At 59.3% G+C, this 56,786-nt stretch carries 55 protein-coding genes; 32 read left to right on the plus strand and 23 right to left on the minus strand.

From position 1 onward, the window contains the following. The first annotated feature begins 229 nt into the window (after positions 1 to 229). From AC13EY_RS02755 to AC13EY_RS02790, 8 genes are all read left to right on the plus strand, one after another. Positions 230 to 1,165, plus strand: a complete 936-nt coding sequence (locus AC13EY_RS02755) for a recombinase family protein (RefSeq protein ID WP_003089068.1) — start codon at positions 230 to 232, stop codon at positions 1,163 to 1,165. Positions 1,166 to 1,334: 169 nt separating this feature from the next. Next, positions 1,335 to 2,081, plus strand: coding sequence for a ferredoxin reductase family protein (locus AC13EY_RS02760; RefSeq protein WP_482890394.1), 747 nt, complete (start codon positions 1,335 to 1,337; stop codon positions 2,079 to 2,081). A 267-nt stretch (positions 2,082 to 2,348) separates the two neighbouring features. Next, positions 2,349 to 4,016 (plus strand): cation:proton antiporter, encoded by a 1,668-nt coding sequence (locus AC13EY_RS02765; RefSeq protein WP_228244971.1) that lies wholly within the window; start codon positions 2,349 to 2,351, stop codon positions 4,014 to 4,016. A gap of 156 nt (positions 4,017 to 4,172) precedes the next feature. Then, the gene (locus AC13EY_RS02770) at positions 4,173 to 4,523 is read left to right on the plus strand and encodes a DMT family protein (RefSeq protein ID WP_088274274.1); all 351 of its coding nucleotides are present in this window, start codon (positions 4,173 to 4,175) and stop codon (positions 4,521 to 4,523) included. A gap of 60 nt (positions 4,524 to 4,583) precedes the next feature. Then, the gene (locus tag AC13EY_RS02775) at positions 4,584 to 4,892 is read left to right on the plus strand and encodes a hypothetical protein (RefSeq protein WP_088274275.1); all 309 of its coding nucleotides are present in this window, start codon (positions 4,584 to 4,586) and stop codon (positions 4,890 to 4,892) included. Between the two features lie 236 nt (positions 4,893 to 5,128). Then, positions 5,129 to 5,389, plus strand: a complete 261-nt coding sequence (locus AC13EY_RS02780) for a YebG family protein (protein WP_088274276.1) — start codon at positions 5,129 to 5,131, stop codon at positions 5,387 to 5,389. A 428-nt stretch (positions 5,390 to 5,817) separates the two neighbouring features. Beyond that, positions 5,818 to 6,027: a hypothetical protein gene (locus AC13EY_RS02785; protein ID WP_228244972.1), complete on the plus strand. Its 210-nt coding sequence runs from the start codon at positions 5,818 to 5,820 to the stop codon at positions 6,025 to 6,027. After that, a complete protein-coding gene (locus tag AC13EY_RS02790; protein ID WP_228245060.1) occupies positions 5,979 to 7,364 on the plus strand; it encodes a methyl-accepting chemotaxis protein in 1,386 nt (461 codons plus the stop codon). Before AC13EY_RS02785 ends, AC13EY_RS02790 begins: the two co-directional genes overlap by 49 nt. 163 nt (positions 7,365 to 7,527) lie before the next feature. On the opposite strand, the gene AC13EY_RS02795 is transcribed toward AC13EY_RS02790, so the two are convergent. Continuing rightward, the gene (locus AC13EY_RS02795) at positions 7,528 to 8,742 is read right to left on the minus strand and encodes a methyl-accepting chemotaxis protein (RefSeq protein WP_323133546.1); all 1,215 of its coding nucleotides are present in this window, start codon (positions 8,740 to 8,742) and stop codon (positions 7,528 to 7,530) included. 382 nt (positions 8,743 to 9,124) lie between these two features. After that, positions 9,125 to 9,694 carry a phosphoribosyltransferase gene (locus tag AC13EY_RS02800; protein ID WP_228244973.1) on the minus strand — a complete coding sequence of 190 codons (570 nt, stop codon included), beginning with the start codon at positions 9,692 to 9,694 and terminating at the stop codon, positions 9,125 to 9,127. Between the two features lie 62 nt (positions 9,695 to 9,756). Here AC13EY_RS02800 and AC13EY_RS02805 point away from each other — a divergent pair, with 62 nt between their 5' ends. Together AC13EY_RS02805 and AC13EY_RS02810 are read left to right on the plus strand one after the other, a co-directional pair. Then, entirely contained in the window at positions 9,757 to 10,374 is a 618-nt protein-coding gene (locus AC13EY_RS02805; protein ID WP_228244974.1) for a phosphoribosyltransferase, read from the plus strand. A gap of 151 nt (positions 10,375 to 10,525) precedes the next feature. After that, positions 10,526 to 11,314: a substrate-binding periplasmic protein gene (locus AC13EY_RS02810; protein WP_228244975.1), complete on the plus strand. Its 789-nt coding sequence runs from the start codon at positions 10,526 to 10,528 to the stop codon at positions 11,312 to 11,314. Here AC13EY_RS02810 and AC13EY_RS02815 read toward each other — a convergent pair. From AC13EY_RS02815 to AC13EY_RS02825, 3 genes are all read right to left on the minus strand, one after another. After that, positions 11,311 to 12,450: a glutathione S-transferase family protein gene (locus AC13EY_RS02815; protein ID WP_228244976.1), complete on the minus strand. Its 1,140-nt coding sequence runs from the start codon at positions 12,448 to 12,450 to the stop codon at positions 11,311 to 11,313. The two genes, AC13EY_RS02810 and AC13EY_RS02815, sit on opposite strands and share 4 nt — an antisense overlap. Before the next feature lie 127 nt (positions 12,451 to 12,577). After that, positions 12,578 to 13,096 carry an Hcp family type VI secretion system effector gene (locus tag AC13EY_RS02820; protein ID WP_088274283.1) on the minus strand — a complete coding sequence of 173 codons (519 nt, stop codon included), beginning with the start codon at positions 13,094 to 13,096 and terminating at the stop codon, positions 12,578 to 12,580. A gap of 201 nt (positions 13,097 to 13,297) precedes the next feature. Further along, positions 13,298 to 14,836, minus strand: coding sequence for an MFS transporter (locus AC13EY_RS02825; protein ID WP_482876711.1), 1,539 nt, complete (start codon positions 14,834 to 14,836; stop codon positions 13,298 to 13,300). A gap of 197 nt (positions 14,837 to 15,033) precedes the next feature. On the opposite strand from AC13EY_RS02825, the gene metG reads away from it, so the two are divergent. The 12 genes from metG to AC13EY_RS02885 all read left to right on the plus strand — a co-directional run bounded on the left by metG (position 15,034) and on the right by AC13EY_RS02885 (position 26,636). Continuing rightward, complete coding sequence (gene metG / locus AC13EY_RS02830) at positions 15,034 to 17,073, plus strand: methionine--tRNA ligase (RefSeq protein ID WP_228245061.1); 2,040 nt, start codon at positions 15,034 to 15,036, stop codon at positions 17,071 to 17,073. A 103-nt stretch (positions 17,074 to 17,176) separates the two neighbouring features. Continuing rightward, positions 17,177 to 17,761 carry an electron transport complex subunit RsxA gene (rsxA, locus tag AC13EY_RS02835; RefSeq protein ID WP_088274347.1) on the plus strand — a complete coding sequence of 195 codons (585 nt, stop codon included), beginning with the start codon at positions 17,177 to 17,179 and terminating at the stop codon, positions 17,759 to 17,761. A 2-nt stretch (positions 17,762 to 17,763) separates the two neighbouring features. Then, positions 17,764 to 18,345 carry an electron transport complex subunit RsxB gene (rsxB, locus tag AC13EY_RS02840; RefSeq protein ID WP_088274285.1) on the plus strand — a complete coding sequence of 194 codons (582 nt, stop codon included), beginning with the start codon at positions 17,764 to 17,766 and terminating at the stop codon, positions 18,343 to 18,345. Beyond that, the gene (gene rsxC, locus AC13EY_RS02845; RefSeq protein ID WP_228244978.1) at positions 18,345 to 20,714 is read left to right on the plus strand and encodes an electron transport complex subunit RsxC; all 2,370 of its coding nucleotides are present in this window, start codon (positions 18,345 to 18,347) and stop codon (positions 20,712 to 20,714) included. Before rsxB ends, rsxC begins: the two co-directional genes overlap by 1 nt. Continuing rightward, positions 20,714 to 21,781, plus strand: a complete 1,068-nt coding sequence (rsxD, locus tag AC13EY_RS02850) for an electron transport complex subunit RsxD (RefSeq protein ID WP_228244979.1) — start codon at positions 20,714 to 20,716, stop codon at positions 21,779 to 21,781. Before rsxC ends, rsxD begins: the two co-directional genes overlap by 1 nt. Before the next feature lie 3 nt (positions 21,782 to 21,784). Next, complete coding sequence (rsxG, locus tag AC13EY_RS02855; RefSeq protein WP_228244980.1) at positions 21,785 to 22,423, plus strand: electron transport complex subunit RsxG; 639 nt, start codon at positions 21,785 to 21,787, stop codon at positions 22,421 to 22,423. Positions 22,424 to 22,426: 3 nt separating this feature from the next. Continuing rightward, the gene (locus AC13EY_RS02860) at positions 22,427 to 23,143 is read left to right on the plus strand and encodes an electron transport complex subunit E (protein ID WP_228244981.1); all 717 of its coding nucleotides are present in this window, start codon (positions 22,427 to 22,429) and stop codon (positions 23,141 to 23,143) included. 13 nt (positions 23,144 to 23,156) lie between these two features. Further along, positions 23,157 to 23,792 (plus strand): endonuclease III, encoded by a 636-nt coding sequence (nth, locus tag AC13EY_RS02865; protein WP_228244982.1) that lies wholly within the window; start codon positions 23,157 to 23,159, stop codon positions 23,790 to 23,792. A 144-nt stretch (positions 23,793 to 23,936) separates the two neighbouring features. Next, complete coding sequence (locus AC13EY_RS02870) at positions 23,937 to 24,116, plus strand: PA3496 family putative envelope integrity protein (protein WP_228244983.1); 180 nt, start codon at positions 23,937 to 23,939, stop codon at positions 24,114 to 24,116. 162 nt (positions 24,117 to 24,278) lie between these two features. Then, the gene (locus tag AC13EY_RS02875; protein WP_088274292.1) at positions 24,279 to 24,494 is read left to right on the plus strand and encodes a DUF2061 domain-containing protein; all 216 of its coding nucleotides are present in this window, start codon (positions 24,279 to 24,281) and stop codon (positions 24,492 to 24,494) included. A gap of 70 nt (positions 24,495 to 24,564) precedes the next feature. Further along, entirely contained in the window at positions 24,565 to 25,866 is a 1,302-nt protein-coding gene (locus AC13EY_RS02880) for a serine/threonine protein kinase (protein WP_228244984.1), read from the plus strand. After that, entirely contained in the window at positions 25,863 to 26,636 is a 774-nt protein-coding gene (locus AC13EY_RS02885) for an MlaA family lipoprotein (protein ID WP_228244985.1), read from the plus strand. Before AC13EY_RS02880 ends, AC13EY_RS02885 begins: the two co-directional genes overlap by 4 nt. Here AC13EY_RS02885 and AC13EY_RS02890 read toward each other — a convergent pair. Beyond that, complete coding sequence (locus tag AC13EY_RS02890; RefSeq protein ID WP_228244986.1) at positions 26,633 to 27,085, minus strand: YcgN family cysteine cluster protein; 453 nt, start codon at positions 27,083 to 27,085, stop codon at positions 26,633 to 26,635. The two genes, AC13EY_RS02885 and AC13EY_RS02890, sit on opposite strands and share 4 nt — an antisense overlap. A gap of 3 nt (positions 27,086 to 27,088) precedes the next feature. Continuing rightward, positions 27,089 to 27,340: a glutaredoxin family protein gene (locus AC13EY_RS02895; protein ID WP_228244987.1), complete on the minus strand. Its 252-nt coding sequence runs from the start codon at positions 27,338 to 27,340 to the stop codon at positions 27,089 to 27,091. Positions 27,341 to 27,458: 118 nt separating this feature from the next. Between AC13EY_RS02895 and AC13EY_RS02900 the strand changes: the two genes are divergently transcribed. Beyond that, positions 27,459 to 28,787, plus strand: a complete 1,329-nt coding sequence (locus AC13EY_RS02900; protein ID WP_228244988.1) for a deoxyguanosinetriphosphate triphosphohydrolase — start codon at positions 27,459 to 27,461, stop codon at positions 28,785 to 28,787. On the opposite strand, the gene AC13EY_RS02905 is transcribed toward AC13EY_RS02900, so the two are convergent. The 4 genes from AC13EY_RS02905 to AC13EY_RS02920 form a co-directional block, all read right to left on the minus strand. Beyond that, positions 28,774 to 29,622: a nitrate- and nitrite sensing domain-containing protein gene (locus tag AC13EY_RS02905; protein WP_482876715.1), complete on the minus strand. Its 849-nt coding sequence runs from the start codon at positions 29,620 to 29,622 to the stop codon at positions 28,774 to 28,776. The two genes, AC13EY_RS02900 and AC13EY_RS02905, sit on opposite strands and share 14 nt — an antisense overlap. Positions 29,623 to 29,659: 37 nt before the next feature. Next, positions 29,660 to 30,046, minus strand: a complete 387-nt coding sequence (gene gloA, locus AC13EY_RS02910; protein ID WP_482876717.1) for a lactoylglutathione lyase — start codon at positions 30,044 to 30,046, stop codon at positions 29,660 to 29,662. Positions 30,047 to 30,172: 126 nt separating this feature from the next. Beyond that, a complete protein-coding gene (locus tag AC13EY_RS02915) occupies positions 30,173 to 31,390 on the minus strand; it encodes an argininosuccinate synthase (RefSeq protein ID WP_088274300.1) in 1,218 nt (405 codons plus the stop codon). 152 nt (positions 31,391 to 31,542) lie between these two features. Then, positions 31,543 to 32,391, minus strand: coding sequence for a flagellar protein MotY (locus AC13EY_RS02920; protein WP_228244991.1), 849 nt, complete (start codon positions 32,389 to 32,391; stop codon positions 31,543 to 31,545). Positions 32,392 to 32,646: 255 nt separating this feature from the next. Between AC13EY_RS02920 and pyrC the strand changes: the two genes are divergently transcribed. The 6 genes from pyrC to AC13EY_RS02950 all read left to right on the plus strand — a co-directional run bounded on the left by pyrC (position 32,647) and on the right by AC13EY_RS02950 (position 40,160). Then, positions 32,647 to 33,681, plus strand: coding sequence for a dihydroorotase (gene pyrC, locus AC13EY_RS02925; protein ID WP_228244992.1), 1,035 nt, complete (start codon positions 32,647 to 32,649; stop codon positions 33,679 to 33,681). Positions 33,682 to 33,751: 70 nt separating this feature from the next. After that, complete coding sequence (gene rnt / locus AC13EY_RS02930; protein ID WP_266101704.1) at positions 33,752 to 34,387, plus strand: ribonuclease T; 636 nt, start codon at positions 33,752 to 33,754, stop codon at positions 34,385 to 34,387. Between the two features lie 213 nt (positions 34,388 to 34,600). After that, the gene (locus AC13EY_RS02935) at positions 34,601 to 35,572 is read left to right on the plus strand and encodes a TAXI family TRAP transporter solute-binding subunit (RefSeq protein ID WP_228244994.1); all 972 of its coding nucleotides are present in this window, start codon (positions 34,601 to 34,603) and stop codon (positions 35,570 to 35,572) included. 189 nt (positions 35,573 to 35,761) lie between these two features. Beyond that, positions 35,762 to 38,344 carry a TRAP transporter permease gene (locus AC13EY_RS02940; RefSeq protein ID WP_228244995.1) on the plus strand — a complete coding sequence of 861 codons (2,583 nt, stop codon included), beginning with the start codon at positions 35,762 to 35,764 and terminating at the stop codon, positions 38,342 to 38,344. 4 nt (positions 38,345 to 38,348) lie between these two features. Then, the gene (locus tag AC13EY_RS02945; RefSeq protein WP_228244996.1) at positions 38,349 to 38,783 is read left to right on the plus strand and encodes a universal stress protein; all 435 of its coding nucleotides are present in this window, start codon (positions 38,349 to 38,351) and stop codon (positions 38,781 to 38,783) included. 165 nt (positions 38,784 to 38,948) lie between these two features. Further along, the gene (locus tag AC13EY_RS02950) at positions 38,949 to 40,160 is read left to right on the plus strand and encodes a nitrate/nitrite transporter (protein WP_228244997.1); all 1,212 of its coding nucleotides are present in this window, start codon (positions 38,949 to 38,951) and stop codon (positions 40,158 to 40,160) included. Between the two features lie 106 nt (positions 40,161 to 40,266). Here AC13EY_RS02950 and AC13EY_RS02955 read toward each other — a convergent pair whose 3' ends face one another. The 8 genes from AC13EY_RS02955 to AC13EY_RS02990 form a co-directional block, all read right to left on the minus strand. Continuing rightward, positions 40,267 to 40,668 (minus strand): nuclear transport factor 2 family protein, encoded by a 402-nt coding sequence (locus AC13EY_RS02955; RefSeq protein WP_228244998.1) that lies wholly within the window; start codon positions 40,666 to 40,668, stop codon positions 40,267 to 40,269. Positions 40,669 to 40,749: 81 nt separating this feature from the next. Further along, positions 40,750 to 42,546 carry an ABCB family ABC transporter ATP-binding protein/permease gene (locus AC13EY_RS02960; protein WP_228244999.1) on the minus strand — a complete coding sequence of 599 codons (1,797 nt, stop codon included), beginning with the start codon at positions 42,544 to 42,546 and terminating at the stop codon, positions 40,750 to 40,752. 104 nt (positions 42,547 to 42,650) lie between these two features. Further along, a complete protein-coding gene (locus tag AC13EY_RS02965) occupies positions 42,651 to 44,000 on the minus strand; it encodes a hypothetical protein (RefSeq protein ID WP_228245000.1) in 1,350 nt (449 codons plus the stop codon). 198 nt (positions 44,001 to 44,198) lie between these two features. After that, complete coding sequence (locus AC13EY_RS02970; RefSeq protein WP_228245001.1) at positions 44,199 to 44,978, minus strand: dienelactone hydrolase family protein; 780 nt, start codon at positions 44,976 to 44,978, stop codon at positions 44,199 to 44,201. Positions 44,979 to 45,465: 487 nt separating this feature from the next. Further along, on the minus strand, positions 45,466 to 46,893 hold the full coding sequence (locus AC13EY_RS02975; RefSeq protein WP_088274312.1) for an NAD(P)(+) transhydrogenase (Re/Si-specific) subunit beta: 1,428 nt from the start codon (positions 46,891 to 46,893) through the stop codon (positions 45,466 to 45,468). Positions 46,894 to 46,900: 7 nt separating this feature from the next. After that, positions 46,901 to 47,221 carry an NAD(P) transhydrogenase subunit alpha part 2 gene (locus AC13EY_RS02980; RefSeq protein ID WP_172409641.1) on the minus strand — a complete coding sequence of 107 codons (321 nt, stop codon included), beginning with the start codon at positions 47,219 to 47,221 and terminating at the stop codon, positions 46,901 to 46,903. 10 nt (positions 47,222 to 47,231) lie between these two features. Next, positions 47,232 to 48,356: an NAD(P) transhydrogenase subunit alpha gene (locus tag AC13EY_RS02985; RefSeq protein ID WP_088274313.1), complete on the minus strand. Its 1,125-nt coding sequence runs from the start codon at positions 48,354 to 48,356 to the stop codon at positions 47,232 to 47,234. A 73-nt stretch (positions 48,357 to 48,429) separates the two neighbouring features. Beyond that, complete coding sequence (locus tag AC13EY_RS02990) at positions 48,430 to 49,272, minus strand: metal-dependent hydrolase (RefSeq protein WP_228245002.1); 843 nt, start codon at positions 49,270 to 49,272, stop codon at positions 48,430 to 48,432. 188 nt (positions 49,273 to 49,460) lie between these two features. On the opposite strand from AC13EY_RS02990, the gene AC13EY_RS02995 reads away from it, so the two are divergent. Beyond that, entirely contained in the window at positions 49,461 to 50,873 is a 1,413-nt protein-coding gene (locus AC13EY_RS02995; protein ID WP_228245003.1) for an alanine/glycine:cation symporter family protein, read from the plus strand. 35 nt (positions 50,874 to 50,908) lie between these two features. Here AC13EY_RS02995 and AC13EY_RS03000 read toward each other — a convergent pair whose 3' ends face one another. Genes AC13EY_RS03000 through AC13EY_RS03010 form a run of 3 tightly spaced genes read right to left on the minus strand, consistent with a single transcriptional unit; the run spans position 50,909 to position 54,746 of the window. Continuing rightward, on the minus strand, positions 50,909 to 51,682 hold the full coding sequence (locus tag AC13EY_RS03000) for an SDR family NAD(P)-dependent oxidoreductase (protein WP_228245004.1): 774 nt from the start codon (positions 51,680 to 51,682) through the stop codon (positions 50,909 to 50,911). Between the two features lie 11 nt (positions 51,683 to 51,693). Continuing rightward, positions 51,694 to 53,079: a cysteine--tRNA ligase gene (gene cysS / locus AC13EY_RS03005; RefSeq protein ID WP_228245005.1), complete on the minus strand. Its 1,386-nt coding sequence runs from the start codon at positions 53,077 to 53,079 to the stop codon at positions 51,694 to 51,696. Further along, on the minus strand, positions 53,079 to 54,746 hold the full coding sequence (locus tag AC13EY_RS03010; RefSeq protein WP_228245006.1) for a glutamine--tRNA ligase/YqeY domain fusion protein: 1,668 nt from the start codon (positions 54,744 to 54,746) through the stop codon (positions 53,079 to 53,081). Before AC13EY_RS03010 ends, cysS begins: the two co-directional genes overlap by 1 nt. Positions 54,747 to 54,939: 193 nt before the next feature. Between AC13EY_RS03010 and AC13EY_RS03015 the strand changes: the two genes are divergently transcribed. Further along, the gene (locus AC13EY_RS03015) at positions 54,940 to 55,434 is read left to right on the plus strand and encodes a peptidylprolyl isomerase (protein ID WP_088274318.1); all 495 of its coding nucleotides are present in this window, start codon (positions 54,940 to 54,942) and stop codon (positions 55,432 to 55,434) included. Positions 55,435 to 55,447: 13 nt separating this feature from the next. Continuing rightward, positions 55,448 to 56,173: a UDP-2,3-diacylglucosamine diphosphatase gene (locus AC13EY_RS03020; protein ID WP_228245007.1), complete on the plus strand. Its 726-nt coding sequence runs from the start codon at positions 55,448 to 55,450 to the stop codon at positions 56,171 to 56,173. A 219-nt stretch (positions 56,174 to 56,392) separates the two neighbouring features. Here the strand turns inward: AC13EY_RS03020 and AC13EY_RS03025 are convergent. Next, on the minus strand, positions 56,393 to 56,786 hold a 394-nt coding region (locus AC13EY_RS03025; RefSeq protein WP_482876723.1), incomplete at its 5' end, for an FAD-binding protein.

Below are 56,786 nucleotides of genomic sequence, written 5' to 3' on the forward strand. Positions count from 1 at the left end.
GGGTTGGTACGCCTGTTTCCCGCCGATATGGCGGGAAACAGGCAAAAAACACACAAAGAACGGAAGTGAAGTGGCTGTAATTTACGTTTTTGGCTGACTGGAGGTCAGCCTGGCCTAAATCAGCGGTTATTCAGACCTTCCTTAAGCTCCCCACGCTACGGTTCAAATAACTGGTACGCTTTATCAAAGTTCAACTATTACTAACGTAGTCGAGTAAACGGTACTTTTGATGAAGATCGGTTATGCGCGAGTGAGCACTCGGGATCAGAAAGCCGACCTACAAGTCGATGCCCTGAAACAGGCCGGGTGCGAACGCATCTACCAAGACATCGCCAGCGGCGCGAAAAGCGCCCGTCCGGAACTGGACAAACTGCTGGCCAACGTGCGTCCGGGTGATGCCGTGGTGATCTGGAAACTGGATCGCCTCGGGCGCTCGCTCAAGCACCTGGTCGAGCTGGTCGGCGAGCTGGCAGAGCGTAAGGTCGGCTTGCAGAGCCTGAATGACCCCATCGACACCACCCATGCCCAAGGCCGCCTGGTGTTCAACCTGTTCGCCTCGCTGGCCGAGTTCGAGCGCGAGCTGATCCGCGAGCGGACTCAGGCGGGCCTGTCGGCCGCACGGTCGCGGGGCCGGATCGGTGGCCGTCCCAAGGGTCTGCCCGCCAAGGCCGAGGCCACCGCCATGGCGGCGCAAACGCTGTACCGCGAGGGTCGCCTGAGCGTCAGCGCCATCGGCGAGAAGCTACACATCTCCAAGAGCACACTGTACAGCTACCTGCGCCACCGGGGTGTCGAGATCGGCGCATACCAGAAGAGCGCCCGGTCACGCGATCAGCAGATCACGGCCTCGTCGTCATCGCCGGCAGAGCCGCCCGCTGTCGAGCGGGTGGCCACCGTCACCCTGCGCCTGGCGGTGGTGAATAACAGCAAGTTCGTGCGCGGCCGGAAACGGGCCAAGGAGAACATCGAGCGCTACTGCCTGGAACCCTACGGCATGAAACGGCTGGAGTCGGGCCACTACGAGTTGGCCATTTCGTATCGAAGCGACGACGAGCTGGACAAGACCGTGCACGACCTGCTGACCGAGATCAGCCAGGAAGCCGACATGCGCAACTGCTTCATCGAGGCGGATGCCTGGGAAGAAGGCACCGAGCGCAGGTGGTAGGGCTTACGTTGGTTTTTGGTTCCATTGCTCCCCAAACCCCCTCATCAAGACGTTCCCTTACCGATGGTTCAAGAAGACCCATAACTGGCTGGCGGTTGGCTATCTGGCGCTGGCCTGGCACAGCCTGATACTCGTGAAATTCAGTTACTGGAGCCAACCGGTTGGCTGGTTGACACTCATACTGCTGATCGCCGGCAGCGTCTCGGCCATTATGGTGATAACCGGACGCGTGGGCAGGGGTAACCGTGTCGTGGGGCAGATTGAGGAGCTGACCCATTATCCGGGCCTGGACGTTATCGAAGCCAGGATCGCGCTGCGCGAAGGATGGCACGGACATGCTCCGGGGCAGTTTGCCTTTGTTACGTCCAAGAGCGGTGAAGGCGCCCATCCTTATACCATTGCCTCGGCCTGGAACCCGTCAAGGCCAACAGTCACCTTCGTGGTAAAGGCGCTTGGCGACTGGACCTCGCAGCTAAAGACCTGGCTCAAGGTTGGCATGCGGGTGAGCGTTGAAGGGCCTTACGGCTGTTTCGACTTTTCCGATCCGGCGCCGCGACAGGTGTGGATCGGCGCGGGTATTGGCGTCACGCCTTTCATCGCACGTATGCACTCCCTCGCGCAGCAGGGCGGCGAGCATAACGTCGATTTCTTTCATGTGACCCGCGAGGTTGACCAAATGGCACTCGACAAACTCACTGCGGATGCCGCTGCGGCCGGTGTTCGCCTGCATCTGCGCCTGTCCTCCCGCGATGGACACCTTACGGCGGAGCAGATCAGGACCCTGGTTCCCGAATGGCGCCAGGCCAGCTTCTGGTTCTGTGGCCCGACGGAGTTCGGTCAAACGCTGCGCCGCGACTTTGTCAGTCAGGGCTTGCCTGGCGCACGGTTTCACCAGGAGCTGTTCGAAATGCGCTAGCCCTACCGAGTGCTCTCACAGATGCATTCAGCGTGGCGACTGTCTCGCTTCCCGCCCGAATTGAGTGTTCAGGTGGCACTACCGGAAATGTGCTGTTGCAAATTCCCCGCGACGTGCTCCGCCCTGCCCCGGTAAAACTGCTCCCGATCAGTCATTGCCGGCGCGGCGCCGAGTATATTGATCGGCAACAGCATCGTCGGACCGGTTAGCCTGCACGCTGTTTAAAGCAGCGTCGGCAGCCCGCGTCAGGGAGTCAGGGAGCAAGGCATGGACGGGAATATTTTCGTACAGATCGGCATTCTGCTGGGGTTGTCTGTTCTCGGCGGCGCCCTGGCGCAACTGCTGCGCCAACCGCTGATCGTCGCCTTCATTGCGGTTGGCATTCTGGTCGGCCCTTCCGGGCTGGAACTGGTTGCCCAGAGCAGCGAGATCGAGCTGTTCGCCCGCCTCGGCATCGCCCTGCTGCTGTTTGTGGTCGGCCTGAAACTGGACCTGCATATCATTCGAACAGTCGGGCCGGTAGCACTCGCTTCTGGTCTCGGTCAGGTTGTCTTTACCTCTGTTGTAGGGTACCTGCTTGCCCTGCTGCTCGGTCTGTCGCACGTGGCGGCTATCTATGTTGCGGTAGCGCTGACTTTTTCCAGCACCATCATTATCGTCAAGTTGCTCTCCGACAAGCGCGAGATTGATGCCTTGCACGGCCGCATCGCGGTCGGCTTTCTGATTGTCCAGGATATCGTGGTGGTGCTTGTCATGATCGGTCTTACCGCATTCGGCAAGGCCGATAGTCAGGTAAGCCTTGGCTGGGAAGCGCTGCAGGTTATGCTCAAGGGGATGGCAATGCTGGCCGTGGTCGCCTTGCTGATGCGCTATGTGCTGCCCGCGCTGCTGCAACGCCTGGCCCACTCGTCCGAACTGTTGATGCTGTTTGCCATCGCCTGGGCGGTGCTGGGCGCGGTGGCAGGCGACGTGCTGGGGTTCAGCAAAGAGGTGGGCGCCTTCCTCGCCGGTGTATCGATCGCCTCTACTGCATTTCGCGAACAGATAGCGGCGAGACTGGTCAGCTTGAGGGATTTTTTGCTGCTGTTCTTCTTCATTGAACTGGGCGCTGCACTGGACCTCGGCATGCTCGGCGGGCAGATCGGCGCATCAGTGGTGTTTTCGCTGTTCGTGCTGATTGGCAACCCGATAATCGTCATGATCATCATGGGCGCAATGGGGTATCGCAAGCGGACCGGCTTTCTTGCCGGGCTGACAGTCGCCCAGATCAGTGAATTTTCATTGATTCTCGCGGCGCTTGGCTACAGCCTTGGGCATTTGCAACAGGAAACTGTCGGGCTGATAACGCTGGTCGGCTTGATTACCATCAGCGTCTCCACTTATATGATTCTGTACTCCCACGCGATATATGAGCGTTTGGCGCCCTGGTTATCAATTTTTGAACGAAAGGTTCCTTACCGCGAGCGCGATGGTTTGCCCGATGGGCAGGATACTGTCGACGTGCTTTTGATTGGTCTTGGGCGCTACGGTGCCGCGCTGGCTGATAACCTTCGGCGCCGCGGCTGCAGGCTGCTCGCTGTGGATTTTGACCCAGCAGCGGTTCAGCAGCATGTGCGTGACGGTTATCAGGTGCGTTACGGCGACGCTGAAGATCCGGAGTTTATCGCCACCCTGCCGCTGGGCAGCACCAGTTGGGTTGTGAGCACTGTCCGTGAACGCAGCGTCAACCTGATGCTGTTGCATGGCCTGAAACAGAGCAACTATCGTGGCCAGGTGGCCATAGCCAGTTCCGCTAGACACGACAGCAAGGTGTTGGCAAAGGCTGGCGTGGATCTGTTGCTGATCCCCTACGCCGATGCGGCCAAAGAAGCGGCAGACCAATTGCTGGCACGGACGGCAGCGCGAGATTCCGCACCGGCCGCCATACCGCAGTGAGATACCTGCCACGGCCGATGGCATGGTGTAACCTGCGGCAGCAACAGCCGATACGTTGACGCAGACTTGCCAAGGCGCCTGCCAGGCGCGAATATGCCCGGCATTCAACTCGGCGCTGCCTGCGCCCGCCTATCCCTATTTGTCGGAGCGCCGGTCATGCATCCTGTGCTGATCTCCATTTCGCTGCTGGTGTGCAGCAATATTTTCATGACATTCGCCTGGTATGCCCACCTCAAGGAACTCAATAACAAGCCCTGGATCATCGCTGCCCTGATCAGTTGGGGTATTGCCCTGTTCGAGTACCTGCTGCAGGTGCCCGCCAATCGCATCGGTTATACCGCCCTGTCGGTCGGTCAGTTGAAGATTATTCAGGAAGTCATCACCCTCTCGGTGTTCGTCCCCTTCTCGGTCATGTATCTGAAGGAACCGCTGAAACTCGATTACCTGTGGGCAGGTCTATGCCTGCTGGCTGCGGTCTACTTCATGTTTCGGGACAAACTGGCTTAACTGCCGAGGCAATTCGGGTCATGCTGCACAGGTACATTCCCCCGTCTGCAAGGAGCGCACGTGCTGATCCCGCTGTTGGTCAATCTGATGATGCTGTTCGGTAGTCTGGTACTGTTTTTCGCCGCTGCCGGTATTGCCAACAATTGTGACAACCTGACAAAGCTGGAAGAGCGCATTCTCAACAGCAGTCTGTTCGTACCTGGACCGCTGCACCTTGTTGCCCTGATTGCCATAGCCCTGGCCGCCATGGGCCTGATCCCGATAGACGATCCAGCCTGGCTATACCTGCCGGCTCTGGTAAGCACCGGCTACTGGGTATGCCTGATCGTCATCAATGCCCGGAAAAACCGGTATCTTCGGGCAGACTGATCTGTCCTGACCGCCTGACTGCCATTATCCGGAGTTACTGAAGCGCCGGACCTTCACGTGTTGCCAACACCATCGCGTGCTCAGAGCAGCGCTTTGTGCAAGCTGGCTCGCTCGGGCTACAGGCGCGTTTGTTAATGGGAGATATATGGGTCTTTACACTGTATGCACATACAGTAGAATGAGCAGCAAAACCGGCCACGCCGGTCACTCCACTCGCCGACAAGCCAGAGGTGCGCATGGCCGTTGAAATTGTTTATCGCAGCAGCAGAGACCCGGAGCAACTGTTCATGGATAAAGCCCAAGCCGACCGTCATGACAAGATGCTGGAGCTGGCCGAAAATCTGGGCGAGGTACTGCAGCGTGCCGTTCCGCAACTGGGAGAGCAGCTGGCTGAAGAAATCAGTATCTACATGGCGCGCAACCGCGAGGTCTTCGCCAAGGCTTTCAAGAGTAACCCCGAGGCCCTCGCCGAACTGGATGCGTCCGGCGCGGCCTGATGCCGTTACTGGTACATCCAGAAGTTTGGATGCGCTTGCGCAACCTGAACAGGACGGACTGAATCACGACGGCTGATGATGCGTTTGATCATGCTCATGGTGTAGCTCCTTTGCTTGCTGTTTCGAACATGGGAGGCATCATGAGTCATATCGCACGATACCAATAACGAATTAGATCTATTTGATTTATTGAGAAAAGCAATTAACCGCGCAGGCACGGCCGATGTCGCTGGCCAGCCCTTTGCTGCTCCTTTCCCAACCTGCGCTGACACCGGGCAACCACACCTTCCAGTGCTTTAGCCCTTCCCACCACTCCGTTGCCCTGTTTCCTCCGGCAACTGCTACGCTGACAGAAACGAAAGCAATATCGTTAAGCCACACCTGAACGTCACCGTTGTGCCAATCGCATCTCGCCGGGGGCTTTGGCTATGAACCTGCTTCGCCGTTTCTCCATACTTCAACGCCTGGTTACTGTGACCTTGCTGGTGTTGATCATAGTGCTCGGGCTGGTGACGGTCTTCGCAGTTGACTACCACAAGACGCTGCTTGATGGTCGGGCAATAAAAACCAACACCTTGTTGAGTCCGGGCTGGGCGTCCTCCAGTATTTCCATCAACGGCAACTGGGCGGCGAGCTGACCGAACAACAGGCGCAGCAGCAGGCCGCCGCCGTTCTGCAAGGGATGCGTTACGACGACAATGAGTATTTCTGGATACATTCCGATGACCTGCGGATGATCATGCATCCCTTCAGCACGCAGCTGGTAGGTAACAGCATCGCCGACATCCAGGACCCCGATGGAAAATACCTGTTTCGGGAAATGGTTGCGGTGGTGAACACGCAATCAGCCGGCTTTGTCGACTATATGTGGCCCAAACCCGGCGTTACTGATCCAGTACCGAAAATCTCCTACGTCGCCGGCTTTGAACCCTGGGGCTGGATCCTTGCGTCGGGTATCTATCTTGACGATATCAGTGAGACCTTCTGGGCCGATATGCTGCCCAAACTTATGGTTGCAGCGCTGGGTCTGATGTTGCTGGTGGGTGTCAATCTCCTGATCGCCCTGAGTGTCAACCGCCCACTCGCCCAGGCAGTGGCGGCAATGAACGACATTGCAACCGGCGACGGAGACTTGTCACGCCGCCTGGACGCCAGCGGCTTTGATGAAATCAGCGAACTGGCGGCAGGGTTCAATGCCTTTACCGATAAGCTGGCGCAGGTCATAGACGAATTCCGTGAGGTGGTAGCAAACAACCGTCGTATCGCCAATGAAGTTGGCCTTGCAATGGGCAAGGCGGAGGCCTCTTATAACCAGCAGAACAGCGAACTTGACACCATTGCATCGGCGGTTGAGGAAATGAGCGCCACCTCCGACGAGGTCGCTCAGCGCATGTCTGACTCCGCAGAGGCTGCCAGACAAGCCAGCGGCCACGCCGCGGACAGTCAACGCACGGCAGATACCACCTCGCAGAGCATGCGCATGCTTGCCGGCGATCTCGCCCAGGCCGGTGCGGCCGTGGATGAATTGAGCGCGCAATCGAATACCATTGACTCGGTGCTTGAAGTGATACGCTCCGTTGCAGAACAAACCAACTTGCTGGCCCTGAACGCGGCAATCGAGGCGGCACGCGCTGGTGAACAGGGACGGGGCTTTGCCGTGGTAGCAGACGAGGTGCGCACGCTCGCCAGCAGAACACAGGCATCAACCGACGAGATTCGCAGCATCATCGACTCATTGCAGGCCGTCACCGCCAAAGCCGTCAGCTCGATGCAGAGCAGTCACCGGCAGTCCGAAAACATGCAACAACAGGTCGAGAACTCGCGTTCTGCGCTGAAATCCATTGCTGTATCGGTCGATACCATCACCGATATGACCAGCCAGGTGGCTGCTGCTGCCGAACAGCAATCAAGGACCAGTACCGAGATCTCAGCAAGCCTGAGCCACAGCTCAGTAACTTGGGCGACAAGGTGCTGAGCGAGCTGCAGGACACCGCGCTCAACACCCGAAAGATGACTGACTCGGCGCAGCAACTGGAACGCCTTATCGGTCACTTCAAGACCGGACACGGATAGAGCTGTGCGTTCGCGCCTTTATCAGCAACCTTGCTACTGCGGCGCCAGGCCTGTCGGGATGGCTATTAACGGGCGTTTAACAAGCCCGATGTCGTATGACAGACGTTTTCGGCACCCTGACGGATTTCCTGCATGATTGAGCTGACCTGTTGTATGCGCCCGTTTCCTTCCTCTGCGGTCATACTTGCCGAGCCGATCGTGTCGGTTACCTTGCGAGTCAAATCACGATTACGCTGAACAACCTCGGCAATTTCCGCAGTGGACTTGCTCGTACGCGCAGCCAGCTGACGCACTTCATCAGCCACAACCGCAAAACCACGCCCCTGCTCACCAGCGCGAGCTGCCTCGATTGCGGCATTCAGCGCAAGGAGATTGGTCTGGTCGGCAATGGCCGAAATGGTTGCCACGATCTCTTCGATATTTTTGGACTGCGCATTGAGGTGCGCAATCAACTCGCTGGCGTCTGCCATCTGAGCGGCGATGCGTGCCGAGGTATCAACAGCCGCCTGCAGCGATGCCATCCCCTGCTGCGCGATGGCGGCTGTTTCCTCGGAGGTACTGTTCGCAACCTCTGCTGCCTGACGTACGGCCTGAGCCTGCTCGATCCTGTCGGTGATATCGGTGGCAAACTTGACCACCTTCAGGACATTACCCTGGTCATCCACAATGGGGTTGTAGGTCGCTTCCAGCCAGATAGTCCGGCCCTGACTGTCCAGCCGGTCAAACTGACCCGACTTGAACTCGCCACGCCCCAGTTCCGCCCAGAACTCCGGATGCTGACGAATAAACGCCTCCTTGCAGAACATCCGGTGGTGCTTTCCAATGATCTGTTGCAGCGAATAACCCACTGCCGACAGGAAGTTGCGGTTGGCGGTGATGATCTCGCCATTTGGGGAAAATTCGATCACCGCCAGTGACTTGTCCAGCGCAGTCAATAACGCCTTCTGCTCCAGTCGGGCTGCGTGTTCGGCCGTCACATCACTTGCCAGCATAACGACCTTGCTGATTGTGCCGCTCGCATCCGGCACCGGAACATAGGTGGCTTCGAGCCAGAGGGGCTGGCCTCGGGCACCCAGTCGACGGTAGGTCCCGGCGCAGGACCTGCCCTGTGCCAGAGCAGTCCAGAACACATGCCTCGCGCCGTCAGACCGCTCCTTGGCGTCGCACAAATGGTCGTGTGACTGACCAATCAAACGTTCGCGGGAGTAGCCCAGTAACGTCAGCATTGCCGTATTTGCATCAATAATCTGGCCATCCGGCGTACATTCAAGGCAAGCCATGTGGGTTTTCAATGCGCTGATTTGCGCTTTTTGCTCTGCCAGATCGCGGCTCTGATTCTTGTACAAATATTTAAGATTTCTGTTAAACATGCAAGAAGGCTCTGCGGATGAGAAATAGACAGGAATCGATTAATTTGCGAAAAATTAACAATTACAAAGCACTATGATGCATTTTTAGGTGAGCGTCTTGGCAGGGAGTGCTAGTGCAACTACACAAAAAAGCTATCAAAAGTTATACGCAATGTATACAAGCCAGAGCAAAAGGTCAGGCAAAACCGTGCCACAGGGTATCGCGGCACCCGGAGACAGGCAATAAGAAGATGTTATGGGCTATGTATCAGCCGCGCCGCCATGGGGCCGGCGACGGCTGGTTACAGGCTCCTCAGAGCGAGGACAGATGCGGCTGGAGAATTTCGTACAGGGCAGGACGGTTAGTCTTGATCTCTTCAGCACTCAAGCCTTCCAGCGAGTGCGGGTACTTGAGCCAGGCGTCAGTGCTGTGCAGATAGTAATGCGGCTCCCAGTCCAGCTCATTGCGGCTGGGTTTGTAGTACGGAACAGCAACACGGATATCATTGGGCGCGTTCAAACGTGCCTTGTTACGCAGCTCGTTGATTATCGCTTCGAGCGAGCGCCCGGTATCAAACACGTCATCAACGATCAGCAAAGAGTCCTCGTGGGTCACATGCTTGACCAGGTAGTTGAGGCCGTGAACCCGGATCTCTTTGCTCTGCTGATCAATGCCATGATAGGAGGATGTGCGAATCGCGATGTTGTCGGTATGAACGCCGTGATAGTCGAGGAACTCCTGGACAGCGATACCCATAGGCACGCCACCTCGCCAGACCGCTATCATGAAGGTCGGACGAAAGCCGGAATTGAGGATCTGCGCGGCCAGACTGAACGCGTCTTCGAGCAGACTTTGTGCACTAAGGTATTGTTTCTCAGCCATAAGACCGTAAGCTTCTCCAGAATCGCGACATGATCACACCAGAGGGAGCCGCCTTGCAAGCCATGAACCAATCCAATTCCACGCAACAAAGGCCGCGCAATCGCCGTTTCCTTGATGAAAACCAGCTCATCGAAGACGCCTTTCGCCTGGGCGTCCAGGTATTTGAGAGCGGCTTTCGCCCCAACTTCATCGTTGGCCTCTGGCGCGGTGGCAGCACCGTCGGCATCTACGTACAGGAATGCCTGCAGACGCTCGGGGTAAAAACCGACCACATTGCGCTGCGCACCTCCTACCGCGGCATGGACCATTACGACGCGATGGTCGCCGCACCGGAAGCGGAAATCCGCGTACACGGCACCCACTATCTGCTCGACAACCTGAACAGGGAAGACCGCCTGCTGATCGTTGATGATGCATTTGGTACAGGGCACAGCGTTCAAGCCGTAATCGGCAAGCTGAAAGGCCAGCTCAAGCGCAACATGCCAATCGACACCCGCATTGCAACGCTTTATAAGCGTGCCGGCGCCGCAAAAACAGACTTGCAACCTGACTTCTGCCTGCACACCACCGAAGACTGGCTGGTGTTCCCCTACGAGATGAACGGCCTGAGTCGCGCTGAAATCGACGCCAACAAGCCGTACCTCAGTTCTATCCTCGACTCGGTAAAGCCGCTTGTCTGACTGCACGCCCGGTGGTGCGCTCACACTGCCGGGCTATCAATGTCCCCCTGCCTGCCGTCTAACCCATTCGGGCTAATCACTGGACTGTGGCGCCCTCACTGGTTACCTTTCATCAACACCTGCGCGTTTGTGACAACAAAAGACAATAAAAATGAACATGCATAAAACGCCCGGTCTGTGGATGCGTATTGCTGTCGCCAGTCTGCTGCTCGCTCCTACGACCTCTGCCATTGCTAATGACCAGGACTTGCCGGTACTGACAGCGGGTTACATCCAATTCCCGCCGATTGCCTACACCGACGAACAGGGGCATGCTCGGGGGTCAATCATTGAGCTGACCAACGAGTTGGCCGCGGCAAGCGGGTATCGGGTGAATTGGAAGTCCTATCCGATCAATCGGATCTACCGCAGCCTGGACACTGGCGACATTGACTTATGGCCCGGCTCACCGCAGGTGCCTGCCCTGCAGGACTTCACTGTTGAATCCAGCTCTCTGGGGGTGCGAGTAAAACTCTGCGCATTCGCACTGCAGGGCACGCCGCGGATCAGCCACTACCAGGACCTTGCCAACCACGATCTGGTGCTGATTCGCGGCTACACCTATCGCGAGCAGCTCAACCGGGTGATCTCTGAAAACCATTACCACCCGATTGTTGCTCCGGACCACACCGCAGCGATGGAAATTCTGCTGCGCGGCCGCGCTCAATACCTGATCAGCTATGGCCACCCGATGCAGGAAGCACTGGCTGACTATCCACTGCATGGTGCGCGCTGTGATCAACTGGATGAATGGCCACTGGTATACGTGATTTCAAAGCGCAATCCGCAGGCTGAGGAAATCGCCGAGGCGCTGGATAGCGCCTATCTGGAATGGCGCGAAGCAAACCCCGAGCCGCGCCGACTGCGCGGCGTGCGCAATCGGCTGGCGACAGCACACTAGACTGTCGCTGGCACTTCCCAAACCTCGATATTACGCCGCCGCCCTACCCTCCAAGTGCGACCAAAACTCACCGCATCTGCCAGCCCCAGCTCCGCCAGCTGCGCCTGAACAGCGCCGCGTTCGGCTAAGGGCAGTGCCCGCAAGGTATCGGACGCGCGTTGCAGTACATACAGCAGATATGGCTCTACACCGACCTCTATCGGCGCCCCGCGAAAGCAGGTTTGCACCATGCCGACTTGCCGAATCTGCGGCTTCTCCGTCACCGGCGTGCCACTGGCCGGTTTCAGTTCGGCAACCCAGGCGTCAAGGTATGCCAGTTTGTCGGTCAGCTCAGGGAAGATGTCCTCGGCAATATGTTCAAGCACCGGGATCAGAGTGGGAGGCAATGCATCACCGGCGGGAAACCCCGGTTCGGCTTGCGCATACTCGACGACATCGAGCCCCGGCGCCGTCATGCGTTCGACCCAGCGGTGAACTCTGGGAGCGCGCTGCTGCATGATGGCCAGAGGCACCGGATCACGGCCAAGGTGCGCAAACATAGGCCCGATCAGGCCGTAATCGGCGATCGACGGTTGTGTGCCCAGCAGATACGGCCATTCGGCAAAGTGCTGCTCCAGGTGATCAAGCAACTGCAGAAACGACGCTTCAATCAAAGGAATGCTTTTGGCGTTGACGCCCAGTCTCGGCAGGTATGAGTTCATCCGCCCCATGATCTGCTCGGCCATTTTCGGCCCGGAACCAAGCGTAAAGGCACAACGCAGGAATGCCTCCTGCTCTGCCCGATAGGACCAGCGATAGTGCATCGCATGCTTGAGCATCGCCTGACCACCGTAGTACTCGATGATAATCGCAACAATGCGCTGCAGCGGTGTTTGCGGGTAGGCCGGCCATGGCACGCCCTGCGCCTCCAGATGATCGATGATATCAATGGTGTCCTGAATCACCGCGCCATCAGGCGTTTCCAGCACCGGGATAATGCCTCTGCCTATTTGCGGCAGGATGCGGTTTGCGAAGTCGGGATGCCAGGTTGGCACCTCGATATAGGGCAGCCCCTGGTTACGCAGATAACAACGGGCCTTGCCGGTATACAGCGAATGCGAGGCACCATACAGGCGATAGGCTGAGGCAGATTTCATTGGGGCTCCCGGGTTTATTGTTCGTTCTTCCTGCAACGGATACTGCCAGCGTCACAGAAGGCAGACAAGATGGGAGTTTGTCTCGCCAATACCGCCTCCCCGTTTCAGAAGAGGCGGCAGCCTGGATTCACGCAGCGAGAGGGCTACGCCAGTCGTCCGACCCCGACGTACCGGACACCTCATGGGTCCAGACAATCTTGCGATAGGTGAAATAAACATCCTCAAGGTGAGTGAAGTGGGCTTTGCTCGGATCCTGGCAGTTAGGCATGTGCGACTGCACATCCACGATGATTGCATCCTGCAGTTCGATGGTGAAATAGTGCTCCTGGGTGCCGGTAGCCGAGGTGCGATACCACTCTAGACGGCAGCGAGACAGCCGTTCACCCGAGGTCAGGGCGCTGAAAATCAGCGGTGAGGACTTGTCGAACACCTTGGTAATCATCAGCGGTTTGTGCACCCGTTGCCCCGTCGGCTGACCCGACTGCGGGTCGCGCGGAATAATGACCTGATGATTGAAGCCCTGCACCAGCACCTGATCTTCGTGCCCTTCCTGAAAAATGTTACCGACCGAATCTTCAGTGAACGTGCCAGCGGTGATCAGGCCCTGCTTGGTGCCTTCAATGGTGAGATAGGCTGGGGTTGGCATCTGTGCTCCTTGCGTGTGTCAGTGATCCCGGAGATGCCGGGTTCAGGAACACCTACAAAAGCCACGCCAGGTAATTTAAATCGATTTATATCATTACCTTATGAAGCAAACCTCACAACGGTTCTCGAATCAGGGCCGCGCTCCAATCCTGAAATTGGGCAATTTCCACCGGCCTGCTGCGCAGCTACCTGCGCAACAGGCTCAGTGACCGGGCCTTACTGCCGCGAGATAACGCCCCGTCAACCAGGCGGCGCCCAGCATTACCACGGCGCCTATCAATGCGTTGGTCTGCAGTGCCTGGGTGAAGCTGACCTGCACGGCAGACATGACCGCCGCGGCCAGCGCGTCCGGCAAATGGGAAGCCAGCCCGAGCGCGCCGCCAACCGTATCGCTGGCGACTTCAAGCTGGTGGTCCCTCAATCCAGGCGGCATCAACTCCAGCATGCGATAACGATATACGGCCGCACCAATGCTGCCGATCACCGCGATACCCAGCGCCATGCCCATCTCGGTTGCGGTTTCGGAGGTTGCTGCAGCCGCGCCGGTTTTCTCCGGTGGTGCCGAGCCGATCACCAGATCGGTCCCCAGAATCATCATCGGCATGATGCCGATGCCCAGCAACACCGTGGCCAGCACCACCAGTCCCGGCCCTGGATAACGGCCGATCAGCAGCAACGCAACAAACCCGGCAACAGCAACCAGCAAGCCACCACTGATCAGCACCCGCGGAGCAAGCCAGCGGGCCATGCGCGGCACCAGCAGGGATGCTGCGGTCTGCAACAGCGCCGACGGCAGCATGACCAGCCCTGCCTGCAGCGGCGTCATGCCCAGTGCCCCCTGCAGATACTGGAAAATCAGCAGCCAGGCCCCTGACAACGCCAGAATGCACAGCATCATTGCCGCGACGGACACACTGAACGCGGGTTGACGAAACAGCGCGAGGTCGAACATCGGCTCGGCAAGCCGACGCTGCCGGCGAACAAACAGGGTGCCAACCAGCAAACCGGCCAGCAGAGCGCTGCTGGCCAGCAGATTGAGTCCATCACGGGCGCTGTCCTTGATGCCAAAGATCAACAACAACACCGCACAGATGCACAGCAACGCGCTGGTCAGATCCAGACGCCCGGCCTGCTCGTCACGAAACTCCGGCAACAGCCAGGGACCGACCAGCAGCAACAGCACCATTACCGGTACAGCCAGCAGAAACACCGAGCCCCACCAGAAGAACGCCAGCATGACGCCGCCAACCAGCGGGCCGATAGCACTGCCGACAATAAAGCCGGTCATCCAGATGGTTATCGCCAGGGTGCGTTCGTGCTCGACGTGAAACATGTTGCGAATGAGGGCAAGGGTTGATGGCATCAGCGTCGCCCCGGCAACACCGAGCAGCGCACGGGTGGCAATCAGCATCATTGAACTATGGGCAAAGGCTGCAGCCTGGGAGGCCAGTCCGAACGCCGTGGCGCCAATGAGCAACAGGCGACGCCGGCCGATCCGGTCACCCAGTGTTCCCATGGTGATCAGGAAACCTGCCACCATGAAACCGTAAATATCGAGGATCCATAGCAGCTCGGAACTGGACGGCTCCAGATCGGCGCTCAGGTGGGGAGCCGCCAGATGCAGCACGGTCATATCCAGAGCCAGCAGCAACGTGGGAAGCACAAGTACCGCAAGGCCCAGCCATTCGCGGCGGCCAGCATGTGGATACTCGGGAGAAGGTGAAACGGGTGTATTTGGCATGTTGCCTCCTTGCAGGCGCCCTTATACGCCGGTGCCAATCGTCTCGGCAAGATACAGTTGCAAAGGCAAATTACGCCGCAGCTGACTGCGCAGGCGCTCCCGGGTTCGTGCCAAGACTCCCTTCACTGCGCCCCTTCTGCTATCATCCCAGCCCTTTCACGTTCAACCGCAAAGTATCCCAAACGCCCATGTCCGATATCGCCGCGACTCGTCAGATCCTCGTTACCAGCGCCCTGCCCTATGCCAATGGTTCAATCCACCTTGGGCACATGCTGGAGTACATTCAGACCGACATTTGGGTTCGCTTCCAGAAGCTGCGCGGTCACCAGGCCGTGTACGTCTGTGCTGACGACGCGCACGGCTCCGCCATCATGCTGCGCGCCGAGAAGGAAGGCATCACCTCCGAACAGCTGATCGCCAACGTCCACGCCGAGCACTCGGCCGACTTCGCGGACTTTCTGGTCAACTTCGACAACTTCTACTCCACCCACTCGGAGGAGAACCGGGAGCTGTCCGAACTGATTTACACCCGACTGAAAGAGGCTGGCCACATCAGCACCCGCTCGGTGACCCAGTACTACGATCCGGAAAAGGGCATGTTCCTGGCTGACCGGTTCATCAAGGGCACCTGTCCCAAGTGTGCGGCCGAGGATCAGTATGGCGACAACTGCGAAAAATGCGGTGCCACCTACGAGCCGACCGAACTTAAAGACCCGCGCTCGGCCATTTCCGGCGCTACCCCGGTACTGAAGGATTCCAAGCATTTCTTCTTCCGCCTGCAGGACTTCACCGACATGCTCAAGCAGTGGACCCGCAGCGGTGCCCTGCAGGACGCGGTCGCCAACAAGATCGCCGAATGGCTCGACAGCGGCCTGCAGGAATGGGACATCAGCCGTGACGCGCCCTACTTCGGCTTCGAGATTCCAGGCGAGCCCGGCAAGTACTTCTACGTCTGGCTGGACGCACCAATCGGTTACATGGCCAGCTTCAAGAACCTCTGCAGCCGCCGCCCCGAGCTGAGCTTCGATGGTTTCTGGAATGCGGACTCCAGCGCCGAGCTGTACCACTTCATCGGCAAGGATATCGTCAACTTCCACACCCTGTTCTGGCCGGCGATGCTGGAAGGTGCAGGCTTCCGCAAGCCGACTGCGGTCAACGTACACGGCTACCTGACGGTCAACGGCCAGAAGATGTCCAAGTCGCGCGGCACCTTTATCAAGGCGCGCACCTATCTGGATCATCTGAACCCCGAGTATCTGCGCTACTACTACGCGGCGAAACTCGGCCGTGGCGTGGAAGACCTCGACCTGAACCTGGAAGACTTCGTGCAGAAGGTCAACTCGGACCTGGTCGGCAAGGTAGTCAACATCGCCAGCCGCTGCGCCGGCTTCATCCACAAGGGCAACGGCGGCGTCATGGTCGAGGCCAACCCGGCACCCGAGCTGAGCAGCGCCTTTGTCGACGCGGCACCGAGCATCGCCGACGCCTACGAGAAGCGTGACTTCTCCCGCGCCATGCGCGAAATCATGGCGCTGGCCGACAAGGCTAACGCCTGGATTGCCGACAAGGCACCGTGGGCATTGAACAAGCAGGAAGGCAAACAAGACGAGGTCCAGGCCATCTGTGCCCTTGGCATCAACCTGTTCCGCCAGCTGGTGATCTTCCTCAAGCCGGTGTTGCCGACGCTGGCGGCCGACGCAGAGGCATTCCTCAATGTTGCGCCACTGCGCTGGGACGATCACAAGGCGCTGCTGACCAACCATCAGCTGAACGCGTTCAAGCCGCTGCTGGCCCGTATCGAGCCGGCGAAGATCGACGCCATGATCGATGCCTCCAAGGAAGATCTGGCCGCAGCCGAGAGCACAGCCCCGGCGGGTAACGGCGAGCTGGTCAAGGAGCCGCTGGCCGAGGAAATCAACTTCGACGCCTTTGCCGCCGTCGACCTGCGCGTGGCGTTGATCGAGAAGTGCGAGTTCGTTGAAGGTGCCGACAAACTGCTTCGTCTGAGCCTCGATATCGGTGATGCCAAGCGCAATGTGTTCTCCGGCATCAAGAGCGCCTACCCGGACCCGAGCAAGCTCGAAGGCCGTCTGACCCTGTACGTTGCCAACCTGGCACCGCGCAAGATGAAGTTCGGTGTTTCCGAGGGCATGGTGCTGGCAGCAGGACCGGGCGGTGAAGAGATCTTCCTGCTCAGCCCGGATCAAGGCGCCAAGCCGGGCCAGCGGGTCAAGTAAGCGGTAGAGCAATCGCCGGGCGGCTGTGCCGCCCGATTAGCCGGGACCGGCCGAGCAGCCAGAAGAGCTGCACCACGCCGGACCACACATGGGGTTGGGTTACATGGCTGAATTTGCCCTTATTCTGGTCAGTACCATACTGGTCAATAACTTCGTTCTGGTGCAGTTCCTCGGGCTGTGTCCGTTCATGGGTGTTTCCGGGAAGCTGGAAACCGCGATCGGCATGTCCGCCGCGACCACCTTCGTGCTCACGCTGGCCTCGATCCTCAGTTATCTGACCTTCCAGTACATTCTGGTGCCGCTGGATCTGCAGTTTCTGCGTACCATTTCGTTTATTCTGGTGATCGCGGTAGTCGTGCAGTTCACCGAAATGGTGGTCCACAAGACCAGCCCGCTGCTGTACCGGGTGCTGGGAATCTTTCTGCCGCTGATTACCACCAACTGCGCGGTACTGGGCGTCGCCCTCCTGAACACCAACCGCGCCGAACAGACCTTCATGAAATCCGCTACCTACGGCCTGGGCGCGGCTATCGGCTTCTCGCTGATCCTGATCCTGTTCGCCGGTTTGCGTGAGCGCATCGCCATTGCCGACGTCCCGACGCCGTTCCGCGGTGCCGCCATCGGCATGATCACCGCGGGCCTGATGTCGCTGGCATTCATGGGCTTCACCGGCTTGATAAGGTTGTAAGCATGTCGATGATCATTACTGCCATTGTCGTCCTGCTGGGGCTGGCGCTGATTTTCGGTGCCGTGCTCGGCTTTGCCGCCGTTCGCTTCAAGGTTGACGGCGACCCCATCGTTGACCAGATCAACAACCTGCTGCCACAAACCCAATGCGGCCAATGCGGCCACCCGGGTTGCCGCCCCTACGCCGAAGGCATTGCCAACGGCGAGCCGATCAACAAGTGCCCGCCCGGCGGCGAATCCACCATTCAGGCGCTGGCTGACCTGCTTGATGTCGAGGCGCTGCCGCTGGACGCCGAGCACGGCGAAGAAAAGCCGCGCATGGTTGCCTATATCCGCGAGGCCGAATGCATCGGCTGCACCAAGTGCATTCAGGCCTGCCCGGTCGATGCCATTCTTGGCGCTGCCAAACAGATGCACACCGTGATTGTTGACGAGTGCACCGGCTGCGACCTTTGTGTAGAACCCTGCCCGGTTGACTGTATCGACATGCTGCCCCTGCCGACCACACCGCAGAACTGGAAGTGGGATTTTCCGCTGCCCAGTTCAGCCCTGATTGCTACCGACGCCAACCGAGGGGCCGCCTGATGACCGCAGCCAGCCCTATTCGAATCTGGGACATCCCCGGCGGCATTCACCCGCAAGAAAACAAGCTGCAATCGCTCGGCCATGGCATCGAAACCCCGCCGCTGCCGCGCGAGCTGATCGTGCCGCTGCAGCAGCACATTGGTGCCCGCGCCGAGCCCTGCGTCGCCGTGGGCGACAAGGTACTCAAGGGCCAACTGATCGCGGAGGCAAGCGGCTTTGTCAGTTGTCCGCTGCACGCGCCGACATCCGGCACCGTCACCGCCATTGGCCCTGCAGCCTATCCGCATGCCTCCGGCCTGGAAGAATGGGCCATCCGCATTGAGGCTGATGGTGAAGACCGCTGGTGTGAACTGGATCCGATCAGCGACTTCCGTGCACTTGAGCCCGCTGCGCTGCTCGACATCATCCGCGCGGCCGGTATCAGCGGCCTGGGCGGCGCCGGGTTCCCGACTGCCGTAAAGCTCAAGGCACGCCCCGAGCAGAAGATCCACACGCTGATTATCAACGGCACCGAGTGCGAGCCCTACATCACCGCTGACGACAGCGCCATGCGTTACCGCGCCGAGCAGATCGTCAGCGGCATCGAAGTGCTGATGCACATCCTGCGCCCGGAGCAGGTTCTGATCGGCATCGAGGACAACAAGCCCGAAGCGATCGAAGCCATGCGCGCCGCCGTTGGCGAGCGCCCCATGCAGGTCGTGGTCTTTCCCACCAAGTACCCGTCCGGCGGTGAAAAGCAGCTGATCCAGATCCTGACCGGCAAGGAAGTACCCAGTGGCGGCCTGCCAGCCGATCTCGGCATGGTCTGCCAGAACGTCGGCACCTTGCTGGCGATCCACGACGCGGTAGTTCTGGGCCAGCCACTGATCAAGCGCATCACCACTCTGACCGGCGATGCCCTGAGCCACCCGACCAATGTTGAAGTGCTGATCGGTACGCCGATACGTGACCTGCTGACCTTTGCCGGCCTGCAGCCCGAAAAACTCTATCGACTGGTCATGGGCGGGCCGATGATGGGCTTTACCCTGCAGAGCATGGACGCGCCCATCGTCAAGACCACCAACTGCCTACTGGCCGGCAGCAAGGCTGAACTGCCGCCACCGCCACCCGCCCAGCCGTGCATCCGCTGTGGCTTGTGTGCTGAAGCCTGTCCGGCCAGCCTGCTGCCGCAACAGCTGCACTTCTTTGCCCTGGGCAAGGACTACGACCAGCTCAAGCGCCAGAACCTGTTTGACTGTATCGAATGCGGCGCCTGCTCATACGTCTGCCCCAGCAGTATTCCGCTGGTGCAGTACTACCGCGCGGCCAAGTCAGAGATTCGCGCACTCGACCTTCAGCAGCACAAGGCCGACCACTCACGGCAGCGCTTCGAGCACCGCCAGGAACGCCTGCAGCGCGAGGCCGAGCAGAAGGAACGCGACCGTATCGCCCGTGCCGAAAAAGCCGCCCGCCTCAAGGCCGCCAAAGAAGCAGAAGCGGCCAAACAGGCCGATTCCGACGCCGCAGTACCTGCTGCCGACGCGCCTGCGCCGAAGGCCGGCGGCCTGACGCCGGAGCAGAAGCAGCTGAAGATCGCTGCGGCAACCGCCCAGATGGCGCTGAAAAAGGCCCAGAAGCAGCTGACCGCCAACCCGGATAATGCAGACCTGCAGGCGCAGATCCCGCAGCTGGAACAGGCTGCGCGCGAGGCGCAGGAGGCCTTCGACAAAGCTCAGGGTGAAGTCAGCAGCCAGCCAGCCGCGCCTGCGCCACAGGCAGCCGGTGAAGACGACGCCAAGAAACTGAAGATCGAAGCCGCCATGCTGCGCGCCGCGCTCAAAAAGGCCGAACGTGCGGCTGGCGACAGCCCCAGCGACGAACAGCAAGCCGAAATTGCCAAATTGCGCGAGCAGGCAGAGGCAGCCGAAGCACGCGTACCGACGACTGCGGCGGCAAAAAAGCCGGTCGATGAGAAGCTCAAGCAAGCCAAGCTCGATCTGGCCATGGCCCGCGCTGCCACCAGGAAGACCGAACGCGCGCTCGCAGAGTCGCCGGAGGATGCTGACCTGCAAGCGCAGCTCGCAACCCGGCAGCAGGCGCTCAGTGCGGCTGAGAAAGCACTGCATGAAGCGGAAAACAGCAGCCCCATTCCGCCTCCAGAACGCCAGCGTGTCGACAAGAAGCCCGTTGATGAGCAACTGCGTGAGCTGAAAACCAATCTGGCCACCATCAAGGCCGACTTCAAGCGCGCCGAACGTGAGCTCAAAGACGCGACCGAAGCGGGGGCTGATACAGCAGCCGCTGAACAGGAACTGGCCACCCGCCGGGCAGCGCTCGACATCGCCGCCAAGGCCTTCGCCGACTATATGGCCAGCAAGGAGACCAACTGATGGCGCTGGTTCGCATGACTTCGCCACACGCCAAGGGCAACAACCACACCCAGACCATCATGCTCTGGGTACTGGGTGCGACGTTGCCCGGCATCCTGGTGCTGACCTGGTTCTACGGTTTCGGCACCCTGATCAACATGCTCTACGCCAGTGCAATCGCCCTGCTGGTCGAAGCACTCATCCTGGCGATTCGCAAGCGACCGATCGGATTTTACCTGCGTGACGGCAGTGCGCTGGTAACCGCCTGGCTTCTGGCCTTGGCGCTGCCGCCCTACGCCCCCTGGTGGCTGACCCTGATTGCGGTCAGCTTCGCGATCGTTTTTGGCAAGCAGCTCTATGGCGGCCTGGGTCAGAACCCGTTCAACCCGGCGATGCTGGGCTACGTAGTAGTGCTGATTTCCTTCCCGGTAGAGATGACCAGCTGGCCAGCCTGGCGCGGCATTGAAGCAGTAGTGCCCGACGTTCACGCCACCCTTGGTCTACTGGACGGCCTGAGCAGAATCTTCCTGCCGGTCAGCAGCGAGATCGACGGCTGGACGCTGGCTACCGCGCTGGACGTGGTCAAGACCAACAACAGTCTAACCATGACCGAGTTGCAGGCCACCAGCCCGGCGTTCGGCCAGTTTGCCGGTTACGGCTGGGAGTGGGTCAACCTTGCCTACCTGCTCGGTGGGCTGGTACTGCTCTACAAGCGCGTTTACAGCTGGCATGCCCCGGTTGGCATGCTGGCGGCACTGGCGGTGATGAGCCTGCTGTTCTGGAATGGCAGCGGATCGGATTCAAACGGCTCGCCGCTGTTCCATCTGTTCAGCGGTGCCACCATGCTCGGCGCTTTCTTCATCATCACCGATCCGGTGTCCGGTGCCACCAGCAAGCAAGGTCGCCTGATCTTCGGTGCCGGCGTGGGTATTCTGGTCTACGTGATTCGCGCCTGGGGCGGCTACCCCGACGCGGTGGCGTTTGCGGTGTTGCTGATGAATCTGACTGCACCGACCATTGACTACTACAGCACGCCGCGCACCTATGGCCACAGCAAGGCCAAACGCGGTATGGGCAAGACGGACTGAGCCATGGAAAATCCTACCAGTACCAGCAGCTCGATCCTGCGCAACAGCCTGATTCTGGGCCTGTTCGCCATGGCGACCGTGGGCATGATTGCGGTCACCCAGCAAGGCACAGCGGAGCGCATTGACGAAGCCCAGCGCCGGGTTCAGCTCAGCGCGCTGAACGAGATCATTCCCCACGACCGGCACGACAACGATCTGCTGGCCGACAATTTTGCCATCGACGACCGTCAGTACCTGAGTCTGACCGCCGCGAAAGATGCCTACCGCGCACGCAACGACGGCGCAGTCAGCGCCGTGATCCTGCCGGTCGTCGCCCCTGACGGCTACAGTGGCCGCATTGACCTGCTGGTCGGCATCAATGCCGATGGCAGTATCGCCGGGGTGCGCAGTGTCAATCACCGTGAAACCCCCGGTCTGGGAGACAAGATTGAGACCGCAAAAAGCCAGTGGGTGCTGGACTTCAACGGCAAGAGTCTGAGCATGCCGGTGCCCGAACAATGGGCGGTAAAGAAGGATGGCGGCGAGTTTGACCAGTTTACCGGCGCAACCATTACCCCGCGGGCCGTCGTCAAGGCGGTCTATCAGGCACTTACCTATTTCGACGCACACCGGGCCAGCCTTCTGCAGCTGGACGAGGAGTAATCCATGGCGACCAAGACGCTCTCCGAGATCACCGCTGACGGTCTTTGGCACAACAACCCCGGTCTGGTTCAACTGCTCGGTCTCTGCCCGCTGCTGGGTGTCAGCAGCTCGGTGGTCAACGCACTTGGTCTGGGTCTGGCGACCATCCTGGTGCTGGCCGGCTCCAACCTTGCCGTGTCGCTGATTCGCAGCGCCGTGACCGACGCTGTGCGCCTGCCCGCCTTCGTCATGATCATCGCCGCTCTGACCACCTGTATCGAACTGCTGATGCAGGCCTTTACCTATGAGCTGTACCAGATCCTCGGCATTTTTATCCCGTTGATCGTCACCAACTGCGTGATCCTTGGTCGTGCCGACGCTTTCGCCTCGAAGAATCCGCTGCTGCCCTCGCTGGTCGACGGTTTCATGATGGGCCTGGGCTTTACCCTGGTGCTGATCGTGCTGGGCGGCCTGCGCGAGCTGGTCGGCCACGGCACGCTGTTTGCCGGCATGGACCTGCTGCTCGGCCCGACTGCCGCAGATTGGAAGCTGGTGGTATTCCCCAACTACAAGGACGTGCTGTTCGTCATCCTGCCGCCCGGTGCGTTCGTCTTCATGGGCCTGCTGATCGCCCTGAAGAATCTGATCGACGCCAAGGTCAAGGAACGCGCCGCAGCTCGTGAAGCCAAACCGGCCGCGGCAGGCAGCAAGCGGGTGCGTGTCACCGGCACCATCAGCTGAAACAGGCGACGCGATGAACAAGGAAAAGCGCTACGAAATCTTCCGCCGGCTGCGCGAGGATAATCCTCATCCGACTACCGAGCTGAAATTCAGCACGCCGTTCGAGTTGCTGGTGGCGGTAACACTTTCGGCGCAGGCGACCGACGTTGGCGTCAACAAGGCGACCGACAAACTGTTCCCGGTCGCCAATACTCCGGAAGCCATCTATGCATTGGGTGTCGATGGTCTGAGCGAGTACATCAAGACCATCGGCCTGTACAACAGCAAAGCCCGCAACGTCATTGCCGCCTGCAAGATTCTGATCGAAGAGCACGACAGCCAGGTGCCGCAGACACGCGAGGCACTCGAAGCCCTGCCCGGCGTCGGCCGCAAGACCGCCAACGTGGTGCTCAACACCGCTTTTGGCCAGCCGACCATGGCGGTGGACACGCATATTTTCCGCGTCAGCAATCGCACCGGCATTGCACCTGGCAAGAACGTGCTTGAGGTCGAAAAGAAGCTTCTCAAGCACGTGCCCAAGGAGTTTCTGGTAGACGCCCATCACTGGCTGATCCTGCACGGTCGCTATGTCTGCAAGGCGCGAACGCCGCAGTGCGGCAGCTGTCGTATAGAGGATTTGTGCGACTACAAGCACAAGACATCCGACTGAATCCCAAGCGCGATCCCGCCTCCGGTAACGCAGTGAAAATACACTGCGTTTCGTCGTTAAATTCAATTGAAAAAATCTATTTCCGCAAATTCGTATCTGCGTTTATAAGGTGCGCAAATGACATGTTCAGCGTGGAGTTGAGTCATGAGCCAAGCCAAATCAGATATCGAACTGGACGACGACGAGTTCATCGAAGACGATGACACCCCCGATACCGACAGCGCACCCATTTCCAAAAGTAGCCTGACCAAGCGCCGCTTGATCGACAACTATCTGGAAGAGCGACGTCTGCAAAGGGAGCTTAGCGACTTCGATTTTGAGTGACATCCCTGAAAGCGCAGGCCCTGCCCTGCGCTTTTTTTCGCCAAGAGCTATCGCTCATATCTATCAGCGCAATTAAACAAATTCGATTCATTAATCGCTTGGCCCTGACTACCCTGACAACACTACTAATGATTCTTGTTAAGCGTGTTCAGGGATACTGCCATGACCAAAACCATCACCTTCGCCTGCATGCACTTTTCCATCGCCTTCGGTGTGGTGTATTTGCTGACCGGCAGCATCATGATCGGTGGTGCGGTCGCGTTGATTGAGCCGGCCATCAACACCGTGGCGTTCTATTTCCATGAAAAACTCTGGAATCGGCTGGAGCGCCGCCGGCATGTTCGCCGGGCGCGCTTGCCGATTCCGCTCTCTGCCTGAGTCGAAAAAAGCGGAACTTTATCCCCGATTTGCGGTTAAATCTCCTGAATCCCTCAGGAAGAGAACCCGCTTGCTACGCTTTCCCGGAATTCGTGCCCTTTGCACTGCCCTGCTTGCCTGCCTGCCTCTGTCGGTGCAAGCCGAGCCCTATGCCTACCCGGTGTCCAACCCCTTTATGGCAACCGTTGCAGGCACTCCTGAACGGCTGCAGGCTGCAGTCCCCCCGGAAGTAGACGTACAGCAGGTCGACCTCAAGGTTCGCGTGCTGCCCGAGCGCCACCTGCCGCCGGCACTGTCCCAGTATCGCGATCTGCACTATCGAGTAGCCTGGCACGATAAGCCCGCCCCGCTGATCTTTCTGATTGCCGGCACCGGCTCCGGCTACGACAGCAGCCGCATGGATTACCTCAAACGGCTATTTTGGCAGGCTGGCATGCATGTCATCGTACTGTCCTCGCCTACCAATCACGACTTTATTGCCGCCGCCTCGCGAAGCGGCATGCCGGGCATTGCTGCAGACGATGCGCGGGATCTGCATACCGCCATGAGCATGGCCCTGGCCAAGGCGCGCAATGAACTCGATCTGGAAATCACCAGCTACCGACTCGCCGGTTTCAGCCTGGGCGCACTGCATGCGGCCTTCGTCGCCGAGCTGGACGAGCACCTGGGCCAGTTCGATTTTCAGCGGGTATTGCTGCTCAACCCGCCAGTGGATCTGTATGCCTCGGTTCGGCGGCTGGATGCGCTGTCCTATACCCGTATTGCCGGCGTCAGCGACAACGACAGTTTTTACGAACATATCTTTCAGAAACTGTCCCGTCACTTTGCCAGCCGCGGCAACAGTGATATTCAGGCCAGTCTCTTCGAGGAAATTCAGAGTTCACCGCAAGCCCTGACCGATGCGGAGCTGGCCATGCTGATTGGCGCCGTATTTCGTTTCGCAGCCGCCGATCTGAACTTCATGAGCGACCTGATCAATGGTGGCGGGCGCTACGCTCCGGCTGATCAACGTCTAAAGGTCAGCACATCACTCACACCCTATCTTCGCCGCGCGCTGTTCTGCGATTTCAGCTGTTATGTCGAAACCCAATTGCTGCCGGCCTGGCAAAGCCGCAACGCCGACGGCGACCTGCAACAGATGGCTGAACAGACCAGCCTCAGACACCTGGGCGCGTTTCTGCACGGCAATGCGAAGGTTGCCGTGGTCAGTAACGCCAGTGAGCTGATCCTGACCCGCGACGATTACCATTTTCTCGCGCAGACCTTTGGCGAGCGCGCCTTTCTGTACCCGTCGGGTGGTCACGGGGGCAATCTGGACTATGCGCCGGTAGCCCGACGGTATCTGCAGTTTTTGCAGGGAGGCTCGCAATGAAGCCGTTAGTCAATCTGCCCCTGCTGGCCTTCCTGATCAGCGCGCCAACGCTCTCCGCCGAGCCGGTCGACACAGTGCCGCTGTACAGTGACCCGCTGCTGGAGCTGGACATCGATGAAAGCGAAAATCGCTACCAGTTTGAACGCTCCAGCCTGCGTGCACTCAATGTGCAGGATCCAATCGAGGGCTTGAACCGCCGCATCTATCGTTTCAACGCACAATTCGATCGCTATGTGTATTTGCCCGTTGTACGCACCTATGCATGGGCCACTCCGCGGCCAGTTCGAACTGGCGTATCCAATATTTTCAATAACCTGGGTGAGATTCCTAATCTCGGAAACAGCTTATTGCAGGGTAAGTTCAAGCGCAGCGGGCAGACCACCGCTCGCCTGCTGTTCAACAGTATTTTCGGGCTGGCCGGGATATTTGATGTAGCCGGAAAAATGGGACTGCCCCGGCAGAAGGAAGACTTCGGCCAGACACTCGGCGTCTGGGGCGTGCCACCGGGCCCCTATCTGGTTCTTCCGTTTTTGGGGCCATCCAGCCTGCGCGACGGTACCGGACGAACCGCAGACTGGGTGCTGGAGGATTACGTCAACTACATGCACAGCCGGGACGTTATGAACGACTATCAGGCGACCTGGGGCATTTGGGCGATTGATCTGCGTTACCAGACACCCTTCCGCTATGGCGCGCTGGACAGTCCGTTCGAATACGACCAGGTACGCTACCTGTATACCAAGTTGCGCGAATTTGAGGTCGACAACTAGCCGACGCGGAAAATGATGTGGTCTTCCCAGTCGTCGTCCGGCACGCTGCCCTCAGCCAGCATCTGACCGGACTGGGAGATTCCCGCTTTATGAACGGCATTGCGATCACCGCACACCAGATGGTGCCACGGCGGCAGGTCCTCACCTTCGGCTACCAGGCGATAGCCGCAACTGGGTGGCAACCAGGCAAAATCCTGCGCCTTGCCCGGCGTCAGCTGAATGCAGTCCGGCACGAATTGGCGACGGTTCGGGTAATCGCTGCAGCGGCAGGTCTTGAGGTCGAGCAGCTTACAGGCAATGCGGGTGTAGTAAATCGCCTGCGGTTCGTCTTCATCTTCCAGCTTCTGCAGGCAGCACAGGCCGCAGCCATCGCACAGCGACTCCCACTCGTCCTGATCCAGCTGCTCCAGGGTTTTGCGCTTCCAGAACGGCTCAACACGCATCGCCATCGCTCAGCCCTCCTCACGCAGACTGTCACCCAGCCAGGCCATCAGGCTGGCCAGATCGAACGGCCAATCCAGTTCGGCGCCGCTATCTACGCGCTGCAGCACCGGAATGCGCAGCTGGTAGCGTTCCATCAGCTCGTTGCTGTCGACGATATCTACCTGATTGACCTGCACATCCGTCATCAGCGGCGCCAGCTCGGCAAGAGCGGCATCACACAGGTGGCACCCCAGGGTGCCGTAAAGATTGAGCTGAATCATTGGCTGCACACAGAAACTGAAAAGCCGGCATTCTACCCTGTTTGCCCTTCTCTGCCGACCACGCTTGGCAGCGATGCCGCCATCCAACATACTCAGGGCACTGCCTATGGAGAGTTCTATGGATTGGGAAACACTACTGTGCCGCGAGCGGCTGGGTAAAACCTTCACCAGCGATGAGGAATTGGGCCGCACCCCCTTCCACAAGGACCACGACCGCGTCATCTTCTCCGGGGCTTTCCGCCGGCTAGGCAAGAAAACCCAGGTTCATCCGGTCTCCAGCAACGATCATATCCATACCCGCCTGACCCATAGCCTTGAAGTTGGCTGTGTGGGCAGGTCGCTCGGCATGCGGGTCGGCGAGATGCTGCGCGGGCAGTTGCCGGAATGGTGCCAGCCTGCAGATCTGGGTGTCATCGTTCAGGCCGCGTGTCTGGCCCATGACATTGGCAACCCGCCCTATGGCCATTCCGGCGAAGACGCCATACGTCACTGGTTCAGGCAGGCTGCCGACCAAGGTCTGCTCGATGCCTTGAGCGATGCCGAGCGCAATGACTTCCTGCACTTTGAAGGCAACGCCCAGGGATTCAGGGTGCTGACCCAGATCGAATACCACCAGGCCGAAGGCGGCATGCGCCTGACCTACGCGACCCTGGGCGCCTATCTCAAGTATCCCTGGACGGCACGGCATGCCGATACGCTTGGCTACAAGAAAAACAAGTTCGGCTGTTATCAGGCCGAATACCCGCTGCTCAAGCAGATTGCCGAGAAGCTCGGGCTACCCGCCCAGGGAGATCAGCGCTTCAGTCGGCACCCCCTGGTGTATCTGGTCGAGGCCGCTGACGATATCTGCTATGGCCTGATTGACCTGGAAGACGGGCTGGAAATGGATTTGCTTGCCTACGCTGAAGTTGAGCAAGTCCTGCTCGATCTGGTCGGTGACGACCTGCCGGAAACCTACCGGCTACTCGGCCCCCAGGACTCCCAACGTCGCCGGCTGGCCATTCTGCGCGGCAAGGCGATAGAACATCTGGTCAACGCTGCTGCGGAGGCCTTCATTGAGCAGCAACCAACGCTGTTGGCGGGTGATCTGGAGGGTGATCTGGTCGAGCACATGCATGGCGCAGCACGGCGCTGCGTACTCGACGCCAAGCAGATGGCACGCAAGCGCATCTTCCAGGACAAACGCAAGACGCTGCACGAAATCGGCGCCTACAGCACACTGGAGACACTGCTGGATGCCTTCTGCGGCGCAGTCAACGAGCTGCACGCCGGTCAGAACCTCAGCTTCAAGCACCAGCGCATTCTCGATCTGCTGGGCCACACCATACCGCAGGCGGACTGGCCACCCTATCGCAGCTATCTTCGGGTAGTGGATTTTATTGCCGGGATGACCGATCTGTATGCAGCCGATATGGCAGCCCAGATTCGCGGTATCAGTCGGAACTGAGCGCTCGCCTTTCAAGCCGGGCAAGTAGCATGTCTACCAGTAATAACTGCGCGCTCAAGGCCTGCGTGGCCGTCTGAAAGTAGCCGGCTGAGTCAATTCCCGGCTCAGGGCTGTCAAGCAGAGCGCTGATGCGTTCGAGCAGTACATCGAGCGCATCCTCCGCCGCCCTGACCGGATGGTCGACCAATGAGCGCAGCTCCGGATCCGAGGCCAACCGTGCCAGCACGGCATAGCACTGCTCACGAAGCTGCGCCGCCAACGCCGCCAGCTTCGCCCGCGCGCCCGCCTGATTCTGGCGATTGGCCGCAATCCCGGTACCTATCGCCCGGGATTGACCAACGATCTCGGTGTTACGCAATAACTCCAGCCACAGGCCCTCGGCCTGCGGCGCAAGCCGGCCGAGGCATACCAGATCATGGCGTTCAGCCAAGCCCTGCACCGTTGCCAGCAGATTACGTATCATCTCGTTGTGGATGAGAAGCATCGACTCCGGATCCTGCTCGTCCCTGCCCTCCTCGAGCTGAGTCCAGCACGCCAGTGCATCGTGCCAGCTGCCGTGCCAGTGGAGGGAGGGCTGATAGAGTTGACAGGTTTCAAACAACTGATTGACCTGCTGGTGGACCGACCAGCGCCGTGCTTCAAGGCTCCGCTCACCGGACATGACCCCGTAGCTGAGTCCCCGGAGACGTTGCACCTGCTCGACAAGTTGGCGCAGCACACGAATCTGGGCAAGGACCGAGAGCAGGGCCTTGCGCTCACGGCGACGCCTGTAGTGGACGCTGACGCCCCATCCGACCAGCACTAACACCACTATCGCTGCAAGCACCGCCCCCATTCTCACTCCTCCCCGAAAGCCAGATCAGCTTCCGAGTTCATGCCACGGCAGACAGAAGTTCAATTCGGTAACCATCCGGGTCTTCAACGAAGGCCAGTACCCGAGTACCGTGTTTCATTGGCCCGGCCTCGCGCACGATCTTGCCTCCAGCCTGCCGAATCTGTTCGCAGGCAAGATAGACGTCCTGAACTTCAATCGCGATGTTCCCGTATCCCGATCCAAGATCGTAGGAAGAGGTGTCCCAGTTCCAGGTCAGCTCCAGCACCGCGTGGTCCGCCTCGTTTCCGTAGCCGACAAACACGTTGGTAAAGCGTCCTTCTGGATAGTCCTTGCGCCTTAACAGGGTCATACCCAGTACCTCGGTGTAGAAGGCCACGGACTTTTCAAGATCTCCGACCCGGAGCATGGTGTGCAGAATTCGCATGATCGCTACCCTTGCGTGTCGATGCAGCCAAAGCTACCGGTTTACCACCACTGCTAGCAACATATAAACGAAAACGCCCGGCGAAATTGCTTCCGCCGGGCGTTTTGTCGTCACAATGAATGCTGATCAGATCAGCTTGCGACCTTTACCGGCTGCGATGCGCATGCGCAACGCGTTCAGTTTGATGAAGCCGGCGGCGTCGGCCTGGTCGTAAGCACCGGCGTCGTCCTCAAATGTAGCGATGTTGGCGTCGAACAGAGAGTCATCAGACTTGCGACCAACAACCATGATGTTGCCCTTGTACAGCTTCAGGCGAACCACACCGTTTACGTTCAACTGGGACGCATCGATCATCTGTTGCAGCATCACACGCTCGGGGCTCCACCAGAAACCGTTGTAGATCAGCTCGGCATACTTCGGCATCAGGCTGTCTTTGAGGTGCGCAACTTCACGGTCCAGTGTGATGGACTCGATAGCGCGGTGGCCCTTCAGCATGATGGTGCCGCCGGGGGTCTCGTAGCAGCCACGGGACTTCATGCCGACGAAGCGGTTCTCAACGATATCCAGGCGACCAATACCATTGGCACCACCGACCTTGTTAAGGTAGGTCAGGACCTCAGCCGGGGTCATGTCCTTGCCATCGATCGCGACGATGTCGCCCTTGCGGTAGGTCAGTTCGATGTAGGTGGCCTGGTCCGGTGCGTTCTCCGGGGAAACAGTCCAACGCCACATGTCTTCCTCGTGCTCGGTCCAGGTATCTTCCAGCACGCCACCTTCATAGGAGATGTGCAGCAGGTTGGCATCCATCGAGTAGGGAGACTTCTTCTTGCCATGGCGCTCGATCGGAATGCCGTGTTTCTCGGCATAATCCATCAATTTTTCGCGGGACAGCAGATCCCATTCGCGCCAGGGAGCAATCACTTTCACGCCAGGCTTGAGCGCGTAGGCACCCAGCTCGAAACGAACCTGATCGTTGCCTTTGCCGGTAGCGCCGTGGGAGATGGCGTCACCACCGGTTTCGTTGGCAATTTCGATAAGCCGCTTGGCAATCAGCGGACGGGCGATAGAGGTACCCAGCAGGTACTCGCCTTCATAGACGGTGTTGGCACGGAACATCGGGAACACGAAGTCGCGGACAAACTCTTCACGCAGGTCGTCGATGTAGATTTCCTTTACGCCCATGGCCTGAGCCTTGGCGCGTGCAGGTTCCACTTCCTCACCCTGACCGAGGTCGGCGGTGAAGGTGACCACTTCGCAGTTGTAGGTTTCCTGCAGCCATTTGAGGATGACCGAGGTATCCAGACCGCCGGAATAGGCCAGGACGACTTTGTTGACTTCTGCCATTACATGCTCCCTTAAGCAAGACTGAACCGCCACCCCGTAGGGAATGGACGAAAGCGACTATTCTAGCGCCAGAGCAGCAGGATTCACAGGGGAGAGGTCTTCGACTTTCGGGTCTTGTGCCGATTGAGCAAAACAGTTCCAAGGGCTGCGCGTCAGTCGTGCTGCAGCCGCACCATTACCCGGCGATTGGCTGCACGACCTTCGGCGGTGCGATTACTGGCGACCGGATAGCTGTCGCCATGAAAACGCATTGTAAACAGGTTTTCGTCAACGCCCTGCTCGGTCAGGTAGTCCCGCACGGCAAGTGCGCGCTGGCGCGACAGTTCCCGGTTGTCCAGGCGGTTGCCCTGATTATCCGAGTGGCCGTCGAGAATGATACCACTGAGGCTTTCATCGGCATTTATGTACTGCAGGATGGCGTCGAGCCTGGTTTTGGCGTCGGCGCTCAGATTGCTGCCTCCGGCACCAAAGCTGATGATGCTCTGGGCTGCCTGCGACGCACTGATCGGCAGCAGGCCGCTGATGCACTGTTGAAAGTCCAGCCGCGCCTTTTGATAGCCCACACTGGAAATCACCACCCTGACTGGATCGCCCCCTACCTGGCTGCCACGCATGATGGTTGGCTGCAGGCCCGAGGCCAGTCCGGCGAGCATGCGGTCAGCCTGCTCATAGGGCGCCATCATGGTATAGGTACCTGCGCCTACCACAATTTGCCCGACCGACTGGGCGGCCGTTCCCGGGCGCCAGGGGGGCGGATCGTTGAATACCTGGGCCGGGCCGGGGCGCATCGGGTTATCCCAGGCTGTCAATTCGAATTGCGGATGCTCTCCGGCACGCCGCACAAAGCTCGCCTCACCGTATCCTGCGACTGACTGAGTCAATCGGCAGGCAAACTGATCCCCTTCGACCTGCCATTGCACGTCTTCCATGCGGGTCTGAAAGGTCATTGCCTCGGCAGAAAACGTTAGCGCTGCCAGAACGACCAGAGGGATTCGTGTCACACGGTTCTCCGATTGCCGCCCCCTGAAAACCGGGGCGCCTGCTTCTATTGCCTGTGTCATCGGCGCGTGCGGGAAAAACTTTATCCTGCAAATCAAAAAAATGCCGGGCGTCACCTCAATCGGGATTCTGGCCCTGCACGGCGCACCCATAGCGACTGATCTGCCGGCTAACCTTGCGCACAGGCGCCCTCGGAGTGTCAAAGCCGGGTTGATTGGGTTAGCATTGCGCCATTGATCTGGACTGGAACCCCACGCATGACCGACCGCCTGACGCTTATTCGCCCGGACGACTGGCATATTCACCTGCGCGATGGCGCAGTACTGCAGCACACCGTACCGGATGCAGCTCGCGCCTTCGGCCGCGCCATCATCATGCCGAACCTGGTACCCCCGGTACGTGACGCTGAGGAAGCCGCCGGGTACCGCGAACGCATTTTGGCTGCACGCCCGGCCGGCTCCCGTTTTGAACCGCTAATGGTCCTCTACCTGACCGACAAAACCTCCCCGGAGATTGTGCGTCAGGCGCACGCCAGTGGTCTGGTGGTTGCCGCCAAGCTTTATCCGGCCGGTGCCACGACGAACTCGCAGTCTGGCGTTACCGCGCTGGAGAACATCTATCCGGCGCTGGAAGCAATGGCCGAGGTCGGCATGCTGCTGCTGGTACATGGTGAGGTCACCCATGCCGAGGTCGACATTTTTGACCGTGAGAAAGCCTTTATCGACCAGCAGCTTGTCAAACTGGTGGACCGCTTCCCGGCCCTGCGTGTGGTGTTCGAGCACATTACCACCGCTGATGCGGTGAGCTTTGTCAATCAGGCTCCAGCCAACGTTGGCGCAACCATTACTGCGCACCACCTGCTGTTTAACCGCAACCACATGCTGGTTGGCGGCATCCGTCCGCACCTGTTCTGCCTGCCGGTACTCAAGCGTCAGACTCACCAGCGGGCGCTGTGTGATGCAGTCGTATCCGGCTCCAGCAAATTCTTCCTCGGCACCGATTCGGCTCCCCATGCCCGCCATGCCAAGGAAGCCGCCTGTGGCTGTGCCGGATGCTATACCGCTCACGCGGCCATTGAGCTGTATGCAGAGGCCTTCGATGAACTCGGTGCCCTGGAGAAACTGGAAGGTTTTGCCAGCCTCCACGGCCCCGATTTTTACGGTCTGCCACGCAACACCGACACCATCAGCCTGGAACGCGACAGCTGGACCGTGGCCGATCAGTTGCCCTTCGGCGATCAGTGCATTGTTCCACTGCGTGCCGGCGAACAGATTCGCTGGCGCCTGGTCTGACCTTCCACATCGACACAGCAAAGGATATTTCGTGAGCGAGTTCGACTTCGAAGGCGAAGAACAGGACGTCTTGCCAAGCGGCAAGACCAAATCCCCTCTGGCCTATCGTTTCCGGGGCTTTCTCCCGGTCGTCATTGATGTTGAAACCGGCGGTTTCAATGCAGCGACCGATGCGCTTCTGGAAATCGCAGCCACCACCATCAACATGGATGAAGAAGGGATGGTCTACCCGGACCACACGACCTTCTTTCGTGTCGAGCCCTTCGAGGGTGCCAACATTGAACAGGCGGCACTGGAGTTTACCGGCATCAAGCTGGACCACCCGCTGCGCCAGGCAGTAAGCGAAGAGCATGCACTGACCGAGATCTTCAAGCACATCCGAAAGGCCGTTAAATCTGCCGGCTGCAAGCGGGCCGTTCTGGTTGGGCACAACGCTTTCTTCGATCTGGGCTTTCTCAACGCCGCAGTCGAGCGCACACAGATCAAGCGTAATCCGTTTCATCCGTTCTCCTGTTTCGATACTGCGACGCTGGGCGGCCTGGCTTACGGTCAGACAGTGCTGGCGAAAGCCTGCAGCGCTGCCGGTATCGACTTCGACGGCCGCGAGGCCCATTCGGCGCGATATGACACCGAGAAGACAGCAGACCTGTTTTGCACCATTGTCAATCGCTGGCGCGAGATGGGTGGCTGGCCACCCGTAGAGTAATCCGCACGTAAAACCCGGCTTCAGGCCGGGTTTTCGTTTCCCCATCAGGGTTGCCCGACCGCGGCGCTGCGGTTATGGTCCTAATGGATTTCAAATCATCCACTACACTGAACAGGTGAATGTGTTCGGCCCTGTTACAGGATCGGGCCTCGCACGCTGGCGGGCTGCTGTCTTGCAGTCGCCACAGACAATCAGAAAAAGGAGCTACATCACATGATGCGCAAATCCCTTGCCCTGCTGTTCTCAGCCACAATCGGATACGCTTCACTGGGTGCAACAACCGCGGCAGCCGAAACCTTTGTCACCATCGGTACCGGTGGTCAGACCGGTGTTTATTACGTGGTCGGTCAATCGGTCTGCCGCCTGCTCAACCGCAATTCAGCCGAACACGGCATTCGTTGCAACGCTCCCTCCAGTGGTGGTTCGGTCGCCAACGTCAACGCTATCCGTGGCGGCGAGATGAACATGGGCGTGGTGCAATCGGACATTCAGTACAAATCCTATGAAGGCATTCAGAGCTTTGAATCCGAAGGCCCCTTCAGTGACATGCGTGCCCTGTTCGCCCTGCATGGTGAGCCGCTCACTATCGTAGCCCGCAACGACGCCAACATCGCCGGCGTTAAGGACCTCAAGGGCAAGCGCGTCAACATCGGCAATCCGGGCTCAGGTCAGCGCGATACCATGGACGTTGTTATGCAGGCGCTGAGCTGGACAGTTGACGACTTTGCCCTGGCCTCTGCGCTTGATGCAGCCGAGCAGGCCGCTGCGCTGGGTGACAACAACATCGACGCCATGGTGTATGTCGTCGGTCATCCGAACGGCTCCATTCAGGAGGCCACCACCACTGTCGACGCCAACCTGGTATCGGTATCCGGACCGGAAATCGATCAGTTGATCAGCGAGCGCCCCTACTACGCCAAGGCGATCATTCCGGGCGGCCTGTATCGTGGCAATGACGCCGACACAGAGACCTTCGGCGTGCGTGCAACGCTGGTAGCCTCCACAGCTACCGATGACGAGACTGTCTACCATACAGTGAAGGCGGTATTCGAGAACATCGACCGCTTCAAGCGCCTGCACCCGGCTTTTGCCACCCTGAAGGAAGAGGAAATGATCAAGAACGGCCTCTCGGCACCGCTGCACGAAGGCGCCATCCGCTACTACAAGGAACGCGGCTGGATGTAACACCAAACGGGCCATCCTCAGGGGTGGCCCGGTTGTTTTCGGTTACCCGATTTACCTTGCTGCCGCCATTTCGGCAGCCCCGGACGCGGGTCCACGAGATCTCGTTCCTATCGCGGCGCCCACAGGCATGCTGCACCGGCAGGACAACTGCCGCACCATAATCAAAATGCACAGGAGAAGCGCGCAGCCATGAGCCAACCAAGCGACGCCACCGACCTCAACACTGAACTGGAAGATCTGGTCGCCACCAGTGATACCGGTGCCCGCAAGCCCACCGGCCTGGCCAAAAATCTGCTGATGGGCATTGCAGCGATATGGTCGCTGTTTCAGCTGTGGATCGCCTCGCCGCTTCCTTTTCTGGTCGGCTTTGGTGTATTCAACAGTACCGAGGCGCGCTCGATACACCTGGCTTTTGCGGTGTTTCTCGGCTTTATGGCCTACCCCGCGTTCAAACGCTCGCCGCGAGAGTATGTGCCGGCTATTGACTGGATTCTGGCGCTGATCGCCGCTTTCTGCGCCGCGTATCTTTATCTGTTTTATGCCGAGCTGGCAGAGCGCCCCGGCAGGCCGACAACCCAGGATGTCGTGGTTGCCGTGACGGGGCTGATCCTGCTGCTCGAAGCTACGCGAAGAGCGCTCGGCCCGCCGCTGATGATCGTTGCGCTGGTCTTCATCATCTATTCGGTGGCCGGCCCCTATATGCCCGGCATCCTCGCACACCGTGGCGTCAGCCTGGAAGCGCTGACCAACCACCAGTGGCTCACCGCACAGGGCGTATTCGGCATTGCATTGGGCGTATCGACCAGCTTCGTCTTCCTGTTCGTGCTGTTTGGTTCACTGCTCGATAAGGCCGGCGCCGGCAACTACTTCATCAAGGTTGCCTTCTCGCTGCTGGGGCATTACCGAGGCGGACCGGCTAAAGCTGCTGTGGTCGCCTCCGGCATGACCGGCCTGATCTCGGGCTCCTCTATCGCCAATACCGTTACCACCGGCACCTTCACCATCCCGATGATGAAACGGGTCGGGTTCTCGGCGGAAAAAGCCGGCGCGGTTGAGGTTGCCTCCTCGGTCAACGGCCAGATCATGCCCCCGGTGATGGGTGCTGCCGCATTCCTGATGGTCGAGTACGTCGGCATTTCCTATGTCGACGTCATCAAGCATGCCTTTTTGCCGGCGCTGATTTCCTATATCGCACTGATTTATATCGTTCATCTGGAAGCGGTCAAGGCCGGTATGCAGGGCCTGCAGAGCAGCAATCCACCCCGTCCGCTGCTGCGCAAGATCATTGGTTTTCTCACCGGCCTGCTGCTGTTGATGGCACTGTCGTTCGCGGTCTATTACGGCCTGGGCTGGCTTAAGCCGGCGCTGGGAGACGCCGCCGGCTGGGTGATAGCTGGTGCCCTTGCCATCGTTTATATCGGGCTGCTGAAGATCGGTTCACGCTACCCGGAACTGGAGCTGGATGACCCCAACTCCCCGGTGGTTCACCTGCCGCAGACCCGTCCGACGGTGATGTCCGGGTTGCATTTCATCCTGCCGGTGATCGTGCTGATCTGGTGCCTGATGGTTGAGCACCTCTCCCCCGGGTTGTCGGCATTTTGGGCAACGATCCTGATGATCGTGATCATGCTCACCCAACGCCCGCTGATGGCGGCGTTTCGTGGAGATGGCGATACCGGCAGCGCGCTACGTCAAGGCTTTGAAGAGCTCTGGCAGGGGCTGGTAGCCGGTGCGCGCAACATGATTGGTATCGGCATCGCCACCGCGACCGCTGGGATTATCGTCGGTGCGGTCTCGCAAACCGGTGTTGGTCTGGTGCTGGCAGACCTGGTTGAGATCCTGTCGATGGGCAATCTGATGCTGATGTTGCTGCTGACCGCGGTACTCAGTCTGATCCTTGGCATGGGCCTGCCGACTACCGCCAACTACATTGTGGTGTCTGCCCTGCTGGCACCGGTGATCGTCACGCTAGGACAGGAAAGCGGCCTGCTGGTGCCCCTGATCGCAGTCCATCTGTTCGTGTTCTATTTCGGCATCATGGCTGATGTGACGCCGCCCGTTGGCCTGGCGTCGTTTGCCGCCGCGGCGGTATCGGGTGGTGATCCAATCCGCACCGGCTTCCAGGCCTTCTATTACAGCCTGCGCACAGCCGCACTGCCGTTCCTGTTCATCTTCAACACTGATCTGCTACTGATCGACGTGGACCTGCTGCACGGCATCATCATTTTCGTGGTGGCCACCATCGCGATGCTGATCTTCGCAGCGGCCACCCAGGGCTGGCTGGTCGTCAAGAGCCGCTGGTATGAAAGCCTGCTGTTGCTGCTGATCGCCTTCACCCTGTTCCGTCCGGGCTTCTGGATGGATATCGTTCATGACCCCTATCGTTCAATTCCGCCCGCCCAGCTGGAGCAATCCCTTGAGCGACTTGATAAGGGCAGCAACCTGCGTGTTCAGGTCGCCGGGGCGGATGACATCGGCCAGCCACGTACCTTTTTTGTGCTGGTCCCGGTTCCCGAAGGTGCCAATGGCGCTGAACGCCTGAACAAACTGGGCTTGCTACTGATGGAAGATGGCGACCGGACAATCGTTGATATGGTGACCTACGGCAGTCCTGCAGCGGATCTGGGCTTCGAGTTTGATCAGGAGATCGTCGAAATTCTGGCTCCGGTAGATCGTTGGGCCAAGGAATGGATGTGGATTCCGGCCGTTGGGGTATTCCTGCTGGTGTTCGGACTGCAATGGCGTCGGCGCCCCGCCGGCGCCCATGCGTAAGGAAATGATCATGTACGACAAGATACTGTTGCCCATCGACCTCAACCACAAGCAATCATGGGAAAAGGCGCTGCCAACCGCTCTGAATCTGTGCCAGACCTATCAGGCATCCTTGCACATCGTGACCGTTGTTCCCGACTTCGGCATGCCTCTGGTCGGCGGCTTCTTTCCGCGCGAATTTGCCGAACAGGCCAAAAAAAACATCAGTGACGGGCTTAAGGCCTTTGTTGCCGAGCACGTGCCCAAAGGCGTTAAAGTGCAGCGCATCGTCGCCGACGGCAAAGCTTATGAGGCTATCCTCCGGGTCGCGCGCAAGCTGGATGTGGACCTGATCGTCATGGCGTCTCACAAGCGTAAACGGCTGGAAGACTACCTGCTTGGCACCAACGCGCTGCGCGTCGTGCAACAGTCAAAACGATCCGTGATGATTATCCGCTAATACTCCAGCCCATTTGGCACAGAATCTGCGTTGATATTACTGTGTGATATGGGCTGCCAGCCTCCAAGCTCGTAATTGCGATGGCTTGGCAAAGGCGCTTTTGCCTGTGTGAACACCAGCCAACAGACAGTTAAAAGCGCTTAGCAGTACCGACAGGTCTATCGAATGAGTACCTCGTTCTGGAAGTCAGGCCACACCCCCACGCTGTTTTCAGCGTTTCTCTACTTTGATATCAGCTTCATGGTCTGGTACCTGCTTGGCCCGCTAGCGGTACAGATTGCGACCAATCTTGAGCTTGACGCGCAGCAACGGGGCATCATGGTTGCCACCCCGATTCTATCCGGCGCGCTCCTGCGGCTGCTGCTCGGCTTCTTGGCAGATCGCCTGTCACCGAAACTGGCAGGTGTCATCGGCCAGTTGATCGTCATACTCTCGCTGTCGATCGCCTGGCTGCTTGGTATCGACAGCTACGAACAAACGCTGCTGCTGGGGTTGGGGCTAGGCTTTGCGGGCGCGTCCTTTGCCGTTGCCCTTCCGCTGGCGTCACAGTGGTATCCGCCCGAGCATCAGGGAACAGCCCTGGGCATAGCCGGTGCCGGCAATTCCGGGACAGTCCTGGCCGCGCTTTTTGCACCGGGGCTGGCCTATCTGTTCGGTTGGCAGAACGTGTTCGGGCTGGCGCTTATCCCGCTGAGTATCACCCTGCTTGTGTTTTTGCTGCTGACACGCAATGCGCCCAGCCGTCCTGCGCCTGCCGCGCTGATCGACTACGCCCGGGCGCTGCGCGATGTCGACAGTGCATGGTTCATGTTCTTCTACAGCATCACCTTCGGCGGCTTCATCGGCCTGGCCAGTGCGCTACCCGGGTACTTCAGCGACGAATACGACCTTGATCCGGTTCGCGCCGGTTATTACACAGCGGCCTGCGTGATGGTCGGCAGCCTGATGCGGCCAGTTGGCGGTATGCTGGCCGACCGCGTTGGCGGCATTCGAGCTTTGCTGATGATGTATGCGATTGCCTCTGGCTGTATCGCTATCGTTGGCCTCAACCTGTCCGATGCATGGGCAGCCCTGAGCCTGTTTGTTATCGCAATGCTGGGTTTGGGGATGGGTAACGGTGCTGTGTTTCAGCTGGTACCCCAACGCTTTTCGCGTGAAATGGGTGTGATGACCGGATCGATAGGAATGGCCGGCGGCGTTGGCGGTTTTATCCTGGCCGCAGGCCTGGGAGCCATCAAGCAACACAGTGGCGACTATCAGCTTGGACTGTGGCTGTTCGCCGCGCTCTGCATTCTGGCCTGGGCGGGACTTTTCGGTGTCAGGCACCGCTGGCGCACCGCATGGGTGCCTTTGGGTGCCGGCAGGGCACGCCTTTGAGACATGCGGTCGGTCAGGCGCATCCATAATCGGTCAATGACTGTGGAGCGCAAGACCTGGCAATCAAGGCCGGCCAGAGATCCCCGGCGGCCTTGTCCATGGCATATCAGGCTTTGGCGGGCTTGATCGCTTCAAGCATACGCCCCATGGCTGCGTGAATCGCATTGACCGCCTTGAGCGGGCGGACCATGACCTTGAAGTCAACGATCTTGCCTTCGTCATTCCACTGGATCATATCGATGCCATTGATGGTAATGCCGTCAATCTCGGTCTGAAATTCCAGTACCGCGTTGTTGCCATCAATGACTTCACGCAAATACTTGAAATGCCCGGGCTCGTTCAATGTCTTGAACGCCGCGGAGAGATACAGCGTTGTGATCGGCTTGCCAACCTGCGGGGTATGCACCACCGGCGAATGAAAGACCACCTCATCGGCCAGCAGATCTGCCAGACCGCTTGGATTTTGTGCCTCGACAACCTTGTGCCAGCGCTCGATTACGCTACTCATCACCGCTCCTTGTTGTTATCTGCGTGAGGCCCATTGTTTGCCCCTTTGGCATGCAGCCGCAAGGGAGATTCAGGTGGTGAATCAGGCGTCCGCAACCTCAATTCGTTCCCGTTGCTGATCCGCCCACAGCCGCGCGTAGGCACCCTGCCTGGCCAGCAGTTGGGCGTGGGTGCCCTGCTCCACTACCTCGCCCTGGTCAATCACGGCAATGTTGTCGGCGTGGACGATCGTCGAGAGACGGTGGGCGATGGCCAGGGTGGTACGACGCTCGGCAACCAGGTTGAGGGCGTCGAGAATGCGGCGTTCAGCGTGGGTATCGAGCGATGCGGTGGCTTCATCCAGAATCAGAATCGGCGGGTTCTTGAGCAGTACGCGGGCGATGGCAATACGCTGCTTTTCGCCGCCGGAGAGCTTCAGGCCCCGTTCACCCACCGGGGTATCCAGTTTCTGCGGCAGGCTGCGCACGAAGGTATCCAGCTGCGCCAGCTCCAGCACTCGCCAGATTTCGTCCTCGCTGGCGCCCGGTGCGCCGTATGCGACGTTGTAGCCGATGCTGGCATTGAACAGCACCGTGTCCTGAGGCACCACGCCGATGGTGCGGCGCAGGCTGTCCTGAGTCACGCAGCGAATGTCCTGACCGTCGATGCTGATGCTGCCGCTGTCTACGTCGTAGAAACGAAACAGCAGCCGCGCGAGGGTCGACTTGCCGGCACCGCTGGCACCGACAATCGCCAGGGTCTGTCCCGCCGGGATCTCGAGAGTAATGCCTTTCAGCACCTCACGCCCCTGATTGTAGCGATAGTGCACATCATGAAAGCGAACTGATGCTCCATGCAGTTGCAGCGCCTTGGCATTTTCAGCGTCCAATACCTTGAGCGGCGCGCGCAGCAGCGTGAACAGCCGCTCGATGTTGGTCAATGCCTCGCGGATCTCACGGTAGACGAAACCGAGGAAGTTGAGCGGAATAAACAGCTGAATCATGTAGGCATTGATCATCACCAGCTCACCAACGGTCATGCTGCCGGCGCTGACCTCGCGCGCCGCCAGCACCATCATCAAGGTGACAGCCCCCGCGATAATCAGCGCCTGCCCCGAGTTGAGTGCCACCAGCGACAGCCGGTTCTTCATCCGAGCCGCTTCCCAGTCCTGCAGGTTGCGGTCGTACTCGCTGGCTTCAAACGCCTCGTTGCCGAAATATTTGACCGTTTCGAAATTCAGCAGGCTATCGATGGCGCGGGTATTGGAGCGGTTGTCCATCTGATTGCTTTCGCGCACGAAGCGGTTGCGCCACTCGGTGCACCAGATGGAGAAACTGCCATACAGCAGCACCGCCACCAGCACGGCCGCCGCGTACACCGCGCTGAAGTTGGCCAGCAGAATCACACTGATCAGGCCAATCTCGATCAGCGTTGGCAGAATGTTGAACACCATAAAGCGCAACAGAAAGCTGATGCCTGACGTGCCCCGCTCGATGTCCCGGGCCAGACCACCGGTGCGCCGCGACAGATGAAATCCGAGGTCAAGCCGGTGCAGATGCTCAAACACCTGCAGCGAGATGCGCCGCATCGCCCGCTCGGCAACACGGGCAAAGACCGCATCGCGCAGCTCACCGAAAAATACCGACGAGAAACGCAGCACACCGTAGAACAGCAATAACGCTGCAGGCACCAGTACCAGTGCGTCAGCGGCGTTTTCAAAGTGATCAACAATCAGTTTGAGCAGCCACGGCACCGCTACGCCGGCCAGCTTGGCAACCAGCATGCAGAGCATGGCCAACACTACCCGTCCGCGAAACTCGCGCAGATAGGGCAACAGATCAAAGATGATGCGCCAGTTGACCGGGCCACCGGCGTACTGGCTGTCGGAGCGTGGGCGCACGGCAACTCTCGGCAGAAAAAGGAATGGCTGAAAACACAAAGGGCCTGAGCGCAAACGCGTTCAGGCCCCAGAAGTGTACCGCATGTAGGGCGGCGGAGCTGCGCTCAGTCCTCGTGCGGAATCGGGTCCGGGTTACGGTCCCAGCCGACCAGCAGCAATGTGGTTGCAATACCGATCAGCAGGCCTATCCAGGGCTCGAAGAACGCCAGTGCGGCACCGATCAACACCACCGCGCCGCGGGAAGTGTTGTTCTTGGGAATCGCCATGGCGATATAGGCGCAGGCAAACCCGGTCAATACCAGCGTCAGCGACAGCGCAATCCCAAGCAGCGGCTTCAGCCCGGTCAGCAGCGGCAGCAGGAAGAACAGGATCGGCAGACCCATCAGGTAATAGGACGCCAGACCGCTGTGCAGGCTGCCCATCGCTTCCTTGCCCTGTTTCCAGCGCTGCATGATGATCACGTGCACGCCGGTCCACAGTGCCCCCTGGGTCGGGAAGAATGGCGCGCTGATACCCATAAGCGCGTTACGAATGGCCAGCGAGATGTGCGAGCGGGTCGGGTTGATGTCGATGTGCTCATCCTGGCGGTTTTGCAGGCCTTCACGAATGACTTCATTACCGGTCACCAGATCGCCGAACAGGATCACGTAGGTGATAAGGGCCAGCGGCATACCCTGAATGAACATCTCCATGCTTGGCCAGCCAATGGCAAACGGCGACACTTTGGCCCAGGCATCGCCCAGCGGCGGAATCAGGATGCCCCACTGAATGTCGTAGCTCACCTCACCCACCATCGGGCCGATAATGCCCGCCAGCACAAAGCCGGGCAGCAGGCCGAGTGCGCCAAGCAGCGCGAAGAAACGGTACTTTTCTTTCAGTTTGGCCATGGGCAGGCTGAAAGCAAAGATCAGGCAAACCGCGCAGGCGATGGTCGTTGCGATCGGCTGTTGCAGCAGAAAACGTTCAGCGTCGTCGACCAACACCCTTTTCAGCGCGGCGATAGCGGCGCCAAGGATGATCCCCGCTTTCAGCGTGTCGGGTAGCCAGAGCATGAAACGTTTGCCAAGCCCGGTAATACCCAGCAAAAACAGCAACAGCGCAAAATCCAGAGATAATGCAGTCATCGCCTGGAAGCGCTCATCCGGGGTTTCGTAGCCACCAAGTACAAAGGCAAGTACCAGCGGCAGGGCCGGCGTAATCCAGCCCGGTGCGTAAGGTTCGCCGAAGACGATGATCGACGAGGTGATCAGAATCGAATGAATAAGCGAGACGGCGACGGCCTCTTCGAAGCTCAGACCGAAAAAGCCGGTCATCAGCGGGACCAGCGACAGGCCTGTTGCGGCTGCGATCAGCAGGCCCTGAAAGAACTCCGGCCAGCACAGTTTGGAGTGATAGAACGGCAAGCGGAAGGTAAACGGCCCCCAGCGCCAACCAGGTTGTTCAGGTTGCGACATACCCGTCTCCAGTATTGTTGATTGTTCTTCTTATTTGGCTCACCCGACGGTGGGCCTGCTCTGATTATGCCAGCCAGAGCGGCTGGCGGGTGACCAAGGTGTTACCATCACTGTTGTCGATGAAGCGAACGTGCCGCAGCTTATCCGCCAACCAGACACAGCAGCAGCGGTAGCGAACGCACTCCGCTGCTGCCCGTTTCAGTCCATCACCTCAGCAAAGAATTGCTTCATGGCCGAGAAAGCACGCTTGGCAACCACCGGATTGTATTCAGCCTTCCCCGGCATCGCCGCGTAGGGGTCGCTGAACGAATGGACAGCACCACCATAGCTGATCAACTGCCAGTCAACATTGGCAGCACGCATTTCTGCACTGAAATCGGCAACCTGCTGCTCCGGCACGAAGGGATCGTCCGCACCATGAAGAACCAGAACCGGCATGCTAATAGCCTTGGCGTCATCAGGGTTGGGGGTATCCAGGTTGCCGTGGAAGGAGACGACGCCGCGAATTTCCGTACCGGAACGCGCAAGCTCAAGTACCGTTCCGCCGCCAAAACAGAAGCCGATGGCCGCCAGATTATCAATATCCAGCGGGACCGCCCCCTGTTGGGCACGCAGTACGTCCAGGGCGGCATTGGCTCGCGCCCGCATCATCGGCCGATCGTTGCGGACCGTGGTGGCCGCAGCAGCCGCTTCGTCCGCATTCTGCGGACGGATATCACGGCCATACATGTCTGCTACAAACACCACATATTCAGAACCGGCCACCTTGGCCGCCTTCTCGGCCGCGGCCTCGGTGACCCCCATCCAGTTGGGCACCATCAGCACCCCCGGGCGCGGCGTGGTGACCGCCTCATCAAAGACCAGTAACCCTTCATAGGACTGGCCGTCGATTTCGTAAGGCACCGTCTGCACCGTCATGTCCGCCTGTACCATACCGGCCAGACCGCTCAACACCAGCGTTGTCAGCGTTCGTTTCATTACAGTCTCCTGGGTTATTGGTATTACAAGATAGCTCAGCATACTCCGCACGCAGGCGCATAAAAGGCTCTTTGCGGATTATCAAGGTAAATTCGAGAAGGGACTTTTCGAGGCAATTAACCGCATGCGCAGAGGATCGAGTGTGCACTGGGGTTCGTCCCGTTTACGCGGGCGAGTAGCGCAGGGCTGGCGGGAAAAAGGACGGCAGCCTGTTTGAGGAGCGTAGCGACGAGTTCTGCCGGCCCCCGCCAGACCGAGCAACGCAGCGAACCCGAAGGGCCGCGTAGCCGGGTGCCCGGGGGGATCGCCAAGGGGGGCTGGGCAAGCAGCCCCCCTTGGCTCGCCGTGAAGGCGAAAGGCTGACTTAGCAACAGCGCATGAATAAAACGATAAACCGAAGGAAACGGTTACCCCCGCAGTCCTCGAGCAAACACAAAAAAGCCCCTGTTCTTTCGAACAGGGGCTTCGCTTACCGCATAGGAGCCAATTAACCGAGCGACTTGACCGCTTCGATCATCTGCACCATCACCTTCTGGGCATCGCCGTACACCATCGAGGTGTTGTCGAGGAAGAACAGTTCGTTCTCGACACCGGAGTAGCCCTTGCCCTGACCACGCTTGACCACGTAGGCCTGACGCGCCTGATCCACGTTGAGGATCGGCATGCCGTAGATCGGGCTGGACTTGCGGGTACGCGCGGCCGGGTTGACGACGTCGTTGGCACCCAGAACGATGGCAACATCGGCCTGTGCAAACTCTTCGTTGATGTCTTCCAGGTCATGAATGATGTCGTACGGTACACCGGCTTCAGCCAGCAGTACGTTCATGTGACCCGGCATACGGCCGGCAACCGGGTGAATCGCGAAGCTGACTTCAACGCCCTGCTTCTGCAGCAGTTTCACGAATTCGTACAGCTTGTGTTGCGCCTGGGCAACCGCCAGACCGTAACCCGGAACGATGATGACCTTGTTCGCGTAGAACATGGAAATCGCCGCATCGGATGCGTCACAGGCCTTCATGGTGCCCTGGATTTCACCGTCGGAACCGTCGTCTTCACCACCGAAGTCGCTGAAGATGATGTTGCTGACCTGGCGGTTCATCGCTTTGGCCATCATCAGAGTCAGCAGCGTACCAGCGGAACCTACCACGGTACCGGCAATGATCATCGCCGGGTTCTGCAGTACAAACCCTTCAAAGGCAACCGCCAGACCGGTGAAGGCGTTGTACAGGGAGATCACGACCGGCATGTCTGCACCACCGATCGGGGTGGTCAGCAGCACGCCCAGTGCCAGCGCAACGGCAAAGAACACCAGAATCAGCAGAATCGGCGTTTCTTCAGCCCCCACAACCGCCATGACGGTGACAACCGCACCGATGAACAGCGCACCACACAGCAGCGCAGCGTTGACGTACTGGTGCTTGGGCAGGCGCCAGGCCTTGTTCATGCGGCCATCGAGCTTGGCCCAGGCAATCAGCGAGCCGGACAGTGCAACCGCACCAATCAGACCGCCGAGGATCGCCAGCACGGTCACAACCGGGCCGTGCGCCAGCGCGTTGCCGGACAGCAGCTCGGTGGCAGCAATCGCGGCAGCAGCACCGCCACCCATGCCGTTATAGAGGGCAACCATCTGCGGCATATCGGTCATGGCAACACGCTTGCCGCTAATCCACGCCCAGCCGATACCCAGACCCAGCGCAATTACCAGCAGGATCACGTTGGTGGTCAGATACGGCTCGGCGCGTGCGCTGACGTCAAAGCCGTACAGGAAGGCGGCAGCAACCGCCAGCACCATGCCGCCACCGGCGACAACGATACCCGAACGCGCGGTAACCGGGCTGGCCATGCGCTTGAGGCCGTACAGAAACAGAAATGCTGCGACAAAGTAGGCCGCGTCAATCAAAAACGTACTGAACATGGTCTACTTACTCCTTGTCCGCACCAGAGGCTTTATTGGTCGGCTTGAACATTTCGAGCATCCGCTCGGTGACCACATAGCCACCCGCCGCGTTGCCTGCGCCCAGCAGAACACCAACAAAACCGATCACCTGCTCAAGGGTGGAGCCTGCGTTCAGCAGGGCCCACATGGCACCCACCACCACGATACCGTGGATGAAGTTGGAGCCGGACATCAGCGGGGTGTGCAGAATGGCCGGAACGCGGCCGATGATTTCGTAGCCGGTAAACGCGGCCAGCAAAAAGATATACAGGGCAACGAAGCCTGTAATGGTAGTTGTCATTTCCATCAAACCGTCCTCAGGCCAGCTGTTCGACAGCGGCGCGCGCTGCGTCATTGCGGATTTCACCGTCGTGGGTCAGTACCGAGCGAGCCAGCACCTCATCTTCCCAATCCAGAGACAACTCGCCGTCCTTGACCATCAGGCCAACCAGAGCCAGCAGGTTGCGGGAGTAAAGTTCAGAAGCATGCTCAGCGAGGTGACTGGCGATGTTCAGTGGTGCAACGATGGTTACCGGACCAACTTCCACAGTGTCACCAGGCTGAGTCAGCGGGGTGTTGCCACCGCCTTCCGCTGCGAGGTCGATGATCACCGAGCCGCTCTTCATGCCCATGATCTGCTCTTCGGTCAGAATCTTGGGGCTTGGCTTGCCGGGGATGGACGCAGTGGTGATGATTGCATCGGCCTGCTGAACGTGACGGGTCAACACATCATTGACCTGTTTCTGCTCTTCAGCCGTCAGCTCACGGGCGTAACCGCCCTCGCCTACCGCAGATACACCGGTGTCGACGAACTTGCCGCCAACCGACTGTACCTGTTCACGGACTTCAGGACGTACGTCGTAGCCTTCGATCATCGCACCGAGGCGCTTGGCGGTTGCCAGCGCCTGGAGGCCGGCCACACCAGCACCCATGACCAGAATCTTGGCCGGACGCAGGGAGCCCACCGCTGTGGTCATCATCGGCAGAATCCGGTGCAGGTGAGTACCAGCCATCAGCGCAGCGTAGTAGCCAGCCAGAGCAGCCTGGGAAGACAGCGCGTCCATTGCCTGGGCGCGAGTAATACGCGGAATCAGCTCCATCGCAAAGCAGGTAATACGCTTGTCACGCAGTGCTTTTACGATTTCGGGCTCGCGCTGTGCATAGATGAAGCAGCACAGAATGGAGCCTTCCGGCATTTCCTGAATGTCTTCCAGCGACGGTGGCTGCACTCGGAAGAACAGCCGGGTCTCGGCCGGAGCCGGGGCCACGGCCGCACCGGCCTGAGTGAAGTCATTGTCGGGAATCCGGGCCAGCAAACCAGCACCGGGTTCGACACAAGGCTCGATGCCAAGCTTCTGCAACTTGGCAACGACCGCAGGCACCAGCGCGACACGTTTTTCGTGGCGCCGGGTTTCTTTAGCAACATACAAACTGATAGCCATGGTCACTCCTGGGAAAAAATCCCGCGAAGCATACAACAGTTTGCAGCAGAAAGCGCATCAGTACCGAGACGATTCAGGGCTTTGTTCCAAGCATATTGATCGCATCAAACTCATGCTGAGTCTCTTGCATCAGCCGGTAATTGTCATGCTGCCAGGGATGAAAGTCCTCACGATAGAAGTCCCGGTAGGCCGACCAGAGCCCTGAAAAGAAACCGTTACGGCCCCATAACCAGCGCATGCCCCGATACCAGCTGCCCACATCGGTGAGTCGCCCGTCGCAGCGCATCATATGCCAGACACCTCGAGTCACATCACGCAGGAAGAAGAACGTCGACAAGCGCATGGCCCTGCGCAGTTGTGCCCGGTCACCGGATACCTGCATGTAGAGATCAAATGCGATCGCCTTGTGCTCGGTTTCCTCCAGGGCGTGCCACCGCCAGACCTGCCGCATCGGCTCAATAGCGCCGTCAAACCAGCGCATTTCACGCAACACCGCGTCCGCCATGATGGCAGTGAAGTGTTCCATGGCAACCGTGGCCGCGAGCCGGCGTTCAGGGGAAAAGTGGGCGTTGGCATAGCGGATACGGCGGCGCACCGGCTCGGTCAGCGCAATAACGTCATATCCCTGCGCCTCAAGGCGGCGGTTGTATTCGATGTGTTCACGGCTGTGATGCCCTTCCTGACCGATAAAACCCTTTATCAATTGCTGCTGCCTGGGGTCCTTAACGCGGTCGCGGAAGTAGCGCACCGAGTCGATAAAAAAGCGTTCGCCATCAGGGAACAGCAACGACATGGCATTGAAGAAATGGGTTTTGAATGGGTCGCCGCCATGCCAGTACCGCGGCAGAGGATCAGGGAGTTCGAATTCGATACGACGAGGGCTGATCGTCAAATCATCCGGAGTAACGGCAGTCATGGCTCACCTCTTAATGCGCTGCATTGTTGTTATCGGTTTTGCATCAACATCAACGTGATCGGGCTATCTTCGACCCATTCGGACAATTTGACAACACTCATTTTCAACTGGCGATGAGCGGCCAAGACGCTACAGTAAGACGTAACATTCTGTTTCTGCACGCATGCCAACCGACAGCGGGGGGAGTCATGAATGCGTTGATAGGCGGGCTCAACACGATTTTCTGGGGTTACATTCTGATCTACGGCCTGCTCGCCGTAGGTGTCTTTTTCACCATACGTCTGGGTGCCTTGCAGTTTCTGCACTTTGGCGAGATGGTTCGCTCTCTGCTCGGTGCTCGTGAGAGTGACAAGTCCGGTATCTCACCGTTTCAGGCACTGTGTACCAGCCTTGCATCACGGGTTGGCACCGGCAATATCGCTGGCGTGGCGGTTGCTCTCTATCTCGGTGGAGCCGGAGCCATTTTCTGGATGTGGATGGTTGCACTGGTGGGCATGGCTACCGCTTACGCAGAAAGCACCCTTGCCCAGCTCTACAAGGTCCGTGACGGTGAAGGGCAATATCGCGGGGGGCCGGCTTTCTATCTGGCAAAGGGAGTTAAAGCGCCATGGGCCGGCAGCATTTTTTCCGTTTGTCTGATCCTTTCGTTCGGCCTGGTGTTCAACGCCGTTCAGGCCAACTCTATTGCTGATGCGATGGAGGGCGCCTTTGGCTTCAACAAGCTGTTGGTCGGTATCGCTGTCGCCGCGGTCGCGGCCCTGGTGATTTTTGGCGGCCTGCGGTCGATCGCCCGCTTCGCGGAATTCGTGGTGCCCTTCATGGCGGCTGTTTACGTACTCATGGCGTTGGTAGTGCTTGCCATGAACTACAGCGACGTCCCGGGGGTGCTGGCGACTATCGTGAAGAGCGCCTTTGGCCTCGAAGAGGCGGCCGGCGGTGTCGCCGGTTCCGTCACGGCAGCAATGCTCAACGGCATCAAGCGTGGCCTGTTTTCCAATGAGGCAGGGATGGGATCGGCGCCGAATGTGGCTGCGACTGCCACACCCACACCACACCACCCGTCCTCACAGGGCTTCGTGCAGGCGACCGGAGTATTCATTGACACCCTCGTCATCTGTACCGCCACTGCGGTCATGATTCTGTTGTCAGGCGTATTGGAACCGGGCAATGGCGTGACCGGCACGCAACTGACCCAGCTCGCGATGGAAAGCCATATCGGCGATGCCGGTCGCTACTTTATTGCGTTTGCGATCCTGTTCTTTGCCTTCACCTCGATCGTCGCCAACTATTCCTACGCCGAGAATGCGATGATCTATCTGGGGCTTGGCGGCAAGTTGGGCATGTTTTCACTGCGCTGTGCAGCGCTGGCGATGGTCGTCTGGGGTGCCTATCAGGCGGTAGGCACGGTATTCAATGCCGCCGATGCCTCCATGGGGTTGATGGCAACCATCAACCTGATCGGCATCGTGTTGCTATCGGGCACCGTTGCCAAGCTGACCAAGGATTACCTTGCCCAGCGCAAGGAAGGTCTGGTGCCGCACTTCAAGGCAGAAGAGTATCCGGAACTGAAACACAAGATCGACCACGATATCTGGTCTTGAGCACAACCACGGCTCGAGCAGACTCGAGCCGTGGTTCAGCCTTTTATTTCTTGCAGTGAATTACCGCCGTCCACCACCAGCATCTGACCGGTCATGTAGCTGCAGCCCTCACTGGCAAGGAACAAAGCCACCCGTGCGACTTCGTCCGGCCGCCCGGGCCGCCCGATAGGTGTATGACGCCCCGCTTCCAGTTCGGCAGGCAGGCTTGAGGGGGTGTGAATCCAGCCAGGTGCGATGGCATTGACCGTGATGCCCTGCCCGGCCACCTCGTGGGCAATCGAGCGGGTCAGGCCGACCATCGCCGATTTGGCAGCACTGTAGCCGGCGGTACCCGGAAAGGTCACCAGCGGCCCGGTCACCGAGGCAATATTGATCACCCGGCCAAAACCGGCGGCCAGCATGTGCCGGAGCACCGGCTGGCTGACGTGCACGCAGGTATTGAGGTTCAGATCAATCTCGCGCTGCCAGTGCTGGAACGCCATCCGGTGGAACAGATCACCAGTCGGCTCCTCAATCCCCGACTGCGACATACCGGCGTTGTTAACCAAGATATCAATGCGCCCAAAGCGCTCCATGACCTGTTCAACCAACTCCGCTGCCTGCTCCGGGTGAGTCAGATCAGCCACCACCGCCAAACTCCGCAACCGCTCCGGATCCAGCTCGTTCTGCCGCTGAAAAATGCGGTTGGTCGTCGAGGACAACACAACCGTCGCTCCCGCATCATGAAACATGCGTGCGATAGCGAAACCGATACCGTCAGCACTGCCGGCGCCGGTGACCAGAGCCACGCGGCCCCGGAGGTCCGTCATGTCGTGCGGCATCACTCAGCCAGCCGCCAGGTGGTGCCACCCTTGCCGTCCTCAAGTACAACGCCCATAGCAGTCAACTGGTCGCGGATACGATCAGACTCGGCCCAGTTCTTGTCGGCACGGGCTTGCAGACGCGCCGCAATCAGCGCCTCGACTTCAGCGGCGTCGACCTTGCCAGCAGCGCCGGCCTGCAGGAACGCATCGGCATCCAGCTGCAGAACACCCAGTACTTCGGCCAACTGACGCAGGCGCGCGGCCAGCCCGGCAGCTGCGTCAACGTCAGCGTCCTTCAGGCGATTCACCTCACGGACCATGTCAAACAGCACAGCGCAGGCTTCCGGAGTGTTGAAGTCGTCATCCATCGCCGAGCCAAACCGCTCGGCAAACTCGTCGCCGCCGGCAGGCGCCGCCTCGGGCAGCCCCTTGAGCGCGATGTAGAACCGCTCCAACGCGCCCTTGGCTTCCTTGAGGTTGTCTTCGGAGTAGTTGATGGCGCTGCGGTAATGGCTGGAAACCAGCAGGTAGCGAACCACCTCTGGATGGTACTTTTCCAGCACCTCGCGAATGGTGAAGAAGTTGCCCAGACTCTTGGACATCTTCTCGCCGTCAACCCGAACGGCACCTGCGTGCATCCAGGCGGCGGCGTACAACTCGCCGGTCGCTGCCTCGCTCTGAGCAATCTCGTTCTCGTGGTGCGGAAATACCAGATCCGGGCCACCGCCGTGGATGTCAAAGGTATTGCCCAGGCAACAGGTCGACATCACCGAGCACTCGATGTGCCAGCCCGGCCGACCCTCGCCCCAGGGCGAACTCCAGCTCGGTTCACCCGGCTTGGCGGCTTTCCACAGAACAAAGTCCAGCGGATCCTGCTTGGCTTCGTCAACCTCGATGCGCGCGCCGATTTTCAGGTCTTCGATCTTGCGGCGCGACAACTTGCCGTAACCTTCGAACTTGCCGACGCGGTAATACACGTCGCCGTTACCCGGTGCATAGGCATAGCCCTTGTCGATCAGCGTCTGAATCATGGCAAACATGCCATCGATATGCTGACTGGCACGCGGTTCCTGGTCCGGGCGCAGCACATTGAGACGGGCTTCGTCTTCATGCATTGCTGCAATCATGCGCTCGGTCAGTTGCTGAAAGGTCTCACCGTTCTCATTGGCGCGCTTGATGATCTTGTCGTCGATGTCGGTGATGTTGCGCACGTAGGTCAGGTCATAACCGCGGTGGCGGAACCAGCGCGCCACCACGTCAAACGCAACCATCACGCGCGCATGACCGATATGGCAGAAGTCATACACGGTCATGCCGCAGACATACATGCGTACCTGATTGTCGACCAGCGGCTTGAACGCTTCCTTGGACTTGGTCAGGGTATTGTAGAGTGCCAGCGCCATCAGCCCCCCCAGGAGTCACGCAGGGTGACAGTGCGGTTGAAGACCATGGCATCGGGGCGAGAATCACGCGAATCGACGCAGAAGTAGCCCTCACGTTCAAACTGGAAGCGATCATCCAGTGTGGCCTCAGCCAGCGACGGCTCGGCGCGGCAGCCGGTCAGTACCTGCAGGGAGTTCGGATTGATATTGTCGAGGAAGGTGGTGCCCTCTTCGCCCCTGTCCGGATTTGCGGCATTGAACAGACGGTCATACAGGCGCACCTCGCACTCGATGCTGCTGCTCGCCGGCACCCAGTGGATAACGCCTTTGACCTTGCGACCTTCCGGGTTCTTGCCGAGGGTATCCGGGTCGTAGCTGCACAACAGCTCGACGATGTTACCGTCAGCATCAGTTACCGCTTCGTCAGCGCGAATCACGTAGCTGCCACGCAGACGCACTTCACCGCCCGGTTCCAGACGCTTGTAACCCTTGGGCGGATCAATCATGAAGTCTTCACGATCAATGTAGATCTCGCGCTCGAACGGAAGCACGCGCTCGCCCATATCCTGCTTCGGGTGACGCGGCAGGCGCAGCTCTTCGGCCTGACCTTCCGGATAGTTGGTGATGGTGACTTTCAGCGGCTTGAGCACGCACATGGCACGCGGCGCGTTGGCATCCAGGTCGTCACGGATACAGAACTCGAGTACGCCCATGTCGACCACGCCATCAGAGCGGGTTACGCCAATGCGCTCGCAGAACTCGCGAATCGCCGCCGGCGTGTAGCCGCGGCGACGGAAGGCGCTCAGCGTGGACATCCGCGGGTCATCCCAGCCATCCACGTGCTTCTCGTCAACCAGTTGCTTGAGCTTGCGCTTGCTGGTCACGGTGTAGTTCAGGTTCAGGCGGGCAAATTCGTACTGACGCGGATGCGCAGGCACCGGCAGATTGTCCAGGAACCACTCGTACAGCGGGCGGTGATCTTCAAATTCCAGGGTGCAAATCGAGTGGGTAATGCCCTCGATGGCATCCGACTGGCCATGGGTAAAGTCATAGCTCGGGTACACGCACCACTTGTCACCGGTCTGGTGGTGATGGGCGTGGCGGATACGATACAGAATCGGATCGCGCAGGTTCATATTCGGCGCCGCCATGTCGATCTTCGCGCGCAGCACCTTGGCGCCGTCGGCGAACTCGCCGGCGGTCATGCGCTGGAACTGGTCCAGGTTTTCCTCAACGCTGCGCTCACGGAACGGGCTGTTCTTGCCCGGCTCTGTCAGGCTGCCGCGGTATTCACGCGCCTGCTCGGGCGTCAGCTCGCAGACATAGGCCTTGCCGGCCTTGATCAGCTCGATGGCCCAGGCGTGCAGCTGATCGAAGTAATCGGAGGCGTAGCGCACATCGCCGCCCCATTCGAAGCCAAGCCACTCGACGTCGGCCTTGATCGCATCAATGTATTCCTGCTCTTCCTTGGCCGGGTTGGTGTCGTCAAAACGCAGGTGACAGACACCGCCAAACTCCCTGGCCAGGCCGAAGTTAAGACAGATCGACTTGGCGTGACCAATGTGCAGGTAACCGTTGGGCTCCGGCGGAAAGCGGGTAACAATGCTGCTGTGCTTGCCGCTGTCCAGATCAGCCTGGACGATCTGGCGCAGAAAGTGGCTTGGGGGCGTGGCGTCGGGTTTGTTCATAAGGTCGGCAAAACTCGCTCAGGTGATGCGCTCGGCATCAGGGATTACTCGGGAGCCCGGACTATCGCAATAGTCGCGCGTCCCTAGGCCATCATGACCAAAACCCGTATCATACCCGAAACTCGCAGGTGCCTGAATGCAGCAATGCAGGCAGCATCACCCCCAACCTGTTCGACTGCCCGAGGAATATCCGATGGTCAAACTGCACACCAACTATGGCGTCATCACCCTTGAACTGTTTGCCGACAAGGCGCCGGTGACCGTTGAGAACTTCAAGCAATATGTCCGCGATGGCCACTACGACGGCACCATCTTCCATCGCGTGATCAGCAACTTCATGATCCAGGGCGGCGGTTTCGAGCCCGGCATGCAGCAGAAAGACACCCGCGACCCGATCAAGAACGAAGCTGATAACGGCGTCGCCAACAAGATCGGCACCGTCGCCATGGCCCGCACCCCTGATCCGCACTCCGCCAGCGCCCAGTTCTTCATCAACGTAGCGGACAATGATTTTCTGAACTTCTCCGCACCCACCATGCACGGCTGGGGTTACGCGGTATTCGGCAAGGTCACCGACGGCATGGATGTGGTTGAGAAAATCAAGGCGGTGCGCACCACTTCCCGTGCCGGCCACCAGGACGTGCCGGCCGAGGACGTGATCATCGAGCGCGCCGAACTGGTCGACTGAGACCACGCCGCCGATGCGATATCTGTTTATTTCGGATCTGCATCTGGAAGCAAAACGCCCGGATATTACCCGGGCGTTTTTGCGTCTGCTCGAAACCCGCGCCGCGCAATTCGATGCCCTTTACATCCTGGGTGACTTTTTTGAAGTCTGGCTGGGTGACGACACCATCGACGAACTCGGGTGCGAGGTCGCCGACGCCCTCTCCCGCCTGACCAAGCATGGCACCAAGGTATACCTGATGCACGGCAACCGGGACTTCCTGCTCGGCAGCCGTTTTTGCCGCGCAGCAAACTGCACCCTGCTTAAAGATCCTACAACCGTCGAGCTTAATGGCGAGCGAGTGCTGCTGATGCACGGCGACAGCCTCTGCACCGACGATCTTGGCTATATGCGTATGCGCCGCTGGCTTCGCAACCCGGTCAGCCGCTTTGTGCTGCGCAACCTGCCGCAAGGCACACGCCACAAGCTGGGTCGCAAGCTACGCGACGAAAGTCAGGCACGCACACAAATGAAATCCGCCGACATTACCGACGTCAACCTCGGCGCAGTCGCCCACACCATGCGCGCCAAAGGCGTGCTCACCCTGATCCACGGCCACACCCACCGCCCGGCAATCCACGACCTGATGATCGACGGCCAGCCCGCGAAGCGCATTGTGCTCGGCGACTGGGACAAGGCCGGCTGGGCACTTGAGGTGGACGAGAACGGCAAGCGCCTGGAGTCGTTTCCACTGTCGTAGGGGCACGACACGCCGTGCCCGGGGTCCAGATTGCACGGAACGAGATACCGATACCCCCACGAAATACCCCTCGGGCCATGCCGGGCACAGCATGCTGTGCCCCTACGCAAAAATGCCCCACTCACAACGAGCAGACAACAAAAAACCCCGGCTCTCGCGAGTCCGGGGTTTTCTTGCAGCTTGCGGCTTGAAGCTTGCGGCTGGCTCCAGGCCTTCGGCTTAGAGCTTACCTTCCAGCTCCGGCACCGCCTCGAACAGGTCGGCAACCAGGCCGTAGTCGGCCACCTGGAAGATCGGCGCTTCTTCGTCCTTGTTGATCGCAACGATCACCTTGGAGTCTTTCATGCCGGCCAGGTGCTGGATCGCACCGGAGATGCCGACCGCAACGTACAGCTGCGGAGCAACGATCTTGCCGGTCTGACCTACCTGCATGTCGTTCGGTACGAAGCCAGCGTCAACCGCGGCGCGCGATGCACCCACAGCAGCGCCCAGCTTGTCGGCGACCTTGTACAGCATCTCGAAGTTGTCGCCGTTCTGCATGCCGCGACCACCGGAGATGACGATCTTGGCACCAGCCAGTTCCGGACGGTCGGACTTGGCCAGCTCTTCACCA

The sequence above is a fragment of the Halopseudomonas sp. L-58 genome (assembly GCF_056859475.1).

What these genes read in the sequence shown, in the direction of transcription:
- AC13EY_RS02990 (WP_228245002.1), bottom strand. Translation starts at nt 49,272, where the DNA reads ATGACTGCCGTTACTCCGGATGATTTGACGATCAGCCCTCGTCGTATC.
- AC13EY_RS02765 (WP_228244971.1), top strand. Translation starts at nt 2,349, where the DNA reads ATGGACGGGAATATTTTCGTACAGATCGGCATTCTGCTGGGGTTGTCT.
- rsxB (WP_088274285.1), top strand. Translation starts at nt 17,764, where the DNA reads ATGTCGATGATCATTACTGCCATTGTCGTCCTGCTGGGGCTGGCGCTG.
- AC13EY_RS02805 (WP_228244974.1), top strand. Translation starts at nt 9,757, where the DNA reads ATGAACCAATCCAATTCCACGCAACAAAGGCCGCGCAATCGCCGTTTC.
- cysS (WP_228245005.1), bottom strand. Translation starts at nt 53,079, where the DNA reads ATGGCGCTGGCACTCTACAATACCCTGACCAAGTCCAAGGAAGCGTTC.
- AC13EY_RS02980 (WP_172409641.1), bottom strand. Translation starts at nt 47,221, where the DNA reads ATGGAAATGACAACTACCATTACAGGCTTCGTTGCCCTGTATATCTTT.
- AC13EY_RS02940 (WP_228244995.1), top strand. Translation starts at nt 35,762, where the DNA reads ATGAGCCAACCAAGCGACGCCACCGACCTCAACACTGAACTGGAAGAT.
- AC13EY_RS02945 (WP_228244996.1), top strand. Translation starts at nt 38,349, where the DNA reads ATGATCATGTACGACAAGATACTGTTGCCCATCGACCTCAACCACAAG.
- AC13EY_RS02860 (WP_228244981.1), top strand. Translation starts at nt 22,427, where the DNA reads ATGGCGACCAAGACGCTCTCCGAGATCACCGCTGACGGTCTTTGGCAC.
- rsxA (WP_088274347.1), top strand. Translation starts at nt 17,177, where the DNA reads ATGGCTGAATTTGCCCTTATTCTGGTCAGTACCATACTGGTCAATAAC.
- AC13EY_RS02820 (WP_088274283.1), bottom strand. Translation starts at nt 13,096, where the DNA reads ATGCCAACCCCAGCCTATCTCACCATTGAAGGCACCAAGCAGGGCCTG.
- rsxG (WP_228244980.1), top strand. Translation starts at nt 21,785, where the DNA reads ATGGAAAATCCTACCAGTACCAGCAGCTCGATCCTGCGCAACAGCCTG.
- AC13EY_RS02770 (WP_088274274.1), top strand. Translation starts at nt 4,173, where the DNA reads ATGCATCCTGTGCTGATCTCCATTTCGCTGCTGGTGTGCAGCAATATT.
- AC13EY_RS02810 (WP_228244975.1), top strand. Translation starts at nt 10,526, where the DNA reads ATGAACATGCATAAAACGCCCGGTCTGTGGATGCGTATTGCTGTCGCC.
- rsxD (WP_228244979.1), top strand. Translation starts at nt 20,714, where the DNA reads ATGGCGCTGGTTCGCATGACTTCGCCACACGCCAAGGGCAACAACCAC.
- AC13EY_RS02795 (WP_323133546.1), bottom strand. Translation starts at nt 8,742, where the DNA reads ATGGCTTGCCTTGAATGTACGCCGGATGGCCAGATTATTGATGCAAAT.
- AC13EY_RS02800 (WP_228244973.1), bottom strand. Translation starts at nt 9,694, where the DNA reads ATGGCTGAGAAACAATACCTTAGTGCACAAAGTCTGCTCGAAGACGCG.
- AC13EY_RS02935 (WP_228244994.1), top strand. Translation starts at nt 34,601, where the DNA reads ATGATGCGCAAATCCCTTGCCCTGCTGTTCTCAGCCACAATCGGATAC.
- AC13EY_RS02965 (WP_228245000.1), bottom strand. Translation starts at nt 44,000, where the DNA reads ATGTCGCAACCTGAACAACCTGGTTGGCGCTGGGGGCCGTTTACCTTC.
- AC13EY_RS02890 (WP_228244986.1), bottom strand. Translation starts at nt 27,085, where the DNA reads ATGGCGATGCGTGTTGAGCCGTTCTGGAAGCGCAAAACCCTGGAGCAG.
- AC13EY_RS02950 (WP_228244997.1), top strand. Translation starts at nt 38,949, where the DNA reads ATGAGTACCTCGTTCTGGAAGTCAGGCCACACCCCCACGCTGTTTTCA.
- rsxC (WP_228244978.1), top strand. Translation starts at nt 18,345, where the DNA reads ATGACCGCAGCCAGCCCTATTCGAATCTGGGACATCCCCGGCGGCATT.
- AC13EY_RS02870 (WP_228244983.1), top strand. Translation starts at nt 23,937, where the DNA reads ATGAGCCAAGCCAAATCAGATATCGAACTGGACGACGACGAGTTCATC.
- AC13EY_RS02915 (WP_088274300.1), bottom strand. Translation starts at nt 31,390, where the DNA reads ATGGCAGAAGTCAACAAAGTCGTCCTGGCCTATTCCGGCGGTCTGGAT.
- AC13EY_RS02785 (WP_228244972.1), top strand. Translation starts at nt 5,818, where the DNA reads ATGAACCTGCTTCGCCGTTTCTCCATACTTCAACGCCTGGTTACTGTG.
- AC13EY_RS03000 (WP_228245004.1), bottom strand. Translation starts at nt 51,682, where the DNA reads ATGACGGACCTCCGGGGCCGCGTGGCTCTGGTCACCGGCGCCGGCAGT.
- gloA (WP_482876717.1), bottom strand. Translation starts at nt 30,046, where the DNA reads ATGCGAATTCTGCACACCATGCTCCGGGTCGGAGATCTTGAAAAGTCC.
- nth (WP_228244982.1), top strand. Translation starts at nt 23,157, where the DNA reads ATGAACAAGGAAAAGCGCTACGAAATCTTCCGCCGGCTGCGCGAGGAT.
- AC13EY_RS03015 (WP_088274318.1), top strand. Translation starts at nt 54,940, where the DNA reads ATGGTCAAACTGCACACCAACTATGGCGTCATCACCCTTGAACTGTTT.
- pyrC (WP_228244992.1), top strand. Translation starts at nt 32,647, where the DNA reads ATGACCGACCGCCTGACGCTTATTCGCCCGGACGACTGGCATATTCAC.
- AC13EY_RS02905 (WP_482876715.1), bottom strand. Translation starts at nt 29,622, where the DNA reads ATGGGGGCGGTGCTTGCAGCGATAGTGGTGTTAGTGCTGGTCGGATGG.
- AC13EY_RS02875 (WP_088274292.1), top strand. Translation starts at nt 24,279, where the DNA reads ATGACCAAAACCATCACCTTCGCCTGCATGCACTTTTCCATCGCCTTC.
- AC13EY_RS02975 (WP_088274312.1), bottom strand. Translation starts at nt 46,893, where the DNA reads ATGTTCAGTACGTTTTTGATTGACGCGGCCTACTTTGTCGCAGCATTT.
- AC13EY_RS03020 (WP_228245007.1), top strand. Translation starts at nt 55,448, where the DNA reads ATGCGATATCTGTTTATTTCGGATCTGCATCTGGAAGCAAAACGCCCG.
- AC13EY_RS02825 (WP_482876711.1), bottom strand. Translation starts at nt 14,836, where the DNA reads ATGCCAAATACACCCGTTTCACCTTCTCCCGAGTATCCACATGCTGGC.
- AC13EY_RS02900 (WP_228244988.1), top strand. Translation starts at nt 27,459, where the DNA reads ATGGATTGGGAAACACTACTGTGCCGCGAGCGGCTGGGTAAAACCTTC.
- AC13EY_RS02755 (WP_003089068.1), top strand. Translation starts at nt 230, where the DNA reads ATGAAGATCGGTTATGCGCGAGTGAGCACTCGGGATCAGAAAGCCGAC.
- AC13EY_RS02780 (WP_088274276.1), top strand. Translation starts at nt 5,129, where the DNA reads ATGGCCGTTGAAATTGTTTATCGCAGCAGCAGAGACCCGGAGCAACTG.
- AC13EY_RS03010 (WP_228245006.1), bottom strand. Translation starts at nt 54,746, where the DNA reads ATGAACAAACCCGACGCCACGCCCCCAAGCCACTTTCTGCGCCAGATC.
- AC13EY_RS02885 (WP_228244985.1), top strand. Translation starts at nt 25,863, where the DNA reads ATGAAGCCGTTAGTCAATCTGCCCCTGCTGGCCTTCCTGATCAGCGCG.
- AC13EY_RS02955 (WP_228244998.1), bottom strand. Translation starts at nt 40,668, where the DNA reads ATGAGTAGCGTAATCGAGCGCTGGCACAAGGTTGTCGAGGCACAAAAT.
- AC13EY_RS02815 (WP_228244976.1), bottom strand. Translation starts at nt 12,450, where the DNA reads ATGAAATCTGCCTCAGCCTATCGCCTGTATGGTGCCTCGCATTCGCTG.
- AC13EY_RS02970 (WP_228245001.1), bottom strand. Translation starts at nt 44,978, where the DNA reads ATGAAACGAACGCTGACAACGCTGGTGTTGAGCGGTCTGGCCGGTATG.
- AC13EY_RS02985 (WP_088274313.1), bottom strand. Translation starts at nt 48,356, where the DNA reads ATGGCTATCAGTTTGTATGTTGCTAAAGAAACCCGGCGCCACGAAAAA.
- AC13EY_RS02895 (WP_228244987.1), bottom strand. Translation starts at nt 27,340, where the DNA reads ATGATTCAGCTCAATCTTTACGGCACCCTGGGGTGCCACCTGTGTGAT.
- AC13EY_RS02995 (WP_228245003.1), top strand. Translation starts at nt 49,461, where the DNA reads ATGAATGCGTTGATAGGCGGGCTCAACACGATTTTCTGGGGTTACATT.